56 protein-coding genes (1 of these 56 only partly in view) are annotated in these 56,884 nt (G+C 53.3%); 29 read left to right on the top strand and 27 right to left on the bottom strand.

Features of this window, described 5'->3' with window-relative positions; genetic code table 11:
• Positions 1 to 1,255, bottom strand: partial view of an ATP-dependent endonuclease gene (locus MUA00_RS05955; protein WP_271122091.1) — the 5' portion only. The gene continues 401 nt to the left of window position 1, outside the view; only the first 1,255 of its 1,656 coding nucleotides appear in the window; it begins with the start codon at positions 1,253 to 1,255; its stop codon lies off the left edge, out of view.
• Positions 1,256 to 1,651: 396 nt separating this feature from the next.
• Here MUA00_RS05955 and aqpZ point away from each other — a divergent pair, with 396 nt between their 5' ends.
• From aqpZ to MUA00_RS05915, 8 genes are all read left to right on the top strand, one after another.
• A complete protein-coding gene (aqpZ, locus tag MUA00_RS05950; protein ID WP_271122092.1) occupies positions 1,652 to 2,347 on the top strand; it encodes an aquaporin Z in 696 nt (231 codons plus the stop codon).
• A gap of 210 nt (positions 2,348 to 2,557) precedes the next feature.
• On the top strand, positions 2,558 to 3,457 hold the full coding sequence (locus MUA00_RS05945) for a lysine exporter LysO family protein (protein WP_271122093.1): 900 nt from the start codon (positions 2,558 to 2,560) through the stop codon (positions 3,455 to 3,457).
• Positions 3,458 to 3,600: 143 nt separating this feature from the next.
• Entirely contained in the window at positions 3,601 to 5,253 is a 1,653-nt protein-coding gene (gene hcp, locus MUA00_RS05940; RefSeq protein ID WP_271122094.1) for a hydroxylamine reductase, read from the top strand.
• Positions 5,254 to 5,262: 9 nt separating this feature from the next.
• The gene (gene hcr / locus MUA00_RS05935; RefSeq protein WP_271122095.1) at positions 5,263 to 6,231 is read left to right on the top strand and encodes an NADH oxidoreductase; all 969 of its coding nucleotides are present in this window, start codon (positions 5,263 to 5,265) and stop codon (positions 6,229 to 6,231) included.
• A 104-nt stretch (positions 6,232 to 6,335) separates the two neighbouring features.
• On the top strand, positions 6,336 to 8,060 hold the full coding sequence (gene poxB / locus MUA00_RS05930; RefSeq protein ID WP_271122096.1) for a ubiquinone-dependent pyruvate dehydrogenase: 1,725 nt from the start codon (positions 6,336 to 6,338) through the stop codon (positions 8,058 to 8,060).
• Between the two features lie 37 nt (positions 8,061 to 8,097).
• Positions 8,098 to 9,099, top strand: coding sequence for a low-specificity L-threonine aldolase (ltaE, locus tag MUA00_RS05925; RefSeq protein WP_271122097.1), 1,002 nt, complete (start codon positions 8,098 to 8,100; stop codon positions 9,097 to 9,099).
• 16 nt (positions 9,100 to 9,115) lie between these two features.
• Positions 9,116 to 10,567: an SDR family oxidoreductase gene (locus MUA00_RS05920; RefSeq protein ID WP_271122098.1), complete on the top strand. Its 1,452-nt coding sequence runs from the start codon at positions 9,116 to 9,118 to the stop codon at positions 10,565 to 10,567.
• 88 nt (positions 10,568 to 10,655) lie between these two features.
• A complete protein-coding gene (locus MUA00_RS05915) occupies positions 10,656 to 11,663 on the top strand; it encodes an NAD-dependent epimerase/dehydratase family protein (protein ID WP_271122099.1) in 1,008 nt (335 codons plus the stop codon).
• A gap of 5 nt (positions 11,664 to 11,668) precedes the next feature.
• On the opposite strand, the gene MUA00_RS05910 is transcribed toward MUA00_RS05915, so the two are convergent.
• Both MUA00_RS05910 and MUA00_RS05905 read right to left on the bottom strand, forming a co-directional pair.
• The gene (locus tag MUA00_RS05910; RefSeq protein WP_271122100.1) at positions 11,669 to 12,499 is read right to left on the bottom strand and encodes an N-acetylmuramoyl-L-alanine amidase; all 831 of its coding nucleotides are present in this window, start codon (positions 12,497 to 12,499) and stop codon (positions 11,669 to 11,671) included.
• On the bottom strand, positions 12,496 to 12,819 hold the full coding sequence (locus MUA00_RS05905; RefSeq protein ID WP_271122101.1) for a heavy metal-binding domain-containing protein: 324 nt from the start codon (positions 12,817 to 12,819) through the stop codon (positions 12,496 to 12,498). The genes MUA00_RS05910 and MUA00_RS05905 overlap by 4 nt, the downstream gene beginning before the upstream one ends.
• A 107-nt stretch (positions 12,820 to 12,926) precedes the next feature.
• On the opposite strand from MUA00_RS05905, the gene MUA00_RS05900 reads away from it, so the two are divergent.
• The 6 genes from MUA00_RS05900 to artJ all read left to right on the top strand — a co-directional run bounded on the left by MUA00_RS05900 (position 12,927) and on the right by artJ (position 17,446).
• On the top strand, positions 12,927 to 13,454 hold the full coding sequence (locus MUA00_RS05900) for a lipoprotein (protein WP_271122102.1): 528 nt from the start codon (positions 12,927 to 12,929) through the stop codon (positions 13,452 to 13,454).
• A 226-nt stretch (positions 13,455 to 13,680) separates the two neighbouring features.
• On the top strand, positions 13,681 to 14,409 hold the full coding sequence (artP, locus tag MUA00_RS05895) for an arginine ABC transporter ATP-binding protein ArtP (RefSeq protein WP_271122103.1): 729 nt from the start codon (positions 13,681 to 13,683) through the stop codon (positions 14,407 to 14,409).
• A gap of 20 nt (positions 14,410 to 14,429) precedes the next feature.
• The gene (gene artI / locus MUA00_RS05890; RefSeq protein ID WP_271122104.1) at positions 14,430 to 15,161 is read left to right on the top strand and encodes an arginine ABC transporter substrate-binding protein ArtI; all 732 of its coding nucleotides are present in this window, start codon (positions 14,430 to 14,432) and stop codon (positions 15,159 to 15,161) included.
• 10 nt (positions 15,162 to 15,171) lie between these two features.
• Positions 15,172 to 15,888, top strand: a complete 717-nt coding sequence (gene artQ, locus MUA00_RS05885) for an arginine ABC transporter permease ArtQ (RefSeq protein WP_271122105.1) — start codon at positions 15,172 to 15,174, stop codon at positions 15,886 to 15,888.
• Positions 15,888 to 16,556 carry an arginine ABC transporter permease ArtM gene (artM, locus tag MUA00_RS05880; RefSeq protein WP_271122106.1) on the top strand — a complete coding sequence of 223 codons (669 nt, stop codon included), beginning with the start codon at positions 15,888 to 15,890 and terminating at the stop codon, positions 16,554 to 16,556. Before artQ ends, artM begins: the two co-directional genes overlap by 1 nt.
• Before the next feature lie 158 nt (positions 16,557 to 16,714).
• Complete coding sequence (gene artJ, locus MUA00_RS05875) at positions 16,715 to 17,446, top strand: arginine ABC transporter substrate-binding protein ArtJ (RefSeq protein ID WP_271122107.1); 732 nt, start codon at positions 16,715 to 16,717, stop codon at positions 17,444 to 17,446.
• A gap of 88 nt (positions 17,447 to 17,534) precedes the next feature.
• On the opposite strand, the gene MUA00_RS05870 is transcribed toward artJ, so the two are convergent.
• From MUA00_RS05870 to MUA00_RS05815, 12 genes are all read right to left on the bottom strand, one after another.
• Positions 17,535 to 17,954, bottom strand: a complete 420-nt coding sequence (locus MUA00_RS05870; protein WP_333780866.1) for a DUF943 family protein — start codon at positions 17,952 to 17,954, stop codon at positions 17,535 to 17,537.
• 32 nt (positions 17,955 to 17,986) lie between these two features.
• Positions 17,987 to 18,823: a YPO3983 family protein gene (locus MUA00_RS05865; RefSeq protein WP_271122109.1), complete on the bottom strand. Its 837-nt coding sequence runs from the start codon at positions 18,821 to 18,823 to the stop codon at positions 17,987 to 17,989.
• 127 nt (positions 18,824 to 18,950) lie between these two features.
• Positions 18,951 to 20,078 (bottom strand): 23S rRNA (uracil(747)-C(5))-methyltransferase RlmC, encoded by a 1,128-nt coding sequence (rlmC, locus tag MUA00_RS05860; protein ID WP_271122110.1) that lies wholly within the window; start codon positions 20,076 to 20,078, stop codon positions 18,951 to 18,953.
• Between the two features lie 48 nt (positions 20,079 to 20,126).
• Entirely contained in the window at positions 20,127 to 20,615 is a 489-nt protein-coding gene (locus MUA00_RS05855) for a YbjO family protein (protein WP_271122111.1), read from the bottom strand.
• Between the two features lie 62 nt (positions 20,616 to 20,677).
• A complete protein-coding gene (gene potI, locus MUA00_RS05850) occupies positions 20,678 to 21,523 on the bottom strand; it encodes a putrescine ABC transporter permease PotI (RefSeq protein WP_271122112.1) in 846 nt (281 codons plus the stop codon).
• Positions 21,520 to 22,473 (bottom strand): putrescine ABC transporter permease PotH, encoded by a 954-nt coding sequence (gene potH, locus MUA00_RS05845; RefSeq protein ID WP_271122113.1) that lies wholly within the window; start codon positions 22,471 to 22,473, stop codon positions 21,520 to 21,522. Before potH ends, potI begins: the two co-directional genes overlap by 4 nt.
• Before the next feature lie 10 nt (positions 22,474 to 22,483).
• Positions 22,484 to 23,617, bottom strand: coding sequence for a putrescine ABC transporter ATP-binding subunit PotG (gene potG, locus MUA00_RS05840; RefSeq protein ID WP_271122114.1), 1,134 nt, complete (start codon positions 23,615 to 23,617; stop codon positions 22,484 to 22,486).
• A 154-nt stretch (positions 23,618 to 23,771) separates the two neighbouring features.
• Positions 23,772 to 24,884, bottom strand: a complete 1,113-nt coding sequence (gene potF, locus MUA00_RS05835; protein WP_271122115.1) for a spermidine/putrescine ABC transporter substrate-binding protein PotF — start codon at positions 24,882 to 24,884, stop codon at positions 23,772 to 23,774.
• A gap of 383 nt (positions 24,885 to 25,267) precedes the next feature.
• Positions 25,268 to 25,747, bottom strand: a complete 480-nt coding sequence (locus MUA00_RS05830; RefSeq protein WP_271122116.1) for a YbjN domain-containing protein — start codon at positions 25,745 to 25,747, stop codon at positions 25,268 to 25,270.
• A gap of 137 nt (positions 25,748 to 25,884) precedes the next feature.
• Positions 25,885 to 26,787 carry a 30S ribosomal protein S6--L-glutamate ligase gene (rimK, locus tag MUA00_RS05825; RefSeq protein ID WP_271122117.1) on the bottom strand — a complete coding sequence of 301 codons (903 nt, stop codon included), beginning with the start codon at positions 26,785 to 26,787 and terminating at the stop codon, positions 25,885 to 25,887.
• Positions 26,788 to 26,853: 66 nt separating this feature from the next.
• Complete coding sequence (nfsA, locus tag MUA00_RS05820) at positions 26,854 to 27,576, bottom strand: oxygen-insensitive NADPH nitroreductase (RefSeq protein ID WP_271122118.1); 723 nt, start codon at positions 27,574 to 27,576, stop codon at positions 26,854 to 26,856.
• On the bottom strand, positions 27,560 to 27,859 hold the full coding sequence (locus MUA00_RS05815) for a YbjC family protein (protein ID WP_271122119.1): 300 nt from the start codon (positions 27,857 to 27,859) through the stop codon (positions 27,560 to 27,562). Before MUA00_RS05815 ends, nfsA begins: the two co-directional genes overlap by 17 nt.
• A 180-nt stretch (positions 27,860 to 28,039) precedes the next feature.
• Here MUA00_RS05815 and MUA00_RS05810 point away from each other — a divergent pair, with 180 nt between their 5' ends.
• Positions 28,040 to 28,312: a GrxA family glutaredoxin gene (locus MUA00_RS05810; RefSeq protein ID WP_121267231.1), complete on the top strand. Its 273-nt coding sequence runs from the start codon at positions 28,040 to 28,042 to the stop codon at positions 28,310 to 28,312.
• Between the two features lie 31 nt (positions 28,313 to 28,343).
• Here the strand turns inward: MUA00_RS05810 and MUA00_RS05805 are convergent, their stop codons facing one another.
• Positions 28,344 to 28,733, bottom strand: a complete 390-nt coding sequence (locus tag MUA00_RS05805; protein ID WP_271122120.1) for an inner membrane protein YbjM — start codon at positions 28,731 to 28,733, stop codon at positions 28,344 to 28,346.
• 298 nt (positions 28,734 to 29,031) lie between these two features.
• Between MUA00_RS05805 and MUA00_RS05800 the strand changes: the two genes are divergently transcribed.
• Positions 29,032 to 30,711, top strand: coding sequence for an aspartate:alanine antiporter (locus MUA00_RS05800; protein WP_271122121.1), 1,680 nt, complete (start codon positions 29,032 to 29,034; stop codon positions 30,709 to 30,711).
• Between the two features lie 289 nt (positions 30,712 to 31,000).
• Here the strand turns inward: MUA00_RS05800 and MUA00_RS05795 are convergent, their stop codons facing one another.
• Positions 31,001 to 31,546: a TetR/AcrR family transcriptional regulator gene (locus MUA00_RS05795; protein ID WP_271122122.1), complete on the bottom strand. Its 546-nt coding sequence runs from the start codon at positions 31,544 to 31,546 to the stop codon at positions 31,001 to 31,003.
• Between the two features lie 124 nt (positions 31,547 to 31,670).
• Between MUA00_RS05795 and MUA00_RS05790 the strand changes: the two genes are divergently transcribed.
• Together MUA00_RS05790 and MUA00_RS05785 are read left to right on the top strand one after the other, a co-directional pair.
• Complete coding sequence (locus tag MUA00_RS05790) at positions 31,671 to 32,888, top strand: MFS transporter (RefSeq protein ID WP_271122123.1); 1,218 nt, start codon at positions 31,671 to 31,673, stop codon at positions 32,886 to 32,888.
• 28 nt (positions 32,889 to 32,916) lie between these two features.
• Complete coding sequence (locus MUA00_RS05785; RefSeq protein ID WP_271122124.1) at positions 32,917 to 33,732, top strand: Cof-type HAD-IIB family hydrolase; 816 nt, start codon at positions 32,917 to 32,919, stop codon at positions 33,730 to 33,732.
• A gap of 84 nt (positions 33,733 to 33,816) precedes the next feature.
• Here the strand turns inward: MUA00_RS05785 and MUA00_RS05780 are convergent, their stop codons facing one another.
• The 6 genes from MUA00_RS05780 to mntR all read right to left on the bottom strand — a co-directional run bounded on the left by MUA00_RS05780 (position 33,817) and on the right by mntR (position 40,932).
• Complete coding sequence (locus MUA00_RS05780) at positions 33,817 to 34,851, bottom strand: aldo/keto reductase (RefSeq protein ID WP_271122125.1); 1,035 nt, start codon at positions 34,849 to 34,851, stop codon at positions 33,817 to 33,819.
• Positions 34,852 to 34,971: 120 nt separating this feature from the next.
• Positions 34,972 to 36,501, bottom strand: a complete 1,530-nt coding sequence (locus tag MUA00_RS05775; protein WP_271122126.1) for an efflux transporter outer membrane subunit — start codon at positions 36,499 to 36,501, stop codon at positions 34,972 to 34,974.
• 1 nt (position 36,502) lies between these two features.
• Positions 36,503 to 38,083 carry a DHA2 family efflux MFS transporter permease subunit gene (locus tag MUA00_RS05770; protein WP_271122127.1) on the bottom strand — a complete coding sequence of 527 codons (1,581 nt, stop codon included), beginning with the start codon at positions 38,081 to 38,083 and terminating at the stop codon, positions 36,503 to 36,505.
• Complete coding sequence (locus MUA00_RS05765) at positions 38,080 to 39,234, bottom strand: HlyD family secretion protein (protein ID WP_271122128.1); 1,155 nt, start codon at positions 39,232 to 39,234, stop codon at positions 38,080 to 38,082. Before MUA00_RS05765 ends, MUA00_RS05770 begins: the two co-directional genes overlap by 4 nt.
• Positions 39,235 to 39,348: 114 nt before the next feature.
• The gene (locus MUA00_RS05760) at positions 39,349 to 40,461 is read right to left on the bottom strand and encodes an anion transporter (protein WP_271122129.1); all 1,113 of its coding nucleotides are present in this window, start codon (positions 40,459 to 40,461) and stop codon (positions 39,349 to 39,351) included.
• Positions 40,462 to 40,932 carry a manganese-binding transcriptional regulator MntR gene (gene mntR / locus MUA00_RS05755; protein ID WP_271122130.1) on the bottom strand — a complete coding sequence of 157 codons (471 nt, stop codon included), beginning with the start codon at positions 40,930 to 40,932 and terminating at the stop codon, positions 40,462 to 40,464.
• Between the two features lie 190 nt (positions 40,933 to 41,122).
• Here mntR and mntS point away from each other — a divergent pair, with 190 nt between their 5' ends.
• Complete coding sequence (gene mntS / locus MUA00_RS05750; protein ID WP_271122131.1) at positions 41,123 to 41,251, top strand: manganase accumulation protein MntS; 129 nt, start codon at positions 41,123 to 41,125, stop codon at positions 41,249 to 41,251.
• A gap of 319 nt (positions 41,252 to 41,570) precedes the next feature.
• A complete protein-coding gene (locus MUA00_RS05745) occupies positions 41,571 to 43,154 on the top strand; it encodes a sulfatase-like hydrolase/transferase (RefSeq protein WP_271122210.1) in 1,584 nt (527 codons plus the stop codon).
• A gap of 67 nt (positions 43,155 to 43,221) precedes the next feature.
• On the opposite strand, the gene ompX is transcribed toward MUA00_RS05745, so the two are convergent.
• Positions 43,222 to 43,728, bottom strand: coding sequence for an outer membrane protein OmpX (ompX, locus tag MUA00_RS05740; protein WP_271122132.1), 507 nt, complete (start codon positions 43,726 to 43,728; stop codon positions 43,222 to 43,224).
• Between the two features lie 369 nt (positions 43,729 to 44,097).
• Here ompX and rhtA point away from each other — a divergent pair, with 369 nt between their 5' ends.
• From rhtA to ybiO, 6 genes are all read left to right on the top strand, one after another.
• The gene (gene rhtA / locus MUA00_RS05735) at positions 44,098 to 44,985 is read left to right on the top strand and encodes a threonine/homoserine exporter RhtA (RefSeq protein ID WP_271122133.1); all 888 of its coding nucleotides are present in this window, start codon (positions 44,098 to 44,100) and stop codon (positions 44,983 to 44,985) included.
• A 309-nt stretch (positions 44,986 to 45,294) separates the two neighbouring features.
• Positions 45,295 to 45,798, top strand: a complete 504-nt coding sequence (dps, locus tag MUA00_RS05730; protein WP_121267370.1) for a DNA starvation/stationary phase protection protein Dps — start codon at positions 45,295 to 45,297, stop codon at positions 45,796 to 45,798.
• A 362-nt stretch (positions 45,799 to 46,160) separates the two neighbouring features.
• Complete coding sequence (glnH, locus tag MUA00_RS05725) at positions 46,161 to 46,907, top strand: glutamine ABC transporter substrate-binding protein GlnH (RefSeq protein WP_271122134.1); 747 nt, start codon at positions 46,161 to 46,163, stop codon at positions 46,905 to 46,907.
• A gap of 87 nt (positions 46,908 to 46,994) precedes the next feature.
• On the top strand, positions 46,995 to 47,654 hold the full coding sequence (glnP, locus tag MUA00_RS05720; protein WP_121267216.1) for a glutamine ABC transporter permease GlnP: 660 nt from the start codon (positions 46,995 to 46,997) through the stop codon (positions 47,652 to 47,654).
• Positions 47,651 to 48,373, top strand: coding sequence for a glutamine ABC transporter ATP-binding protein GlnQ (gene glnQ, locus MUA00_RS05715; protein WP_271122135.1), 723 nt, complete (start codon positions 47,651 to 47,653; stop codon positions 48,371 to 48,373). Before glnP ends, glnQ begins: the two co-directional genes overlap by 4 nt.
• Before the next feature lie 185 nt (positions 48,374 to 48,558).
• Complete coding sequence (ybiO, locus tag MUA00_RS05710) at positions 48,559 to 50,817, top strand: mechanosensitive channel protein (RefSeq protein WP_271122136.1); 2,259 nt, start codon at positions 48,559 to 48,561, stop codon at positions 50,815 to 50,817.
• Here ybiO and rlmF read toward each other — a convergent pair whose 3' ends face one another.
• Positions 50,818 to 51,759: a 23S rRNA (adenine(1618)-N(6))-methyltransferase RlmF gene (gene rlmF / locus MUA00_RS05705; protein WP_271122137.1), complete on the bottom strand. Its 942-nt coding sequence runs from the start codon at positions 51,757 to 51,759 to the stop codon at positions 50,818 to 50,820.
• A 90-nt stretch (positions 51,760 to 51,849) separates the two neighbouring features.
• Here rlmF and MUA00_RS05700 point away from each other — a divergent pair, with 90 nt between their 5' ends.
• From MUA00_RS05700 to ybiJ, 3 genes are all read left to right on the top strand, one after another.
• The gene (locus MUA00_RS05700) at positions 51,850 to 52,476 is read left to right on the top strand and encodes a flavin reductase family protein (RefSeq protein ID WP_271122138.1); all 627 of its coding nucleotides are present in this window, start codon (positions 51,850 to 51,852) and stop codon (positions 52,474 to 52,476) included.
• A 180-nt stretch (positions 52,477 to 52,656) separates the two neighbouring features.
• Entirely contained in the window at positions 52,657 to 52,917 is a 261-nt protein-coding gene (mcbA, locus tag MUA00_RS05695; RefSeq protein WP_271122211.1) for a DUF1471 family periplasmic protein McbA, read from the top strand.
• Positions 52,918 to 53,279: 362 nt separating this feature from the next.
• Positions 53,280 to 53,540, top strand: coding sequence for a DUF1471 family protein YbiJ (gene ybiJ / locus MUA00_RS05690; protein ID WP_271122139.1), 261 nt, complete (start codon positions 53,280 to 53,282; stop codon positions 53,538 to 53,540).
• Between the two features lie 159 nt (positions 53,541 to 53,699).
• Here the strand turns inward: ybiJ and ybiB are convergent, their stop codons facing one another.
• Entirely contained in the window at positions 53,700 to 54,668 is a 969-nt protein-coding gene (gene ybiB / locus MUA00_RS05685) for a DNA-binding protein YbiB (RefSeq protein WP_271122140.1), read from the bottom strand.
• A gap of 2 nt (positions 54,669 to 54,670) precedes the next feature.
• Complete coding sequence (dinG, locus tag MUA00_RS05680; protein ID WP_271122212.1) at positions 54,671 to 56,848, bottom strand: ATP-dependent DNA helicase DinG; 2,178 nt, start codon at positions 56,846 to 56,848, stop codon at positions 54,671 to 54,673.
• Positions 56,849 to 56,884: the final 36 nt, after the last annotated feature.

The raw sequence follows: 56,884 nt of genomic DNA, 5'->3' as shown, positions 1-56,884 counted from the left end.
TAAGTCCGGACTGGGCAAACTCAATGACCTTTACCCCTTCAGCATCGAAATGGTGGCCGCACTGGCGCGCCAGCTCGTTCATCACCCAGACTTCCGTTTCCCCTTCAACCAGCAACCAGCAGCGGGCAAAAAGAGACGAGGCACGATTAAAGCGAATATGGAAGGCAATGCGGCGGCTGTCTTCCGCGTTCATACCGCCGGGACCGAGCCGCCATGCGGCAACTCTGGAAGACTCGCGCACCAGTCGACAAACTTGTTCCACCGGCGTGAGCGACAGCAGTTCGCCGGAATTAGTGGTGGTGATTTTTTGCAGCGGCAGCAAATTCAGCAGGTGCCAGGCTACGGAAAGCATGATGGGGTGCAACCGGGTTTCCGGATCTTCCACCAACAGCAGCGGACGCGCATCTTTATCCAGCGCCACCGAGCCTTTCGCCTGCAGCAGCGTGGAAAACATCCCCAGCAGGATCATGCGGTGCGTACGGCTATTAGGCTTGTCGATCATTCGGTTGATGATATCGAGATAACGCCAGCTACGTTGTTCATCATGCGAACGGCGGCGCAGCAGGCGCTGATGAGCAACGGCTCCCTGCTCAGAAAAATAATGTTCCAGTAATTGCACCATGGCGGAAAGTCCCTGCCGTAGCTGGGAATCCGTGAGGTTTTGCGGCCGTGAAACCAGTTCACGCGCCAGGAAATCCAACTGGCGGGCGGTCATTTCCGTTGCCGGCATATCCGGCACGCTGCCGTTACGTAAACGGCGCATAAAACGCGCATCGCGCAGCCTTAGGACAGGATTGAGCCGGGTAATTTGCCGGGCAATCGCATCGATATCCTCAAGCGCGAGAGGTTTTGCCAACGGGTCAAGGAAGCTGCGTAGCGTCAGCACCGTCTTGTCATCCGCCAGCTCGCCTTCAAGGCGATACATAATGCGACGATAGCCGTCATTGCCTTCAATCCATACCGGTGCAAGCCCACGGTACCTTCGCCCCAGATAATGTCCCGGCGCGCTCTCACGGAAGGTCAGCACGATATGAAGATGATGCTCGCGCCCCAGTACATCTCCGGGAGGAAAATAGAAGTCATCATGGCTGAAGTGGTAAAGGGATTCATTAGGTGAGAGCAGCAGAGTCAGCGCATCCAGCAGACTCGATTTGCCCCAGGCGTTTTCGCCAATTAGCACGTTATCTTGTTCAAGCATCAACGACAGACGATTAATGCCGCGAAACCCAACTATCTCAACTCGTTCGAGAAACATACACCCTCCAGGGTTACCCACTGCATGTCCTTAAGGTGCCAGAGGCGGCAATAAATCGAGTATAGCGGTTAGGCGTCAGGCTTTGTACGATTTTACCCGCGGCAATTTCACCTGATTTACCTGGCTAATAAGCCCTTTTTAATCCAGGAAAATTCTCGCGTCATCCATAATTTTTTTATATTTTTTAGAAGTAAATTCCGAAAAGGATTCACCCCGCATTGCCTAAAATCAATTTAACCGTATATATTGCGCTGGCTCAGGGTAGACGAACTTATTAATGTTTTTCGGCATTTTTAATCCTTTTTCGTCAGATCTCAATGACGTTAATAAAACAGTGAAGTTATTACGCATTAATTGTTCGTTGCGATTCACTGTTCTTTTCACACAGAGGTGGTTATGTTTAGAAAACTGGCAGCCGAATGCTTCGGTACATTCTGGCTGGTATTCGGTGGTTGCGGTAGCGCCGTATTAGCAGCAGCTTTCCCCCAGTTAGGTATTGGATTTGCGGGTGTTGCTCTGGCGTTCGGTTTAACCGTTCTGACAATGGCCTATGCCGTAGGTCATATTTCCGGGGGCCATTTCAACCCGGCTGTGACGCTGGGATTATGGGCTGGCGGTCGTTTCCCGCTTAAAGATGTAATGGGCTATATTATTGCTCAGGTCATTGGCGGAATTATTGCCGCAGGCATCCTTTATTTAATCGCCAGCGGTAAAACTGGTTTTGACGCAGCAGCCAGCGGCTTTGCCTCTAATGGCTTCGGTGAATATTCACCTGGCGGTTATTCCATGCTGTCCGCGATTATTATTGAAATTGTATTAACCTGCGGTTTCTTAATTGTTATTCACGGCGCAACAGACAAAATGGCGCCAGCAGGTTTCGCGCCTGTTGCTATTGGCCTGGCATTAACGCTGATTCACCTGATCAGCATTCCCGTCACTAACACTTCGGTGAACCCTGCACGCAGTACCGCCGTGGCTATTTTCCAGGGCGGCTGGGCTTTACAACAGCTATGGCTGTTCTGGGTAATGCCTGTCATCGGCGGTATTCTGGGCGGCGTTATCTACCGCACCCTGCTGGAAAAACGCAGCTAATTAATCTCTCCATGTAGAAGGGATAAGCGAGTCGCGTCATCCCTCCTTAAAATAGCGGCGGGTGGCGCAACGCTTACCCGCCCTACAAAATCTCCCCGCTTGCGCACGCTTATACCTGCATAAAAATCCTCTTTTTACATCACTTTACTCACTTCACTTCTTTGGGTAGTGTGAGCTGTGCCGTTTTTTATCTCAAGGATTGTCCGCCTCATGTTTTCGGGATTGTTAATTATTTTAGTGCCGCTGATTGTTGGTTATCTTATCCCTCTGCAACAAACCAGCCTTTTAAAGCTCATTAATCGCCTGCTTAGCTGGATTGTTTATGTGATCCTGTTCTTCATGGGGATTAGCCTTGCGTTCCTCGACAATCTGGCGAGCAATCTGCTGGCAATATTCCATTATTCCGCCGTTAGCGTGGCTGTCATTTTGTTGTGCAACGCCGCCGCTCTTTTGTGGCTGGAGCGTTCGCTGCCCTGGCATCACGCCCACCGGCAAGAAAAATTGCCTTCCCGAATCGCTATGGCGCTGGAATCACTGAAGCTTTGCTTCGTCGTGGTTGCAGGTTTTCTGCTTGGGCTCACAGGCTGGGCTTTTTTGCAGCACGCCACAGAAGCAAGCGAATATACGCTGATTTTCCTGCTGCTTCTGGTTGGCATCCAGTTGCGTAACAGCGGCATGACGCTAAAACAGATCGTGCTTAACCGGCGCGGTATGATTATTGCGGTAGTGGTCGTGCTCAGCTCAATGGCGGCCGGTGTAATAAATGCCTTTATTCTCGACCTTCCCATTAAAACCGGTCTGGCGATGGCGTCCGGCTTTGGCTGGTATTCGCTTTCCGGCATTCTAATGACCGAATCCTACGGGCCGGTTATCGGCAGCGCCACCTTCTTTAACGATCTCATCCGCGAACTGCTGGCAATTATGCTGATACCGGGACTGGTGGCTAAAAGCCGCTCTACGGCTTTGGGACTTTGCGGCGCTACCTCAATGGACTTCACTCTGCCGGTGCTGCAGCGCAGCGGCGGGCTGGAAATTGTGCCTGCGGCTATCGTGCACGGCTTTATTCTCAGCCTGCTCACTCCGCTACTGATGGCACTCTTCGCTTCCTGATACCTCGTTGGCGGTAGATTCCTGCCGCCAAATTTGCGCTAAATCAATCTCGCTTTAAGTTCCCGTAAAAAGGCCTTTTCTCCCGTCGGGCCGAGGCATAACCTTAAAGATGTATTTTAAATATAACTTTAAAAGGTACGATTATGTTTTGTGTGCAATGTGAACAAACAATCCGCACCCCAGCGGGCAACGGCTGCTCTTACGCGCAGGGGATGTGTGGCAAAACTGCCGAAACTTCGGACCTGCAGGATCTGCTGATTGCCACTTTACAGGGCCTGTCTGCCTGGGCTGTCGCTGCTCGCGAAGCGGGTATTATCGACCATGAAGCCGACAGCTTTGCGCCGCGCGCCTTCTTCTCAACTCTCACCAACGTTAACTTCGATTCTCCACGCATTGTCGGTTACGCGCGTGAAGCCATAGCCCTGCGCGAAAGCCTGAAAGCTCGCGTGCTCGCCGCAAACGCCGATATCAAAGTCGACAATCCAATGGCCGACCTGCAACTGATTAGCAATGACTTAGGCGAATTGCAGCGCCAGGCGGCAGACTTTGCGCCTAACCGCGACAAAGCGGAAATCGGCGAAGATATCCTGGGTCTGCGCCTGCTTTGTCTGTACGGCCTGAAAGGCGCGGCGGCCTATATGGAACACGCTCACGTGCTCGGCCAGTACGACAACGATATCTACGCTCAGTACCATAAAATTATGGCGTGGCTCGGCACCTGGCCTGCGGATATGGGTGCGCTGCTCGACTGCTCTATGGAAATCGGCCAGATGAACTTCAAAGTGATGAGCATTCTCGATCACGGCGAAACCACTAAATACGGTCACCCTACCCCGGCACAGGTCAATGTACGTCCGGTTGCGGGTAAATGCATTCTGATTTCCGGCCATGATCTTAAAGATCTCTACAACCTGCTGGAGCAAACCGAAGGCACGGGCGTAAACGTCTTTACCCACGGCGAAATGCTGCCTGCTCACGGTTATCCTGAACTGCGTAAATTCAAGCATCTGGTCGGCAACTACGGCAGCGGCTGGCAGAATCAGCAGACCGAGTTCGCCCGCTTCCCGGGCCCGGTCGTGATGACGTCAAACTGCATCATCAACCCGGAAGTGGGCTCCTATGCAGACCGTATCTGGACGCGCAGCATCGTCGGCTGGCCGGGCGTTAGCCATCTTGAAGGCGATGACTTCGCGCCGGTGATTAAACAAGCGCAGCAGATGGCTGGCTTCCCGTACAGCGAAATCGAACACCTCATCACCGTCGGTTTTGGCCGCCAGACTCTGCTGGGCGCCGCCGATACGCTGATTGATCTGGTGAGCCGCGAAAAACTGCGTCATATCTTCCTGGTCGGCGGTTGCGACGGCGAACGCGGCGAGCGCAGCTATTTCACCGACTTTGCCACCAGCGTGCCGAAAGACTGCCTGATCCTGACGCTGGCCTGCGGTAAATACCGTTTCAACAAGCTGGACTTCGGCAACATTGAAGGCCTGCCGCGCCTTATCGATGCCGGCCAGTGCAACGATTCCTACTCCGCTATTATTCTGGCGGTGACGCTTGCTGAAAAACTTGGCTGTGGCGTGAACGACCTGCCGCTAAGCCTGGTGCTGTCCTGGTTTGAGCAAAAAGCGATTGTTGTGCTGCTAACCTTGCTGTCGCTGGGCGTAACCAATATCGTAACGGGCCCAACCGCGCCTGGCTTCCTCACGCCAAATCTGCTGGCCGTCCTCAACGAGAAATTTGGCCTGCGCGCCATCACCACCGTTGAAGACGACATCAAACAACTGATGAGCGCGTAAGGAGCAGCCATGACCATGCCAACGCCACTGTGCCCGTACCGCATGCAGGTACATCACATTCACCAGGAAACGCCGGACGTCTGGACGCTGTCGCTGATAAATCACGACTTCTATCCTTATAAAGCCGGTCAGTATGCGCTGGTGAGTATTCGCAACAGCGACGAAACGCTGCGCGCTTATACAATCTCTTCCACGCCGGGACTCAGCCCGTTCGTTACGCTGACTATTCGTCGTATCGAGGATGGCGTTGGTTCCGGCTGGCTGACGCAGGAAGTAAAACCAGGCGATTATCTCTGGCTTTCTGAAGGCCTGGGCGAATTTACCTGTGAAAATCTGTCCTCCGACCGCTATTTGCTGATGGCGGCGGGCTGCGGCGTCACGCCGATCATGTCGATGCGTCGCTGGCTGGCAAAACATCGCCCGCAGGCGGACGTGCAGGTGATTTTCAATGTCCGTTCACCGCAAGACGTTATTTTTGCCGACGAGTGGCGCAGCTATCCGGTCACGCTGGTGGCAGAAAACAACGCAATTCACGGGTTTATCCCCGGGCGACTGACGCGTGAAATTCTGGAAACGGTTGCGGATATTTCCTCGCGTACCGTCATGACCTGCGGCCCTGCGCCTTACATGGATCTGGTGGAAAAAGAGGTGAAAGCGCTCGGCGTAACCGAGTTCTATAGCGAAAAGTTTTTCACGCCTGTCGCCAGGCCTGTGGACAGCGGACTGAAATTCACCACGCTAAAACCGATGCGCGAATTCTACGCACCTGTTGGCAGCACGCTGCTGGCGGCGCTGGAAAGCAACAGCGTACCGGTTAACGCCGCCTGTAGAGCTGGCGTTTGTGGGAGCTGTAAAACCAAAATCGAATCCGGGGATTACACCGTAAGCAGCACCATGACGCTGACCGAGGCCGAAATCGCCAGCGGTTACGTTCTGGCCTGCTCGTGTCATCCGAAGAGCGATTTGGTTCTGGCTTGATATAAAACATGCCACCCGGCCTCCGGGTGGCACTTTCTGTCCGGCGTCTTCTCTTTCATTGACTAAGCTTGTTAACGGTAACTGAATCGTGACAAGGAGAACCGATGAAACAGACCGTAGCCGCTTATCTGGCAAAAACACTTGAAAGCGCAGGAGTGAAACGCATCTGGGGCGTGACCGGCGACTCCCTCAACGGCATCAGCGACAGCCTGAACCGTATGGGAACCATTGACTGGATGCCCACGCGTCACGAAGAGGTAGCCGCTTTTGCCGCAGGCGCCGAAGCGCATCTGACGGGCGAGCTGGCCGTCTGCGCGGGTTCATGCGGGCCAGGCAACCTTCATCTGATCAACGGACTGTTCGACTGCCATCGCAACCGTGTCCCCGTGCTGGCTATCGCCGCACATATTCCCTCAAGCGAAATCGGCAGCGGTTATTTCCAGGAGACGCATCCTGAGGAGCTGTTCCGCGAATGCAGCCATTACTGCGAGCTGGTGTCATCCCCGGAACAAATCCCGCAGGTGCTGGCGATTGCCATGCGCAAAGCGGTGCTGAACCGCGGTGTTTCGGTCGTGGTTCTTCCCGGCGACGTGGCGCTGAAACCCGCGCCTGAAACCGCAACGACGCACTGGTATCCCGCCCCGCGGCCTGTCATTGTCCCGCAACATGACGAACTGAAAAAACTTGCTCAACTGCTGCGCTACAACGATAACATCGCGCTAATGTGCGGCAGCGGCTGTGCTGGCGCTCATGAAGAATTAGTGCAGTTTGCCGCAACGCTAAAAGCGCCAATCGTTCACGCGCTGCGCGGCAAAGAACACGTCGAATACGACAATCCTTACGACGTTGGCATGACCGGGCTTATCGGCTTCTCATCGGGCTTTCATACCATGATGAACGCCGACACGCTTATCCTGCTCGGCACCCAGTTCCCGTATCGCGCTTTTTATCCAACGGATGCGAAAATCATTCAGATTGATATCAACCCCGGCAGCATCGGCGCGCACAGCAAAGTCGACATGGCGCTGGTGGGGGATATTAAAGCCACGCTGAGCGCCCTGCTTCCGCTACTGGAAGAAAAAACCGATCGCAGCTTCCTCGACAAAGCGCTGGATAACTATCGCGAAGCGCGTGAAGGTCTGGACGAACTGGCGCAGGCAAGCGACGAAGGCAAGCCCATCCATCCACAATACGTTGCGCAGCAAATCAGTCAATACGCCGCTGAGGATGCGATTTTCACCTGCGATGTGGGAACGCCGACCGTCTGGGCCGCACGCTATCTGAAAATGAACGGCAAACGCCGCCTGCTCGGTTCCTTCACGCACGGTTCAATGGCTAACGCCATGCCTCAGGCGCTGGGCGCGCAGGCCACCGCGCCGAATCGCCAGGTGGTGGCTATGTGCGGCGACGGAGGTTTTAGCATGCTAATGGGTGATTTTCTCTCCGTTGCGCAGATGAAGCTGCCCGTCAAAATCGTGGTATTCAACAACAGCGTGCTGGGTTTTGTGGCGATGGAGATGAAAGCGGGCGGCTATCTGACGGACGGCACCGACCTGCACAAGACTAACTTTGCGAATATCGCCAACGCCTGCGGCATTACCGGTATTCGCGTTGAGAACTCAGCAGACCTCGATAACGCTCTCCAGCGCGCCTTCAGCATTGACGGCCCGGTGCTGGTTGATGTGGTCGTCGCGAAAGAAGAACTGGCTATCCCGCCGCAAATCAAACTGGAGCAGGCAAAGGGGTTCAGCCTGTATATGCTGCGCGCGATTATTAGCGGGCGCGGTGATGAAGTTATCGAACTGGCGAAAACCAACTGGTTCCGGTAAAACAGAGGCTTACTGTGGATATTAATGAGGTTCCCCCGTGATAGATCTGCGCAGCGACACCGTAACCCGTCCGTCCAAAGCCATGCTTGAAAAAATGATGGCCGCGCCAACCGGCGATGACGTTTATGGCGATGACCCAACGGTTAACGAATTACAGGCTTATGCCGCAAAAATCAGCGGTAAAGAAGCCGCTCTGTTTTTACCAACCGGCACCCAGGCAAATCTTGTCGCTCTGCTTAGCCACTGCGAGCGCGGCGAAGAGTATATCGTCGGCCAGCTCGCGCATAATTATCTCTACGAAGCAGGCGGTGCCGCCGTGCTGGGCAGCATCCAGCCTCAGCCCATTGAGGCTAATCAGGACGGCTCTCTGCCGCTGGATAAAGTCGCGGCGAAAATCAAACCCGACGATATTCACTTCGCCCGTACTAAATTATTAAGCCTTGAAAATACCCACAACGGCAAAGTTCTGCCGCGCGAGTATTTACAGCAGGCGTGGGAGTTTACCCGCAAACATAACCTCGCGCTCCATGTCGATGGCGCGCGTATTTTTAACGCGGTAGTCGCTTACGACTGCCAGCTTGAAGAGATCGTGCGTTACTGCGATTCCTTCACCATTTGTCTTTCCAAAGGGCTCGGCACCCCGGTTGGCTCGCTGCTGGTCGGCAGCCATGACTACATCAAACGCGCGACGCGCTGGCGTAAAATGGTCGGCGGCGGGATGCGTCAGGCCGGAATTCTGGCAGCGGCAGGCCTGTACGCGCTGGAAAACAATGTGCAACGCTTACGCGAAGATCACGAAAACGCGCACTGGCTTGCCGGTGAGCTACGCGAAATCGGCGTGGATGTGACGCGTCAGGATACCAATATGGTCTTTGTGCGCGTTCCCGTGGAACAGGCGGAATCCCTGGGTAAATACATGCGCGAGCGCGGCGTATTAATGAGCGCCGGGCCCATTACCCGCCTGGTCACTCACCTCGACGTTAGCCGCGAACAGCTCGCCGAAGTGGTTAGCCACTGGCGCGCCTTCACGCAGCAGTAGCTGAGGCTCAGGGACGATGACACAGCCACAAAGGATTCTGGTGCTCGGCGCAAGCGGCTACATTGGTCAACACCTGGTGCCTGAGCTAATCAAAGCCGGACATCACGTTGTCGCCGCTGCCCGCCGCGTTGAGTGGCTGAAGAAGCAGCAATGGCCAGGCGTTGAATGCCGCCACATTGATTTACAATGGCCGCACCGCCTTCCGGCGCTGCTCGAAGGCGTGCACACGCTTTATTACCTGGTTCACAGCATGGGCGACGGGCCGGATTTTGTCGCCCATGAGCGCCAGGCCGCGCTTAATCTGCGCGACGCGCTTGCTGAACAGCCTGTTCAACAAATCATTTTCCTGAGTTCCTTACAGGCGCCAGACGGCGATCGAAGCTCCGATCATCTGCGCGCTCGCCAGCTTACGGCGGATATTCTGCGCGACTCCGGCGTGCCGGTAACCGAATTACGCGCCGGAATCATTATCGGGGCGGGTTCAGCAGCGTTCGAGGTGATGCGCGATATGATTTATAACCTGCCGGTTTTAACGCCGCCGCGCTGGGTACGTTCGCGCACCACGCCCATCGCGCTGGAAAATCTGCTTTATTATCTCGTCGCGTTACTTGAACATCCCGCGCAGGAAAGCCGAATATTCGAGGCCGCCGGGCCAGAAGTGCTCAGCTATCAACAGCAGTTTGAACGCTTTATGGCAATCAGCGGCCGCTATCGTCCGCTGATTCCTGTTCCGTTGCCAACCAGTTGGATCTCCGTCTGGTTTCTGAATGTGATCACCTCAGTACCCCCGACAATCGCCAAGGCGCTGATCCAGGGGCTGAAACACGATCTTCTGGCAAACGATCGCGAGCTGCATGCGCTTATTCCACAGCGGCTTCTCACTTTTGATGACGCCGTTCGGGCAACCCTTAGCGAAGAAAATAAGCTGGCAAACTCGCAGGACTGGGGATACGACGCCCAGGCGCATGCCCGCTGGCGCCCGGAATACGGTTATTTTCCCAAACAGGCCGGTTGTACGATGCAAACCAGCGCAAGCCTTGCAGAACTATGGAAAGTGGTGAATCAGCTCGGCGGCAAAGAAGGTTACTTTTTTGGCAATATTCTTTGGCGGACCCGCGCATTTATGGATCTGCTGATTGGGCATAAGCTCGCTAAAGGACGCCCTGCGCGCCCGATGCTTGAAGTGGGCGACACGGTGGATAGCTGGAAGGTCATTATTGTCGAGCCGCAAAAGGAGCTGGCGCTGCTGTTTGGCATGAAAGCGCCCGGCCTTGGGCGTCTGACTTTCACTTTGCACGACAAAGGCGATAAGCGAACGCTGGATGTCCGCGCCTGGTGGCATCCTCACGGCACCGCCGGGCTTTTTTACTGGCTGGTGATGATCCCGGCACATCTGTTCATTTTCCGGGGAATGGCGCGGCGGATATGCCGCCTGGCAGAGCAATCTGCGAACAAAGGCCATCATTAGTTCTTATTCTTAACGTCTACCCATTGCAAGCGCTGCCATTTCACGGAAAAATGCCCGCGTTAATCTCAATCAAAATGAGTTGGTCTACATGAAGGTACTGGTTACGGGCGCCACCAGCGGTTTAGGCCGAAACGCGGTCGAATACTTACGTGCGAAAGGTATCAGCGTTCGAGCCACAGGCCGCAACGAGGCCATGGGCAAACTGCTGGAAAAAATGGGCGCCGAGTTTGTTCATGCAGACCTGACCGAACTCGTCTCCTCGCAGGCGAAAGTGATGCTGGCCGGCGTCGACACGCTATGGCACTGTTCAAGCTTTACCTCTCCCTGGGGCACACAAGAAGCCTTCGATCTTGCCAACGTGCGCGCAACCCGCCGTCTGGGCGAATGGGCCGTTGCCTGGGGCGTGCGCAACTTTATTCATATCTCCTCGCCTTCGCTCTATTTTGATTATCATCACCATCGCAATATCAGCGAGGACTTCCGCCCCGTACGCTTCGCGAACGAATTTGCACGCAGCAAGGCGGCAAGCGAAGAAGTGATTCAGCTCCTGGCGCAGGCCAACCCGCATACGCGCTTTACGATTTTGCGTCCGCAAAGCCTTTTCGGGCCTCACGATAAAGTCTTTTTCCCGCGGCTGGTGCAGATGATGCGTCATTACGGCAGCATTTTACTGCCGCGCGGGGGCGATGCGCTGGTTGATATGACTTATCTGGAAAACGCCGTCCACGCCATGTGGCTTGCCTCTGAGCGCGACGCGCTGCCTTCCGGCCGTGCCTATAACATCACCAATATGGAAGCCCGCCCGCTGCGCACCATCGTACAGAAGCTGATTGACGACCTGGATATCAAATGCCGTATCCGCTCCGTGCCCTATCCAATGCTGGATATGATCGCCCGCGGCATGGAAAAATTCGGCAACAAAGCCGCCAGGGAACCGGCGCTCACGCACTACGGCGTATCAAAGCTGAATTTTGATTTAACGCTGGATACAACGCGTGCTGAAAACGAACTGGGCTACCAGCCTGTCGTCACGCTCGATGAAGGGATTCGCCGCACTGCGCTGTGGCTCAAAGACCACGGCACCCTGCATCGATAAGCCCATCAGCCCTGCCCGTACTTCTCCAGCAGGGCTTCAGCAATAGCCTGACTTTGCGCATCCGCCACGCCGTTGTACAGCGCCGGACGGAAGTGCATCTGGAAGGCGCTAATCACCCGCCGCTGTTCGGCTTCCGTCATGCCCGCATTAACCTGATAACCGTAGCGCGACAGCAAATCCAGCAGGCTTGCGCTGTCCACCGGCTCGTACGGATCGCGGCCATTAAGATAAAACGCCACTCGCGCAGCATCGGGCCATGCGCCAATGCCTTTTTCCGCCAGTTGCTGCCAGGGGAAAAGCGGACCGGGATCGACTTTACGCTGCGGGGCAATATCGCCGTGGGCGACCACGTTTTGCGGCGCAATGTGATAACGCCCGATAATCTCTTTGGCGAGCTTTTCCAGCACCTCGATTTGCGGAGCGTTAAACGGATAAAACTGCTTCACATCACCGTGACGGCTGTAGCCCTGATTCTCAAGCTCAATGCCGATAGAAGTGTCATTGATGCGGGTCGCGCCACGCCAGAAACTTATCCCCGCATGCCAGGCCAGTTCGCTTTCCGGCACCAGTTGCCAGATAACCGGTTTGCCTCCCGAGAGCGGCGGTTTATCGGGGATCAGGTAATGCGAACTGACGTTTTTGTCCGTCAGCGTTGAAAGCGAGCCGTGAAAATCATCGGCGGTATAGTGGATAACCAGCACTTTGACGCGCGGATAAGCCGCCTGCGCCTGGCGCCGGGTATCAATTTTATAGCTGCCCTTATCAACAACGCCCTGCTCGCCGGCACAGCCCGCCAGCAACGCAGCAATAAGTAATGCGGCAATGCGACCTTTCATCGACGGGTTTTCACCGCCGTACCCGTTACGCTCACCATCAGCATACTGCTTTCTTTGCCCACGGTTTCGTAATCGATATCAATGCCCACAACGGCATTCGCGCCCAGGCTTTCGGCCTGTTCCTGTAACTCTTTAAACGCTATTTCACGCGCTTTACGCAATTCCTTTTCATAAGCCCCTGAACGGCCGCCGACGATATCGCGAACGCCCGCAAAAAAATCGCGGAAAATATTAGCGCCGAGAATAGCCTCGCCGGTCACAACGCCACAGTATTCAGTGATGCTCTGGCCTTCAAGCGTCGGGGTAGTCGTAAATTGCATTGGCTTCTCCTCTCTTTGGATCAATATCTTAGCTCGCCGCCTGCCACGCATTTTGACAACGATACGCTATGCTAAGGTAGTCCTCCTGAGAAAATAAGGAAATAAAAATGCGCAGCTCAGTTTTGGCTCTTCTTCCGTGCGCCATGCTCCTCACAGCCTGTACAAGCACCGTTAATCCAGCGTTTAAAGATATTGGCACCCGCAGCGGCCCTTGTGTCAGCGGCGGTCCGGATAGCGTGGCGCAGCAATTTTACGACTACCATATAGCCCACAAATCCCAGGGCACCAGCGGTTTAACAGGACTGCGTCCATACCTGAGCGATGCTATGGCTCAGCAACTGCAACAAGCCAGCGCCTCGCCTAACGCGCAAAACGCCTTTATGCGCGGAGATATATTCTCCAGCAGCGCTGATGGAGCGGACAGCGCCGGGGTGGCATCCGCTTCAACCATTCCGAATACTGATGCACGAAATATTCCGCTGCGCGTGACGCTCACCAAAGGTAGCCAAAGCTGGCAGGATGAGGTGCTGATGATTCGCGAAGGGCAATGTTGGGCTGTTGACGACGTTCGCTACCTCGGAGCCAATAGCCACGCGCCTTCCGGCAGCCTGCGCCAGGCCATTGAAACTAACTAATTGCTGATTATTCGCACTCCCGGCGGGGTGAAACTCATAACCCATATAAATAGTCTGGAGTTTTCATATAACTCCGACATTTATTCCTGGTTCCATTCCGCCGCGCTATTTTGTGCTACTTTTAGTAATGAAACCCGGTTGTTTTTAAGTTTTAACGCACAAAGATTGCATAACTATTCTGTTAAAGGTAATCTTTGCGGCCTCAATTGCTATGTAACCGCAACGAATGAGTATTCAACTAAACGGCATTAATTGCTTTTACGGCGCACATCAGGCGCTGTTCGATATCACCCTTGAGTGCCCGCATGGCGAAACGCTGGTGCTGCTGGGTCCAAGTGGCGCGGGCAAAAGCTCGCTATTGCGCGTGCTCAACCTGCTTGAGATGCCTAAATCCGGGCAGCTCAACATTGCGGGCAATCACTTTGACTTTGCAAAAACACCCGGCGACAAAGCTATCCGCGAGCTGCGCCAGAACGTCGGCATGGTGTTCCAGCAATATAATCTCTGGCCGCATCTGACCGTGCTGCAAAACCTGATTGAAGCTCCTTGCCGCGTTTTAGGTTTAAGCAAGGACGAAGCCCGCGCGCGCGCAGATAAGCTGCTCGAACGCCTGCGTCTTAAGCCTTATATGGACAGGTATCCGCTGCACCTTTCCGGCGGTCAGCAGCAGCGCGTGGCCATTGCCCGCGCGCTGATGATGGAGCCGCAGATCCTGCTGTTTGATGAGCCAACCGCCGCGCTGGATCCAGAAATCACCGCGCAAATCGTCAGCATTATTCGCGAACTGGCAGAAACCAACATTACTCAGGTCATCGTGACCCACGAAGTGGAAGTCGCGCGTAAAACCGCCAGCCGCGTGGTGTACATGGAAAACGGTCATATCGTTGAGCAAGGTACGGCGAGTTGCTTTGCCAACCCGCAGACCGAAGCGTTTAAATTCTATTTATCACACTGATGTTGAACGGGAAAATGACAATGAAAAAAGTTCTGCTTGCCACATTGCTCGCCGGTCTGAGCCTGTCTGCCACGGCTGCGCAAACCATTCGTTTTGCCACGGAAGCGTCTTACCCTCCGTTTGAGTCCATGGATGCCAATAACAAAATCGTTGGCTTCGATGTCGATTTGGCAAACGCGCTGTGTAAAGAGATTGATGCGACCTGCACCTTCTCCAACCAGTCTTTCGACAGCCTGATCCCAAGCCTGAAGTTCCGCCGTATCGACGCGGTAATGGCCGGTATGGACATTACGCCTGAGCGTGAAAAACAGGTGCTGTTCAGCAAACCGTACTACGACAACTCAGCGCTGTTCATTGGACAGCAGGGCAAAGTTGCTGATATCGCGGCGCTGAAAGGCAAAAAAGTCGGCGTGCAGAACGGCACCACACATCAGAAATTCATCATGGATAAACATCCGGAAATTACTACCGTTCCTTACGACAGCTACCAGAACGCGAAGCTGGATCTGCAAAACGGTCGTATCGACGCGGTATTCGGTGACACGGCTGTGGTGACCGAGTGGCTGAAAGCCGAGCCGAAACTTGCGGCTATCGGCGATAAAGTTACCGATAAAGACTACTTCGGCACCGGTCTGGGCATCGCGGTTCGTCAGGGCAACACTGACCTGCAGGCGAAGTTCAACACCGCGCTTGAGAAAGTGAAGCAAGATGGGACTTACCAGACCATCTACGAAAAATGGTTCCAGAAGTAAGCCACTGCGAATGAACGAAATGTTTCCTTTAGCAAGCGCCGCCGGGATGACCGTCGGCCTTGCCGTTTGTGCGCTGGTAATCGGCCTTGCGCTTGCGATGCTCTTTGCCGTCTGGGAGTCCGCAAAATGGCGCCCCGTAGCCTGGGCTGGCTCAGCGCTGGTCACCATACTGCGCGGCCTGCCTGAAATTCTGGTCGTCCTCTTTATCTACTTCGGCTCCTCTCAGCTACTGCTGACCTTATCTGACGGCTTTACCCTTAATCTCGGGTTCGCGCAGATTCCGGTACAAATGCAGATTGAGAACTTTGACGTCAGCCCATTTCTTTGCGGCGTGATCGCCCTTTCCCTGCTTTATTCGGCTTACGCTTCGCAAACGCTGCGCGGCGCGCTGAAAGCCGTGCCCGTTGGGCAATGGGAATCAGGCCAGGCGCTGGGCTTGTCGAAAGTAGCTATTTTCTTCCGGCTGGTGATGCCGCAAATGTGGCGTCATGCGCTGCCGGGCCTGGGTAACCAGTGGCTGGTGCTGCTGAAAGATACCGCGCTGGTGTCGCTTATCAGCGTGAACGATTTGATGCTGCAAACCAAAAGCATCGCCACCCGCACCCAGGAGCCGTTTACCTGGTATGTGATTGCCGCCGCGATTTATCTGGTGATTACGCTGGTCAGTCAGTACATCCTCAAACATATCGACAGGCGTGCCACGCGCTTTGAACGGAGGCCTGGCTGATGCTTGAATATTTACCGGAGCTGTTAAAAGGCCTGCACACCAGCCTGACGCTGACCGCAGCGTCCATCGCCGTGGCGCTGATTCTGTCACTTATCTTTACCATTATCCTGACGTTAAAAACGCCGGTGCTGGTTTACATCGTTCGCGCTTATATCACGCTGTTTACCGGCACGCCGCTGCTGGTGCAAATCTTCCTGATTTACTACGGCCCGGGTCAGTTCCCGTCGATTCAGAACTATCCGGCGCTCTGGCATCTGCTCTCTGAGCCCTGGTTGTGCGCCCTGATTGCCCTTTCTCTTAACAGCGCCGCGTACACCACTCAGCTATTTTACGGCGCTATCCGCGCGATCCCGGAAGGCCAGTGGCAGTCCTGCGGCGCGCTGGGCATGAGCAAAAAAGACACGCTGGCCATTTTATTGCCGTATGCGTTTAAGCGCGCCCTGTCGTCTTATTCCAACGAAGTGGTGCTGGTGTTCAAGAGCACCTCTCTTGCCTACACCATCACGCTGATGGAAGTCATGGGCTACGGGCAACTACTGTACGGACGCACCTATGATGTAATGGTGTTTGGCGCTGCGGGCCTGGTTTATCTGGTGGTCAACGGCGGGTTAACGCTGCTGATGCGCCTTATCGAGCGCCGGGCGCTGGCGTTTGAACGTCGTAACTGATTTGCAGCTCAGCATTCAGGCGGGGAAATCCCCGCCTTTTTTCTATCTTAAAAAATATAATTATACGTTTTTATTGAATATAAATTCATTTACTGGCAAGGTTATTCGACGTCGGGAAACGACGATTACAGAATAAACATGACAGACGGGAGCCACACATGAAGAAGTTACTTTTGGCCGCTATGCTCGCAACAGCCGCATTCAGCGCCACTGCAGCAGACAAGATCAACTTTGGTTCTTCGGCAACTTATCCGCCTTTTGAATCGCTGGATGCCAGCAATAAGATCGTCGGTTTCGATATCGATCTCGCCAACGCTTTATGCACACATTTACAAGCGGACTGCACTTTTACCAACCACGCATTTGACAGTCTGATCCCCTCGTTGAAATTCCGTAAATACGATGCGGTGATTTCCGGAATGGATATCACGCCGGAACGTAGCAAACAGGTGGCCTTTACCAATCCGTACTACGCAAACTCCGCCGTCGTCATTGCAAAGAAAGGGGCATTCAAGTCTCTGGAAGATCTGAAAGGCAAGCGTATCGGTATGGAAAATGGCACCACGCATCAGAAATACCTGCAGGATTTGCATCCGGAAATCAAAACTGTTTCCTATGACAGCTATCAGAACGCGATTATCGACCTGAAAAACGGCCGTATTGACGGGGTATTTGGCGACACCGCAGTGGTGAACGAATGGCTGAAAACCAATCCGCAGCTTGGCACCGTAGGCGAACATGTGACCGACCCGCAGTACTTCGGCACCGGCCTTGGTATCGCGGTCCGCCCGGAGAATCAGGCGTTGCTGAAAAAACTCAATGATGCGCTGGCGGCCATTAAAGCTGACGGTACTTACCAGAAAATCAGCGATAAGTGGTTCCCACAGTAAGTTTTCCCTTACGCAGGCTCTGTCTTGTTAATCATTTCCCGGCAGTGACAAAGCGTTTTTAGCTGCCGCGAAAGAAAGCGTGATTCGGTTAGTTATCCGCTCTGCTGTATTTGCCGTTTTTATCTTTTTTGTACTCGCCATTATCATCAACAATGAAAGATAACCCCTCCCTCTCACTATAATTTATTCTGGCAAGTGAATTCTTCTCTATACAATTCGCTATTGTTTTCATCTCATCAAAACAAAGTCGGTCATATTTTCCTTCCTCAACATAGCCTTTACCAAAATCCCAAACAATTACCGTAAAGCTGCCATAAGAAGCCATCATTGGTATATCATACCTCTCCTTTAACATATCTTTATTTTTAAACCACCAATCAATTTTCCCTTTGTTAGTGACAGGAAAATTTCTTACCAAAATGCTGCTGTAATTATTTCTTTGATGAATAGCTACAATTTCCACAGTTTGTAGATCACGGTAAGTGATATATAAAAAAACGATGAGCATTAATCCCAAAGGAATGAGGAAAAAATTTTTTTTCACTTTTTACGCTCTCCTTTTAGTTCTATCACGGTTTCCATATCAGTCATAAAGGGTCGAAAACCAAATTGATTATATCGCTGAAGAACAAACCAGATACGAAAGAAGCGGAACTGCCTGAAATTAGGGTTAGCAATATCGACATCATCTAATCCAAAGTGATCCTGTACTTTGTAGCGCACTAAAGCCCGATAGCTATGCTCATTAATCTGTAAGGATTGTATCGTAATGTGGGTCGCCCAGGTATCATGGACAGTCATGCCCATTCCATTAAAGCTATCTTTAAATCTGTCAAATTTCGGCAGCCTTCCAAATATTATGGCATCCGTTAGTTCATTCTTTTTATTTTCCGGATACATCCTCTCTTTCCAGTTAATATTTATATCAAATGCTCTCTGTAGGAGTAACCTTGTGCTGTTTCTTGAGTTATCCTGCAATATATGCTGCCGTAATGCCTGATCTAAAGACGGGTCCCTGAATGACGCTCCCTTATTATGCTGCATATGCGTTATCATCTCTTTAATCAAATGACTGTAAACACCATAAAGAGCAAAGCTTTTTGCAAGGCTTCTGAACTCGTCAAACAGAATGTTAATACATTCCTGCTTTGATACTTTCTCAGCCCTGTCTGAAAGGCCAAAACCATAGGTTGTAGCAAACCCTGTTTCCGGAATTTTCATTAAGGTGTAAGGATCAACTTTTGCTGAAACATCCGTTAAGCGCAGCGCTTTTAACTGCGCCTCTGACAGATCGCCGTAGCGCATATCACTCGCGCTGTGATCGTTCATCCATCTTTTCGTCTCGAATACTCTGCACGGAAACCGTAATGTGGGCATAGTAAAACATTCCTTTGTTTATAACGCCGAAATGCTTTTTTAACATATTACTGAATGGCCGGTAATTTTTATCCGTGTTCAAATATCTGATTTTGCAATCGCCCGCGACAGGACGGGAACGGGCAGTTTATTCCCGCACCAGCAGCGTTAAGACTTCGTAATGCGCCGTGTGCGGGAACATATCAAATAACTGCACCCGCTCAACCCGATAACCCGACAGCGAAGAAATATCCCGCGCCATACTCTGCGCATTACAGCTTGAATAAATTATGTATTTTGGCGCTACGCCATTCAGGTAATAGCACAGCGCCTGGCCGATGCCTCGCCTTGGGGGGTTCACCAGCACCAGATCGGGAATATCCTGCTGGACGGTGGCAAACTGCGTGGAATCCAGCGCCTGGAAATGAATATCCGTCAGCCCTAGTTTTTCTGCCGATTGCCGTGCGCTGGCGATAGCTTCCGGCGCAATTTCAATGCCGGTCAGCTTCATATCAGCCGTCGCGCAGTGCAGCCCAAATCCGCCTACCCCACAGAATAAATCCCACATGTGCTTAACCGGCAGCCCTCTCACCCAGTCGCGCGCGGCAGCATAAAGCGATGCGGCAACTGCAGGGTTAGTCTGGAAGAAGCTTTGCGGACGAATATACAGCGGCACGCCGTTGAACTGCTCTTCCAGCGCGCGCTGTTCGGTCAGGGGTATCTCCTGCTCGCCTTCCATAATCGCCATATGAACGGGCTGAATATTGGCGGAGATAACTTTTAGCTGCGCTAACCGCTGTTGCAGCCAGGGCAAAGCCGTGCGGAGCTGTTCGAGCTTGCTTTCCGAGCGCAGCACAAAACGCAGCATCAACCCGCCGTCCAGTTGGCTTTCAGTCAACAGCAGATATTTCAACTCGCCGCGTTTGCGCGCAACGTTATAAGGCGTTAAGCCCGCACGTGCGATAAAAGGTTTCAACACGGCAAAAGCAGCCTGAAATGAGGCCGGATAAAGCGGGCAATCGGTTAAATCTTCAGGGTTGCCGTTACGGTGCAGCATACCCAGCAGCGGTTTTTCCACGCTGCCGCTGACGACCATTTTGGCTTTGTTACGGAATGCCTGCTCAGGGCCACTGACCGGCGCGCGCCACTCTTTCACCGCAATCCCGGCCAGCAGCTTGTGCAGGTCGTTCATTTTAGCGGTAAGTTGATCGGAAACGGGCTGTTCAATCCACTGACAGGAGCGGCAACGGCCAGCATCATAGAGCGCGCAATGCATAGTAAAACCCTGAAAATTGACGAGGGCGCAGATTGTATCACTGCGCGCTTACTGAAGTTTGAAAAAAAGCCTGCTACGCGAGGGGACAAAAAGCAGAAACAGCACCAGCAAATCCGGCAGCTTCTGCGTTATCAGGGAGCGCAATATCTCGCGTTTCGACTCGCCGGGGATGCTGAACAGCTCGGGATAACCCCAGCCCAGCGAGGATGCCCAAAGATAGCTCACCGCTATCACCTGCGTGCCAAGGTAAACCCAGCGTCCCCACGTCCTTCCTTTCAGAATGACAAACGCACAGCGCACCTCGACGCACAGCATCACCAGGCTGCCGAGAAAAATCAGCGTCAGAGCCCAGGTTTGTACGCTACGGTGGACAAAATCTATCATCCCCCTTACGCCCAGCAGATTGAGCAGCATCAGCAAATCCAGACCTCGGGTTGTCAGAATAGCGATGGCCGCCACTGCAACAAGCGTGGGGACGTTTAATTTAGCCTGATGAATACTTCGTTTCCTGAAAATTTGCACAACCTCGCGTTCCATACGGCACAGTGCCGCGTCGGGCGCGGCACTGGAGGCATTAATAATTGCAGATTTTAAGCATTTCAGCCACGTCTTGCACGCTGGATATCGCGCAGTCGCTGCTTTTCTGCTCGCGCCATAAACCGCCAGGCAATCAGCCCAATTATTCCCACTACGCCGAGAATGATAGACGCCAGGGCATTAATTTCCGGATTCACCCCCATGCGCACGCTTGAGAACACCAGCATCGGCAGGGTTGTGGCTCCGGGCCCGGAGACAAAACTCGCGATGACCAGATCATCAAGGGACAAAGTAAATGCCAGCAGCCAGCCGGAAATAATCGCCGGAGCAATCATCGGAACCGTTATCACAAAAAAGACTTTCAGCGGCGTGGCGCCAAGATCCATCGCCGCCTCTTCGATGGAATGATCAAGCTCCCTTAGACGCGAGCTGATAACTACCGACACATACGCGGTACAGAACGTGACGTGTGCAAGCCAGATGGTCAGCATGCCGCGGTCGCTGGGCCAGCCAATAGCATGTCCCAGCGCAACGAAGAGCAGCAGCAAAGAGAGCCCGGTGATAACGTCCGGCATAACCAGCGGCGCGGTGAGCATAAATGCAAAACCCGTCGAGCCGCGGAATGTCCCAAAACGCACCATCACCACCGCGGCGATTGTCCCCAGCACCACGGCCATGGTTGCCGCCGCCGCCGCAATCGTCAGGCTCAGGCCAACCGCGCTCATCATGGCGGAGTCATGGAAGAGCTCCACATACCAGCGCGTTGACCAACCCGCCCAGACCGTTACAAGCTTTGAGCTGTTGAAGGAATAAATCACCAGCATCAGCATCGGCGCGTACAGAAAGGTAAAACCGATAATCAGAATGGCAATCCGCCACGGAGAACGCACTACCGGTAAGTTGTTCATGCGTGGTCTCCTGCAGTTTTGTTCTGATATTTGTGGAACCACATAATGGGCACGATTAACAACAGCAGCATAATGATGGCGACGCTTGAGGCCACCGGCCAGTCACGGTTATTGAAGAATTCCTGCCACAGCACGCGGCCAATCATGATGCTGTCCGGCCCGCCGAGCAGTTCCGGAATAACAAACTCCCCTACCGCCGGGATAAATACCAGCATCGACCCGGCGATAATCCCGCCCTTGGTCAGCGGCACAATTACGCTGAAGAACGTTTTCAGCGGACGAGCGCCCAAATCCAGCGAGGCTTCCACCAGCGAATAATCAATTCGCGTCAGCGCGGTATAAACCGGCAGCACCATAAACGGCAGATAGGCGTACACAATCCCGATATACACCGCAAGATTGGTATGCAGGATAGTCAGCGGCTGGTCAATAACGCCCAGCCAAATCAGCACGTTATTAAGCACGCCGTTGTTTTTAAGAATGCCCATCCATGCATATACGCGGATCAGAAAAGAAGTCCACGACGGCAGGATCACCAGCAGCAGCAGAATATTTCGCGTCGACGGTTTGCTGTGCGCCACCGCCCACGCGAGCGGGTAGCCCATCGCCAGACAGCAAAGCGTGGAAACAGCGGCGATTTGCAACGACTGTAAATAGGCTTCTGCATAAAGCGGATCGTCGGTGAGCTGGAAATAATTAGCAAAGTTCAGCGCAACGGAAAGCTGATCGTCCGCCCACGTCATTAAATCAGTATACGGCGGGATCGCTCGCGCCATTTCCGCAAAGCTAATCTTAAAGACTATCAGGAACGGCAGCATAAACAGCAGGATCAGCCACAGATAAGGCAGAGCGATGACCAGCTTACGGCCATGCGTCATTTGCATGCGCGCAAGCCAAGGTTTGAACCCGCTTGTCGGCGACACGGCCCGGCTTTCGTTTAACAGACTCATGCGCCCCCCTTCAAACCGTCAGAACCACACAGCTTTCCGCATCCCAGCAAAGGCGAACTTCATCGCCCCAGGTGGGGGCGCCTTTACGGAAACGCTGATCGTTTTGCATCTGCGCGCTAATCATCTGCCCGCTTTTGAGACGCACATGATAAATAGAGAGATCGCCCAGATAAGCGATATGCACCACTTCGCCAACCGCAAAGTTAAAACCGTCGGCGGGCGGTTCGTCGCAGAGCATGACTTTTTCCGGACGCAGTGCGATATACACCGGCACGCCATCAACAACCGAGGCGTCAGGATCCACTTTCAGCGGATGGACAAGGCCGGGGCTGTCGACTATCAAGCCGTCTTCTTCACGCGTCTTCAGCAGCCCTTCGAATACGTTCACGGAGCCGATAAACTCAGCGCTGTAGCGGGTTGTCGGATGTTCGTAAATCTCTTCCGGCTCGCCAATTTGCACAAACTTGCCGCGGTTCATGATGGCGATACGGCCCGCCATGGTCATGGCTTCTTCCTGATCGTGCGTTACCATTACGCAGGTCACGCCAACACGTTCGAGAATATCCACCACTTCAAGCTGCATCCGATCGCGCAGTTTTTTATCCAGCGCGCCCATTGGCTCATCAAGCAGCAGCAGCTTTGGCCGTTTTGCCAGGCTTCGCGCCAGGGCAACACGCTGACGCTGGCCGCCGGAAAGCTGATGCGGCTTACGTTTAGCAAACTCCTGCATATGCACCAGCGCCAGCATCTCCTGCACGCGCTGGGTTATTTCCGCCTTTGGCAGCTTGTCCTGCTTAAGACCGAAGGCGATATTCTGCTCAACCGTCATATGCGGAAAAAGCGCATATGACTGGAACATCATATTGATTGGGCGCTGGTACGGCGGAACGTGCGATAAATCCACGCCATCAAGCATGATTTGCCCGGCGCTGGGCGGCTCAAAACCGGCCAGCATGCGTAGCAGCGTCGATTTCCCGCAGCCGGATGGCCCAAGCAGCGCAAAAATTTCGCCTTTATAAATAGTCAGGCTGACGTCATCCACGGCGTGCTGCCCGTCGAAGGATTTGGTCAGGTTGCGGATTTCCAGCAGCGGTGTCAGCGCCTTACGAATTTTCGCTTGCGGGCGGGGGATAGCATCGTTCAATTATGTTGCTCTCCGGCAAAAGCAGATAAAGGTACGGCCCGGTTGCCGTACTAATGACGCAACGCAGGCTCAAGCCTGCGTCCGTGTTGGGGCAGTTGCACCGTTGGGGTGCAACGCCCCGTTGCAAACCTGGTTAAGTGATTAACAGGTTTACTTATTTCCCAGTTTTAACTTTAGTCCACGCGCGGGTTATCACGCGGTCAACTTTTGGCGATAACACCTTTTGTGTGAAGAGCTTCGCACGGACATCCGCCGGTGGGTAAATGCCCGGATTGTCGCGTACTTCAGCATTGAGCAACGGCGTAGCTTCTTTATTGGCGTTAGCGTAATAAACGTGATTACTGATGTTCGCCACCACGTCAGGCTTCATCAGGTAATTAAGAAACTGATACGCTTCGTCTTTATTTTTGGCATCGTTCGGCATAGCGAACATATCGAAGTACACCATCGCCCCTTCTTTAGGAATGGTGTAAGCAATATTCACGCCATTTTTTGCTTCTTTAGCGCGGTTGGCGGCCTGCAGGATGTCGCCAGACCAGCCAATCGCCACGCAGATATCGCCGTTTGCCAGGTCGTTGATGTACTGGGATGAGTGGAAATAGCGAACGGAAGGACGCAGTTTCATCAGCAGATCGTTGGCGGCTCCGGTGTAATCCTTCGGATCGGAGCTGTTAGGATCTTTGCCCAGGTAATGCAGCACGCTGGCGTAAATTTCGCTTGGCGCATCAAGGAATGAAACGCCGCAGCTTTTAAGCTTTTCGAGGTTTTCCGGCTTGAAAATCAGATCCCAGCTATCCACCGGCGCATCTTTGCCCAGCACGGCTTTAACCTTCTCAACGTTATAGCCGATACCGGTAGTGACCATCATGTACGGAATACCGTATTTATTATCATGGTCGTTTTGCGCCACCAGCTTGAGCATTTCCGGATCGAGATTTTTGTAGTTTGGCAGTTTGCTTTTATCAAGCGGCTGGAAAATACCGGCCTGGGCCTGGCGTTCCAGGAACTGAGATGAAGGAACCACGAGATCGTAACCGGTGCTGCCGGCCATCAGTTTCCCTTCAAGCACTTCGTTAGAATCGAAAACGTCGTAGACAACTTTAATGCCGGTTTCTTTGGTGAAGTTTGCCAGCGTGTCCGGCGCGATATAATCAGACCAGTTATAGACGTGCAGCGTCTTTTGTTCTGCCGAAAGCGTTGAGGCAGACACCGCCATCAGCGCACCTGCAACCAAAGCCGACAACCATTTTTTACGTTGGGCGAACATATCTCATTCCTTCTGAATAAAGGGTAAAACCTCGCGGTCGCGAGCTTAATTTACTCAATACAGCTTATACGCGTAAAATTCTCACATTCGAGACATGCAAGAATCATGCATCTCTATTCAGTCTGCAGTGAAAAAAGGCCAGACATTTTCTGCAGACGTTGCACGCTTTTGGCAGCCCCGCAAGAATAACTGTAGCCAGGGTTCGCGAACAGAGCCCAGAGAAAAAAACGCCTTTTATCAATTTTTTAAGGATATTTGGTCTACGAGATCGGCCGCAGAAGGGATTTCTGCAGAGGATAATTCTGCTTTAAAAGCATTAAGGCAGAATAAAAATGCGCAGAACGCAGCAAGCCTGGCAGCCACTGCGCCTGATTAAGCCACGGTTAGTGGAGAAAGTGAGTTTGAATAGTTGTGCCGACCGGCTCTTCTTCTTCAGCGATATAAAGCAACTGGTTTGCGCAGGCTTCAAGAATAACCATAGAGATCTGCTCTTCGCTCTGCTTAACAAAGGCGGCAAACTGATCGCGTGTAATGCCAACCGACGCCTGCAACGACTGACAGACCACAAGCTTGGGCAGATTATCATCCTGCACGTCGAGAAACGCTTTTACGGTCAGCGAGCTTGCGTTAATCGAAGAAAGATCGGAGGCCAGCGGCAGCAAAGCGGAAGGTTTTACTTCAGCAAGCGCTGAAAACAGCACGATATTGTCAACCAGATCGATTTTGGCATCGTAAACCCCATCGAAATTCTGCATATGCGGCAAATGCAGCGCCTGGCAGGTATCGCACTCGAAAATAGTCACGCCAATTTCATCCAGCCAGCGGCGTAAGGTGTCCAGCGTAGGGACAACGAGTGAATCCATAAATGCAGATGCCTCTTAAAGATGGTGAAAGTCGCGCCATAGCTTACGCAAAAATGGCGCCTCATACTATGTTTATGCGTTCGTTTGGGCGTTGTTTATCTGCCCGGCCGCGCGGTGTTCAGGCAGTCGGTTGGGGCTTATCCGCCGGTTTTCAGACAAAAGCCAGGCAGCGCCTGAAGCTCAATCCATTTGATCATCAGCATTGCTATGTCAACGCCGCTTGTCTTTTCAATACCTTCCAGACCAGGGGATGCATTGACTTCCATTACCAACGGACCGCGGCTGGCGCGTAAGATATCCACTCCTGCGACATCAAGCCCTAAAGTTGTCGCCGCCTGCAAAGCAATTTCACGTTCACGCTCGGTAATAGTGATCTGATTTGCCTGCCCGCCGCGATGCAGATTCGAGCGGAAGTCGCCAGGCTTTGCCTGCCGTTCAATCGCTGCCACCACTTTATTGCCGACCACCAGACAACGGATATCCGCGCCCTTCGCTTCTTTAATGTATTCCTGCACCAGAATATGCGCATTCAGCCCGCGAAAGGCATCAATGACGCTTTCCGCAGCCTGCCGCGTTTCCGCCAGCACTACGCCGATGCCCTGCGTGCCCTCGACCAGCTTCACCACCAGCGGCGCACCGCCTACCATGTCGATAAGATCGCTGGTGTCATCCGGCGAATGGGCAAAGCCGGTTACGGGCAGGTCAATCCCCTGGCGAGCCAGCAATTGCAGCGAACGAAGTTTATCGCGCGCGCGCGTAATGGCGACGGATTCATTGAGCGGATAGCTTCCCAGCATTTCGAACTGACGCAGCACCGCCGTGCCGTAAAAAGTAATGGCTGAGCCGATACGCGGAATTACGGCATCGTAATGGGGAAGCTGGCGCCCCTTGTAATGCACCGAGGGGGCCGCCGGATTGATGTTCATATAGCAAGATAGCGGATCGATGATTTCTACGGTGTGGCCACGGCGCACCGCCGCCTCACGCAGGCGTTTACATGAATAAAGCGTTCCATCCCGGGACAAAATGGCGATTTTCACCCTGCGGCACCTCAGCGTTTCCAGTCCGATAATAACAGCGCGTTTATCATATCACCGCCGTAGCATTTAGCGCGTGGCCCAGCCCTGCTTGTGCAAATAATCCAGGATAAACGGACGGCTTTCTTTGATTACGGTGCGACGAATATGGTCGCTCCAGGTATCGCGGCGCGCGTTGCTGTCACGGGAGAGATAGTACTGCGCCATCTCCTCGTCGTAGCGCGCCAGCAGATCTTTATCGACCGGCTGATAGTGGTTTTCATGCACCAGCATGGCGGCGGGCATACGCGGCTTCACGCCGCTCTCCTGATCCGGCCATCCCAGGCACAGGCCAAACAACGGCAGAACATGTTTTGGCAAGCCAAGTAATTCAGTTACCGCCTCGATGCTATTACGAATGCCGCCGATATAGACGCCGCCGAGCCCCAGGGATTCGGCAGCGGTAAAGGCGTTTTGCCCCATGATTGCGGTATCTACCGCGCCTAATAACAACTGTTCTGCAAGCCCTAACTGCGCGTCAGGGCAAATCTGCAACAGGCGATTGAAATCGGCGCAAAACACCCAAAACTCTGCGGCCTGCGCCACATGCGCCTGCCCGCCGGTTAGCGTCACAAGCTGTTCGCGCATCGCTTTATCGGTAATACGAACTATCGAACTACACTGCAAAAAACTGGAGCTGGAGGCCGACTGGGCGCTGGCTATAATCGCCGCGCGTTGTTCGTCTGTGATGGGCTCATTGGTGAATTTGCGAATAGAACGGTGTGCGCGTAGCAGATCAATGGTCGGCGTCATCTCGTTTTTCCTTTGTCTTATCGGTTGGCGATTTATCTTCTGGCAACGGGCCTTTGGTCAACAGCGGGGCAATGTTTTGCGCCATGGCCCATACCATAAACGCTGCTGCCGGGATCATTAGCGCAATGCCCAAAAATATCATGACAATGGCGGCGCTCGCACTACCGATTGGTGCGGGCAACGTGACGTAGCCATGCAGGGAGAGATAAGAAAGAAGTAAAAAGCCGATGCCTGCTACTTCAAGTAATAAGACCGGCCTGGGTAACGCACCGAGTGAACGCATCCGCTTGTCTCCAGAGGAAATTAGCGCTCCAGTATACCCTGTTATTGAGTTTTAAAAACGTTAGCCATAGGTGCCGGGTATCAAACTAACAGGCAGGACCTTCTTTTCAAAACGGTGAGTTATCGGCATTATGCTCCCCATTCGCCGTTTCGAATCGGCCACAAAAACTAAGGAGATACCATGTTTGCAGTAATTTTTGGGCGCCCGGGCTGCCCGTATTGCGTTCGTGCTAAAGAGTTGGCTGAGAAACTGACCGCTGAGCGTGACGATTTTAACTTCCGCTATGTTGATATTCACGCGGAAGGCATCACCAAAGCCGATCTGGAAAAAACAGTGGGTAAACCGGTTGAAACCGTACCGCAGATCTTCCTCGATCAAAAACACATTGGTGGTTGCACCGATTTCGAAGCTTACGCGAAAGAGCATCTGGCCTTGTTCCAGAGCGCGGAATAGTAAGAGTAAGCTCAAGATATGAAAAACCGGCTCAGCGAGCCGGTTTTTTTGTGCTTACAGATCGCTTGCGCAGCATATTAATCAGCAGGAAACCCAGCGAACCCAGGGACGTCCAGAATACCGCGCTGAACAGCCAGGCCACTTCCTGCCAGAACGAACGGACCGGCGTCAATGTGGTATGCACCAGCACCAGGCAAAGCGGCAGCGCCAGCATCGCGCCTGTCAGCGGCCCAACCACTTTTCCGTCTTTTGCAAAAAAGCTGGCAATCGCGCCGGGCAGAACAAAAAACAAACACCCCAGCTCCATATGGCCGGTGGCGATAAAGCGACCCGTCACGCTTAAATGCAGCGACAAAAAAACCAGAATAAAGAGCACAAAGCAGCAGATTATCCCTAACCAGCGTTCTCCACGCCTGTACATACCTTCTCCTTCTAGTCACCTGTATCGAACCAATAAAACCGTTACTCTCCGCTGCGCAAAGAGACCCAAGTCTGATAAAGTTGCGGCTATCCATGCCAAAAATGCGCGCCTTAATTAGCACAATATTCTTACTAGCCGTTAAACATCATAAAGATTAAACTAGCGGCCGTTGTTAAGGTGTTGTCTGTGATATTTTAATGCTTTCAGAAGGCGTTGATTAACGCACTGTTCGGTAAAAACCTTAACCTAAAAAACTTTTCCTTTCAATAGCTTACTGGTAAACAAGAAGTTAGCCTTCGTGAATATAAACGTCGCAGATTTGTTAAACGGGAATTACATCCTGTTATTATTTGTGGTGCTAACCTTAGGGTTGTGCCTGGGTAAATTACGCCTTGGCTCAGTCCAACTGGGTAATTCCATTGGTGTTTTAGTGGTCTCTTTATTACTGGGACAACAGCATTTCGCCATTAACACCGACGCCTTAAATCTTGGATTTATGCTGTTCATTTTTTGCGTGGGCGTGGAAGCCGGACCAAACTTTTTCTCTATTTTCTTCCGCGACGGAAAAAACTACCTGATGCTGGCCCTGGTCATGGTGGGCAGCGCCATGCTGATTGCCCTGGGGTTAGGAAAGCTGTTCGGCTGGGATATTGGCCTCACCGCCGGGATGCTGGCAGGCTCCATGACATCCACCCCGGTGCTGGTCGGCGCCGGAGATACGCTGCGCCATTCCGGTATGTCGGGCGATGCGCTTGCCTCATCGCTTGATCATCTGAGCCTTGGCTATGCCCTCACCTACCTCATCGGCCTGGTTAGCCTGATCGTCGGCGCGCGCTATTTGCCAAAACTACAGCATCAGGATTTACAGACCAGCGCTCAGCAAATCGCCCGTGAACGCGGCCTGGACACCGATGCGACCCGCAAAGTTTATCTGCCCGTTATCCGCGCCTATCGCGTTGGTTCCGAGCTGGTCGCCTGGGCTGACGGTAAAAATCTGCGCGAGCTGGGGATTTATCGCCAGACCGGCTGCTATATAGAACGCATTCGCCGCAACGGTATTCTGGCTAATCCGGATGGCGATGCGGTGCTGCAAAAAGGCGATGAAATCGCCCTTGTCGGTTACCCGGATGCTCACTCTCGCCTCGACCCAAGCTTCCGAAACGGCAAAGAAGTGTTCGATCGCGATCTGCTGGACATGCGCATCGTTACCGAAGAGATCGTGGTAAAAAACCACAATGCCGTTGGCCGCCGCCTGGGACAGTTAAAACTGACCGATCACGGCTGCTTCCTGAACCGCGTCATCCGCAGCCAGATTGAAATGCCAATCGATGACAATATCGTGCTGAATAAGGGTGATGTGCTACAGGTTAGCGGCGATGCGCGGCGCGTGAAAACCGTTGCGGAACGTATCGGCTTTATTTCGATTCACAGCCAGATAACCGACCTGCTAGCCTTCTGCGCCTTCTTTATCATTGGCCTGATGATTGGGATGATCACCTTCCAGTTCAGCTCGTTCAGTTTCGGTATTGGTAACGCGGCAGGGCTGCTGTTCGCAGGCATCATGCTGGGCTTCCTGCGGGCCAACCATCCCACCTTCGGCTACATCCCGCAAGGGGCGCTGAACATGGTGAAAGAGTTTGGCTTGATGGTATTTATGGCAGGCGTGGGCCTGAGCGCTGGCAGCGGCATCGGCCACGTCGGCGCGGTCGGCGGGCAAATGCTGATTGCCGGTTTAATTGTCAGCCTCGTGCCGGTAGTGATTTGCTTCCTGTTTGGCGCCTACGTCCTGCGCATGAACCGCGCCCTGCTCTTCGGGGCGATGATGGGCGCCCGTACCTGCGCGCCAGCGATGGAAATCATCAGCGATGTGGCGCGCAGCAACATTCCAGCCCTGGGCTATGCAGGCACCTATGCCATCGCTAACGTATTGTTAACTTTAGCAGGCACGCTCATTGTCATCGTATGGCCAGGTTTGTGATCCGTATCATAGACAAAGAAAAATAGATTTTTTTTATGACGGGCAGAACTTTTTGCCCGGGCGCTAGTCTTAATTAGTGCCACTGCTTTTCTTTGATGTCCCCAATTTGTGGAGCCCATCAACCCCGCCTCTTTGGTTCAAGGTTGATGGGTTTTTTATTGCCTGAAATTCATCAACAGCGCAGAAATTACCCCCGTAAACCCACCGGCAGAGCAAATATATAACACCCATGCGGGGTCATATTTATCTGCGGTAATACCTGTAGTGGCCGGTAAAATAAGCGTCGTAATTAGCGCACGATTTTCGCAATCATTCGCGTGAGATCCTCGCGGCTCATCGGCTCGCGATCGGTGACGTAGTGCAGCGTCATGCCTTCAATAAAGGCGTCCAGCGTGCGGGCGGTTATCGGATCGAAAAAGGTTTCCAGCGCCTGCTGGCTGCGGCTCATCCAGTCCTGCATGATTATTTTAAGCTTCGGCGTACGATTGGCGTAAGCATAAAGCTGATACATCACCTGCAGGTTATAGGAAGTCGCGATCGTCTCGCCGCAAATCATATCGACAATGGCCTCACAGGCTTCATCCGCGTTTTTTGCCTGCTCAAGTCGGGTGCGATAGCTGTCTGACATTTCCAGCGCGAACCGGGTAAATGCTTCGCTAAGGAGCGATTCGATGCCATCAAAATAGTAGGTCATCGATCCTAGCGAAACGCCCGCCGCTTCAGCGATTTTACGGTGCGTGATATGACTGACGCCGTGCTCTACCAGCATATCCAGCGTGGCTTGCAGGATGCGGGCGCGCCTGTCCGGATCGTTGCGCTGGGGGGCTTTTCTCATGCGAAATCCTGTTAAATGCCTGCATTATTGGCGATGAAAAGAGTTTAACCGCGAACGTGTACAAATGTACACATTCTTGCTAGTGTGAATACCATTCGTCTTACAACACCCGCGAGTTCTCTTCATGCCTGCCGTCACGACTCACAGAAAAGCCTTACTGCTTCGTACCTGGGCGCTGTTTGCCTTCTTTTTCTTGCCCGGCCTCGTTATGGCTTCCTGGGCGACACGCACCCCGGCTATCCGCGACACGCTTAACGTTTCCACCGCGGGCATAGGCATTGTGCTATTTGGCCTGTCCATCGGTTCGATGAGCGGCATTCTCTGCTCAGGCTGGCTGGTCAAACGCTTCGGCACGCATAACATCATCCGCAGCGGCATGACGCTGATGGTAGCCGGCATGCTGGGCATGGGCGTCGCGCTGTTTTTCTCTTCTCCGCTTCTGTTCGCTTTAGGTCTTGCGGTGCTGGGCATGGGGCTGGGTTCTTCCGAAGTGGCGATGAACGTAGAGGGCGCAGTGGTTGAAGGATTGATGCAAAAAACCGTGCTGCCGATGATGCATGGATTTTACAGCCTTGGCACGTTGGTAGGCGCGGGCATCGGCATGAGTTTAACTGCGATAAATTTCAACGCTTACGGTCACTTACTGGTGATTGGCCTGCTGGTTATCGTGCCGATTGCTATTGCGATTCGCGCCATACCTCATGGCGTAGGCAAGGACAATCCTGCGAGCGATGCCGAAAATGCCGCTGAGCCGCATCCACCCTTTTATAAAGATATTCAGCTCTTGCTGATTGGCACTATCGTGCTGGCGATGGCCTTTGCCGAAGGTTCCGCCAATGACTGGCTGCCGTTATTGATGGTGGATGGACATGGCTTTAGCCCAACATCCGGCTCGCTGATTTACGTTGGCTTCACATTGGGCATGACGGTCGGGCGCTTCACCGGCGGTTGGTTTATCGATCGCTACAGCCGCGTAACCGTGGTGCGAGCCTGCGCGCTGATGGGCATTCTCGGCATCGGAATGATCATCTTTGTGGATAGCCCGTTCCTTGCCGGCGTGTCGGTCATTTTGTGGGGGCTTGGTACTTCGCTTGGCTTCCCGCTGACGATTTCTGCCGCGGGCGATACCGGGCCGGATCCGGCCACCCGCGTAAGCGTGGTTGCCGCTTCTGGCTATGTCGCTTTCCTGGTGGGGCCGCCGCTGCTTGGTTTCCTGGGCGAACATTACGGGCTACGCCTTGCTATGCTGGTCGTCCTGGCGCTGATGATGGTCGCCGCGCTGATTGCCCGTGCCGTAGCAAAACCTTCGCAGTGCTCTCAGTTGGCAAGTGATACAGAATAATGACTGACGTAATTCAACGGAGGATTCGATGAGTGTAAAACTAATTGCCGTAGACATGGATGGCACTTTTCTCGACGACAGTAAAAATTACAACCGCGAGCGTTTTGCAAAACAGTACGCACAGATGAAAGAGCAAGGCATTCGTTTTGTCGTCGCCAGCGGGAACCAGTATTACCAGCTCAGCTCTTTCTTTCCGGACATCAAACATGAAATTTCTTTTGTGGCGGATAACGGCGGCTGGGTGGTAAGCGAAGGCGAAGACGTCTTTAACGGCGCGCTGACAAAACAGCAGTACAACAAGGTTATTGACCACTTGGTTACGCTGCCTCACGTCGATATCATCACCTGCGGCAAGCGCAACGGCTATACGTTGAAAAGCTACAGCGATGCTTTTAAGCAAATGGCCGGCATGTATTATCACCGTCTCAAACTGGTGGATGACTTTTCTCATCCGGACGATGTGATTTTCAAATTCGCGCTTAATCTGCCGGACGATTTACTGGCAGATACCATGGATTCCCTGACGGCGATTCTGGAAGGTATCGTCGTGCCCGTCTCCAGCGGCCACGGTTCCATTGACCTGATCATTCCCGGCGTTCATAAAGCCAACGGACTGCGGATTTTGCAGGATAAATGGAATATCCAGGATCGCGAAGTAGTAACCTTCGGCGACGGCGGCAACGATATTGAGATGCTTTGCCAGGCCGGTTTTGGCTTTGCCATGGAGAACGCGCCGGACAAAATAAAGCAGATTGCACGTTTCCAGGCAGGCCATAATAACAAAGAGGGCGTGCTTGACGTGATTGATAAAGTGCTCAGGCGCGAAGTGCCTTTTATCGCGTAAAGCACTTCGCGCGAAAGCGGTGGCTGGCGCTTACGCTTATCCATCCTACGAAACTGTAGGCCGGGTAAGCGCAGCGCCGCCCGACTATTTCAACTGGTTACGACGATATTCACCCTGTCGCTCCAGCATCCAGCCCGGATATTCTCGCGGCAATTCACTCACCGCATTCAGTTTCTGTAGCTCATCGTCTGTGAAGCGAATCTCAGTTGCTGCGATATTGTCGTTTAGCTGATCGACACGCTTAGCGCCAATAATCACGCTGCTGACAACCTGCTGATGCAACAGCCAGGCGAGCGCTATCTGCGCCACGGAAACGCCTTTACTGTCCGCAATTTCACGCATCACGTCCACGCAGTCGAACGCGCGATCTTTATTGACCGGCGGGAAGTCGAACTCGATGCGGCGGCTGCCCTCTTCGGCTTTGCCATCGCGGCCGTATTTACCGCTCAGCAGGCCGCCTGCCAGCGGACTCCAGACCATCAGACCAACGCCTTCGCTTTGCAGCATCGGCACCAGATCGCGCTCAAGATCGCGTCCGGCGATGGTGTAATAAGCCTGCAGCGATGCGAATCGCGCAAGGCCCAGGCGTTCAGAAATACCCAGCGCTTTCATGATTTGCCACGCGGCCCAGTTCGAAACGCCTATGTAGCGCACATGGCCGTGCTGCACCAGAGTATCCAGCGCGCGAAGCGTTTCCTCGACTGGCGTAGCGGGATCAAAACCGTGGAGCTGGTACAGATCGATATGATCGAGCTGCATGCGTTGCAGGCTTTCTTTCACGCTGTTGATGATGTGATAGCGTGACGATCCTCGCGAATTGACCCCTCCGGTGCCGGTTTCGCCAAAAACCTTTGTCGCTACGACAACGTTTTCACGCGGGACTTTGAGATTTTTAAGCGCCTGGCCGGTGATAATTTCCGAGCGCCCTTCAGAGTAAACGTTCGCGGTATCAATAAAGTTGATGCCTGCATCCAGCGCGCCGCCGACCAGCTTTTCCGCATCGGACTGGGCAAGGTTGCCTATTTTGCCCCACATACCGCCCTCGCCACCAAAGGTCATGGTGCCAAGGCAAAGTTCCGAAACAAACAGCCCGGTGTTACCAAGTTTTTTATAACGCATAGTGGTGACCTCATGTTCAGGGTTTCAGAGAGTTTTCTTAAACGGCCTGACAGTTATACGCCCACTTTTCCCTCGTGAAATGGGGGATTTCTACCCATTTCTTGCCCGATTCTGCAAAAACTAGCCGCGCGTCGCGTCGCCAAAAACAGAATAATCAGGCAGGTTCACCTGCTGATAAGGCTCCCAGCCGCCGCCAAGCGCTTTATACAGGGCGACCAGATCGATGCTGCTTTGGACCCGTGCCTGCGCGCGTTGCTGCTCGGCCTGAGCAAGCTGCCGCTGGGCATCCAGCACGTCGATAAAGGTGGCGATGCCCTTGCGATAGCTGTCGCTGGCTAAATCAAACGCTGTCTGTAAGGACTGCGTGGTTTGCGCCAGCCCCGCTTCACGCTGCTGATCGGTGCGATAGCTCACCAGCGCGTTTTCCACATCCTGCAACGCGGTCAGTACGGTCTGGCGATATTGCAGCACCGCGCTGCCCTGCTGGGCGCGCGCCACTTTCACGCTTGAAACCAGCCTTCCGCCCTGAAAAATCGGAATCGAAACCTGCGGGCCGAAACTATAAAAATGGCTTGCCCAGTCAAGCAAATAACCCGATTCGTCATTGCGTAAACCTAACTGCCCGGTGAGCGAGAGCGACGGGAAAAGCTGTGCCACGGAGACGCCGATTTGCGCCGTTGCCGCATGAAGATTGGCTTCCGCTTCGCGCACGTCCGGACGGCGGCGAGCCAGGTTTGCAGGGATACCCACGGAAACAATATCCGGCAGCTTCGGCAATGCCTGTTTATTTGCCAGTTCGCGATCGAGCGCCCCCGGCGGTTTACCCAACAGTACCGCCAGCCCGTTCATCGCCTGACGTTCCTGCGCCTGATACTGCGGCAGCTGCGCCTGCAGATTGCCAAGCTGAGCTCGCGCGTTTTCCACATCCATTTGCGGGGCGAGCCCGCTTTTCTGACGGCTTTCCGTTAGCTCAAGCGTCTGCTGCGCCGTGTCGATTTGCGTTTGCAGCGTTTGCATGATGCTTTGCGCGCCGCGCAACTGTAGCCATGCACGGGCGACCTCCGCCTCCAGCGATACCAGCGCATCGTTGCGTTGTTCGATTGCCGCATCCTGCTGGGCTTTCGCCGCTTCAACCTGGCGACGAACTTTTCCCCATAGATCCAGCTCCCAACTGGCGTCAAAACTGCCCTGGTAAAGGGTTATCGGTTTAGTGAGCGGATCGAGCGCGCCGCCGAGCTGCGGATCAACGTCGTTCAGTTGGTCATAAACGCCGTGCGACTTTAACTCCCCTTCCAGCCCCAACTGCTGTCGCGTAACGCTCGCGCTGCCGTTGACGCCTGGGTAAAACGCGCCGCCCGCCTGGGTAATCTGCTCACGCGCCCCGGCAATGCGCAGCACGGTTTGCTGCAATGTCAGATTGCCTGCAATTGCCCTTTCGATCAGGCTATCAAGCTGCGCGAAGTTAAAACTTTTCCACCAGCGTGGATCGGTGGCGGTGGTTTGCGCGTGAGAAGCCACGCCGGGCTCATTCTGGTTCGCCGTGTCGTTAAAACCTGCGGGGGTTTGCGGTCTGGCAGGCTGATAGTCCGGCCCTACCGCACAGCCCGCCACCAGCAGCGCCAGCGTGGACATCCACATTCTCCTGTTCATATCAATGCGCTCCTGCAGCACCTTCGCTCTTCACCGGCGAAAGCAATAAACAAAATGGAATCAGCAACAAGGCCACGACGCTCAGAATGGTGAATACGTCGATGTAAGCGAGGATGCGCGACTGTTCGATCATCGTTTTATAAAGCTGCCCGGTGGCGATGCCGGTCGGGTCGCCAACCTGCGTAGTGAAATCACGAATAGCCTGCGCGCCGCTTTTAATCGCCTGCTGAAACTGTTCGTCAAACGGATTCATATGGGTGCTGAGATGGGCGCTGTGCGCCTGAGCCCGTTCGGTAATCGCCGCCGTCGAAAGCGAAATGCCAATCGAGCCCGCCACGTTTCGGAACATGGTAAACAGCGCCGCCGAGTCGGCGTTAAGCCTTCGCGGAATGGTGATAAACGCAATAGTGGTGAGCGGCACGAATAAGAAGCCCAGCCCGATTGACTGTGCGCTGCGAAATAACACCAGCGTTTCAAAATCGACGTTCGGCGTTAAGTTACGCGACCAGAAAAACGACGCGGCGAGACAGCTAAAGCCAAAGGCGATAATCCAGCGCGTCTGCACAATCGGCATCAGTTTAATAACCAGCGGAATGGTGAGGACGATGAGTATTGCGCCGGGCGAAAGCACCAGCCCGGACCAGGTGGCGGTATAGCCTAAATCCTGTTGGGCAAGTTGCGGAATAACCACGGAGCTGCCGTACAAAATCATCGCCATTCCCGCCATCAGCAGGCTTGAGACGGCAAAGTTTTTGTCCTTCATGCAGCGCAAATCCACCACCGGTTTTTTGGCGTAAATCAGCCAGAAAATCGCGCCGATGATGCCGATTAGCGTCAGCACGGCGAAGGTGCGGATAAAGTTCGAGTAAAACCAGTCGTCGTCTTCACCGCGATCCAGCATGACCTGCAGGCAACCGAGGCCAAGCGCGATAAGGCCGATGCCGGTCCAGTCGACGGTAAGTTTTTCTTCGGATTTACGCTCCCACGGTGGATCTTCAAGCAGTTGATAAATCGCCAGCACCGTGACAATACCGACCGGGATATTGATAAAAAATACCCAGCGCCAGGAATAGTTGTCGGTTATCCAGCCGCCGAGCGTTGGCCCCAGCACGGGGGCGACGATAATCGCAATGGACGACAGCCCGAACGCTTTACCGCGATCCTCCGGCTTGAAGTAATCCAGCAAAACCGACTGCTGCGTGGGCTGTAACCCGCCGCCGAAGAAGCCCTGCATAACGCGGAAAAGAATGATTTCCCACAGTTCCGTGGCGATGCCGCATAAAAACGAACAGACGGTGAACATCACGATACAGATTAAAAAGAATTGTTTGCGGCCAAACAGGCGGCTTAAGAATGCGGAAATAGGCAGCACGATGCCGTTTGCCACCAGATACGACGTGAGCACCCAGGTGGATTCGTCATAGCTTGAGGAGAGCGAACCGGCGACGTGCGGCAGCGCCACGTTAACGATAGTGGTGTCGAGGATTTCCATGAACACGGCAAGCGTGACGACTATCGCCACGGCCCACGGGTTACTGGCTGGTTTCCAGTTATCGTGATGCCCGGTTGCCTGCTCGCTCATTCTACTGTTACCTTCGGCTCAACGGATAACCCCAGCGGCAGCGGGTGGTTTGCATCCAGCCCTTTATCAATCACAATTTTCACCGGCACGCGCTGCACGATTTTCACAAAGTTGCCGGTGGCGTTTTCCGCCGGGAAGGCCGAGAAGCGCGAGCCGCTGCCCTGCTGAATGCTGTCGATGTGCCCTTCCAGATCCATGTCCGGATAAGCATCCACGCTGAGCTTCACTTTATTGCCCGGGCGCATTCTTTCGAGCTGGGATTCTTTGAAGTTGGCGGTGACCCAGATATCCGGGGAAACCACCGAGAACAGCGCCGTTCCAGCCTGCACCAGCGATCCAAGCTGCACGTTACGCAGCGTGACAAAACCGTCAAAGGGCGCGCGCACTTCGGTATAAGAGAGGTTGAGTTCAGCCGTTTCAAGCTGGGCTTTGGCCTGATCGACCTGACGGGCGCGGGCTTCGACGTTAGTTTCCTGCTGGCGGATTTGCAGTTTGACCTGGTTTGCGACTTCAAGCTGCGCCCGGGCGTTGGCAACGCCTGCTTCTGCTGAACGCAGTTGCGCGCCGGCGGTATCAATATTTTGCTGGGTAGTGGCGCGAGGATCCACGCCGCGCTGGCGTTTGTAATCTGCACGAGCATTGGCTAAGTCCGCCTCTGCTTTAGCAACCTGAGCCAACGCCTGGTCGCGCTGGGCGGGATACTGCACTTTCGCCAGATCGAGCTGGGCCTGCGCCTGATGCAGTTGCGATTGTGCAAGGCCGACCTGCGCCCGAGCCTGATCGCGCTGCGCGGCGGCATCCCGTGGATCGATAACCACCAGCAGGTCGCCTTTTTTTACCCGCTGGTTATCACCAATGCGCAATTCTGTAATGTAACCCGCCACTTTCGGTGCGATGGTAACGGCGTTCCCTTCGGTGAAGGCATCGTCGGTGGTCTCTTCGTTGCGGGTTAAAAACCACCACACTGCCGCCACAATCACCATGACCACCACGACGATGCCCAAAATAATCAGCGGCTTTTTGCCGGGGCGTTTTTTTTCGTCGTTTTGATTGTCATTGTTTTGATTGTTATTTTTTTGATTATTGTCTTTTTGAGCGCTGCCGTTTTGCTGCTCTTCGCCGTTATCCGGCTTGTCGTTTTGATCTGCCATATATTTGCCAGTGGTCCTGCTACGCGTTATCTGCGCCACAAAAAATTTACCGTTTAGTAAATTTAGGAGTTGGCTATACATTTCGCCTGTAAAAACTGACAATTGGTATTTATCTTAGGTTAATAGCAGTAACAGTCCGTATCCCATCAGGGCAGCCCAGAGCAGCATCGGTAAAGAATAGAAGTGGAATCGCACCCAGATTCGCCTGTCGTTTGCCATGCGCAGCGCGATGAGATTGGCAAGGGAGCCCGGCAGCAGCCCGAAACCGCCGATATTAACTGCGAACGCGAGCAAAACCGAGGCTGGAACATAATTCAGCAGCAAAATAGTGGCGGGCACATTGCTGATAATTTGCGACAGAGCGATGCCCAGCGCAAATAATCCTCCCTGCGAAAGCTGGCTTACGCCATGCAACGCGTGTTCAAGGATCGGAAGCCTGGTGATTAAGTGCACATCAATAAACATCACCATAAACACCAGCAACAGGCTCCAGTCGATACGTATCAGTACCCGTCTTGCAAGAAAGATAAAGCCCAGGGCGACAAGGGCAAGCCCCCAGGCTTCCTGCTTTAGCTCAAGCGAAACGATAAACACCGCGTACAGCGCAACGCTTGCGTAAACCAGGCGCGGTTGCCAGTCGTGTATTTTTTCGTGCCCGTGATAATCCAGGGCTTTTTTCGGGAAGCAGAACCAGCACAATGCCAACAGGCTTGCCACCATCGCTCCCGCAAGCGGTGCCATTTGCCAGGTGAAGGCCGCAAAGGAAAGGCCCGAACGCCCCCACAACAGGATATTTTGCGGATTGCCGATCGGCGTGAGCAGCGAACCGGCGTTCACCGCCAGCGCCTCAAAGATAATCAGCCGGGTCACCGGCATCGAGCAGAGTTTTTTAAGCGTGATGGTCAGCGGCACGATGATAAACAGCGCCACGTCATTGGTCAGAAAAGTTGAGAGCAGCGCTGCCGCGCTGACCATAAACATCGCAAGCTGGCGTTCGCTGCCAAATCGCTTCACCATTCGGCGGCCCAGCACGTCAAAATAGCCGCTTAGCTCCACGCCTTTGGTCAGCATCATTAACCCGGCAAGCGTGATGATGGTATGCCAGTCGATAGCGCCGGCCCACTGGCGTGGGCGAAATGGAACGGACAGACAACACGCCGCGCCGATAAGCAGCAATAAATGAAGAAAGCGATCGCGTAAAAACGGGCGAGCCAGCGCTTTCAACATTTACTGGCTAAGTCCGCTCTGCTCCGTGAAGCGACGGAAAGCTTCGAGCGTTTCTTCACTAACGTGATGTTCTACGCCTTCGGCATCAATACGAGCCGTTTCCGGGCTAATGCCTAAGGCAAGGAAGAAGTTTTCCACAATCTGATGGCGTTCGCGGCTGAGCTGCGCCTGCTTCTCTCCTTCGGGGGTGAGAAAAACGCCTCGCCAGGGGATTTGCTCAATCAGGCCAAGCGTCGCCAGACGTTTAAGCATTTTGGCAACCGTCGGCTGAGACACCCCCAGCCGCGCGGCCATATCCACCTGGCGCACTTCCCCGACTTCGCGAATAAGGTCGGAGATCAGTTCGACATAATCATCAATTAATTCACGGCGATGCGCTTCCCGCACCTGACGAAAACCTTCGACATGCTCTTCAACGTTAAGTAATTGCGTCACTTTTTCGCTGTTCTTTTGACCTGCCTGACGGCTCATGAAGCTTCCTCATACAGTGGCGCGACATCGTCCTTCGACGACGGAATCCCCCATTGTAAACCACGCTCACGCATCCACAAAAAATTAACGAAATAGCATTAGCTATACAATATAGCCTGTGCTATATCTGTATGTAATGCGGTCAGCTCTTAAAGGATTAAGGGTGGCAGAGATAACGAGGAGGATTTCTATGAACGAGTTTAAGAGGTGTATGCGCGTGTTTACTCACTCCCCCTTCCAGGTGCGGCTAATGCTGCTGAATATGCTGTGTGATTGGGTTTCCGGAAAACCTGAACAGGGCGAAGAACCGAAGCCGTAGGCGCTCGCCCTGCCTTTACGTAACTCAGGCATTTCTTCCCTTCCTTGTCATCTTTTTGTAACAACTGTTTTCCGTCATTTTCGCCTGTACGCGCTCTTCGCGGGCTTTAACCTCACAAACTGTCCGATTTGCAATCCACCTCGCAAAACATGCTTTGCTTACCAGTTGATCTTCTCTGAGATGCGCTCTATCTTCTTGCAGCCCTGCACATGAAGCGGCTCGCAGATGCGGTTCCTTCTCCCTTCTTTTCCGCCTGTCAGGCAGGTTTTTGACCCTTGTCGCCAGGGTTCTCTCATGGCGTTTTGTTGATTCGGTAAACATGAATTTAACGGCTAAAGATACCCTCACGGCTCGCGGTATCGCGCTTAACCCGTGGACTGGTTTTTACTTCCTGCAATCACTGCTTATTAATTTCGCTTTAGGTTATGAATTCAGCCTGCTTTATGCGGTCGCGTTTAGCTGCGTGCTGCTGTTGCTCTGGCGTCGCGCCCCGCGCTTTCAGAAAGGAATAATTGCGCTTTGCAGCCTGGTCGCAGCGATGTATTTCCCTTTCGGGCAGGCTTACGGCGCGCCCAATTTTAATACTCTGCTGGCGCTGCATTCGACCAACTTTGAAGAATCCACGGAAATCATGACCATTTTCCCGTGGTACAGCTATCTGGTGTCAGCGTTTATCCTGGCGCTGGGCGTTGTAGCCGTGCGCCGCAAAGCCGCGCCAAATCCGGGCTGGAGCAACTTTGATAGTTCATGCCTTGCAATAAGCCTGGTGTGCTTTTTTGTCACGCCGGTGCAGAACCTTGCCCACGGCGGCGTCTTCAAATTTAAAGATACCGGCTATCCGGTATTTCGCTTCGTTAAAGACGTGATGGTGAATAACCAGGAAGTGCTTGATGAGCAGACTCGCATGCAGGAGTTTGCAAAAATGAAAGACACCTGGAATGTGCTGGCGGTAAAACCGAAATACCACACATACGTGGTTGTGATTGGTGAAAGCGCGCGCCGCGATGCGCTTGGCGCCTTTGGCGGCCACTGGAACAACACGCCGTTTGCCAGTTCGGTTAACGGCAACTTATTCCTTGATTACATTTCGGCAAGCGGCTCCACGCAAAAATCGCTGGGCATGACGCTCAACCGCGTTATCGACGGGAAGCCGCAATACCAGGATAACTTTGTTACGCTCGCCAATCGCGCGGGTTTCCAGACGTGGTGGTTTTCAAACCAGGGCCAGATTGGCGAGTACGACACCGCGATAGCCAGCATTGCAAAACGCGCTGATGAAGTGCAGTTTCTAAAGAGCGGCGATTTTGAAGCGGATAAAAACACCCGTGATGAAGCGCTGCTGAAGATGACGGCGCAGGTATTGGCCACGCGGCATACTACGCCTCAGCTTATTGTGCTGCATTTGATGGGCTCGCACCCGCAGGCATGCGACCGTACGCAAGGCAAATACGCGGAGTTTGTGCAATCGAAAGAAACGTCCTGTTATATCTACAGCATGACGCAAACCGACGATTTGCTTAAACAGCTCTACCAGCAGTTGCAAAACAGCGGCGAAACTTTCTCAATGGTGTACTTTTCAGATCACGGCCTCGCCTTTAAAGAGCGCGGCACCAAAGTGCAGTATCTGGCGCACGACGATGAGTTTCAGCAAAACTTCCAGGTGCCCTTTATGGTGCTCTCCAGCGATGATAAGCAACATCGTCTGATTAAAGCGCGCCGTTCGGCCAACGATTTTCTTGGTTTCTTCTCTGACTGGACCGGTATCAAAACCAAAGAGCTAGCCTTGAAATACAAATTTATTTCTGAGCAAAAAGCAGGCCCGGCCTGGATTACCAACTTTAAGCTTAAGAAGGTGGACTATACTCATCTGCAAAGCGATATCTTTGAAACCAGAACGCGCTAAGGTGAATTCAGGACATAAAAAATCCGCCCTGGAAGGCGGATTTTTATTTTCACCTTTATAGGGTGAATTAGAAGCGGTAACCCACGCCTGCGATCCAGGTGCCAACATCAACGTTACGGATGCGGCTCTGCTCGTAGGAAACGTCCAGTGCAACGTTTTCGATTGGGTTGAACTGCATACCTGCGCCGTAGGAGAAACCGTAATCGCTGGTGTCAGCTTTTGCCGGGTAGTCAGTGGTCTGGAATTTACCGTAGCCCACACCCACTACACCGTAGATGCTTGCCCAGTCGTTCAGACGGTAAGCAGGACCTGCAGTGATGCCGTAGTATTGACCTTTGTTGTAAACGCCATCTTCAGTGCGGTCTTTTTCGGTGTAGGTGAAGGAACCGATGTAGCCCAGCGGGGTGTCGTTTTCGTAACGGTATTTCAGGTTGAAACCGTTAGTTTTGTTAGCAACGCCCTGCATATCGCTCTGAGCATAGCCGCCGGTTACGGTGCTGGTTGCTGCAGTAGCGGTACCTACGGAAACGGCCAGAACACAAGCCAGTGCTGAAAGACATGCAATTTTTTTCATAATCCACCTCAAATGTGCTTCAAGTAAGTCCTAAGATTTAAATATAACAAAACCGCGTAAGAAACTCTTCGTGAATCGTGTTGTCTAATGAATCTTTTCATGTAACACAACGTTTCCAGCACGGATTATGTCACTAAAATATCAATTACTTATCATCAATTCCGCGCAATTATTGTCGGCTTTAATAAAATCGTCATTCGGATAATTCTTGATTTTTCCTGAATGAAATTTACTCAAAGCGACATAAACGGCTCCGCATACTAGCCCGTTTTTTCTTAATGAAAACTCAACCAGCCATAAGTTATTCCTTTACACTGATGATCTTTTTCTTAACTTGACCCATCTCGACATAAACTGACAGGACGCAGAATGCCGTTAACTTCTCGAAAAATGCCTGGCTGGTTGCCCATCGTTGTTCTGCTTATTGCCATGACGTCAATTCAGGGCGGCGCATCGCTTGCCAAATCACTCTTCCCTCTGGTTGGCGCGCCCGGCGTAACCGCAATACGGTTGGCTTTAGGCACGCTGATTCTGGTGGCGGTATTCAAACCCTGGCGTTTACGCTTTAAAGCGGAACAGCGCGTGCCGCTTTTGATGTATGGCTTATCCCTCGGGGCGATGAACTATCTCTTCTATTTATCTATACAGACTATTCCCCTTGGGATAGCCGTGGCGCTCGAGTTCACCGGCCCGCTGAGCGTAGCGCTATTCTCATCGCGCCGGGCCATCGATTTTGTGTGGGTGGTTCTGGCTGTGCTGGGCCTGTGGTTTCTCCTGCCGCTCGGGCAAGATATAAGTCATGTCGACTTAGCCGGCGCCGCTTTCGCCCTGGGCGCAGGCGCCTGCTGGGCGTTGTATATCCTGTCTGGTCAGAAGGCGGGCGCCGATCACGGCCCGGCAACGGTAGCTATTGGTTCGTTGATTGCGGCGATAATTTTCGTGCCGATTGGCGCATGGGAAGCAGGAAGCGCGCTCTGGCACTGGTCCCTTCTCCCGTTAGGGCTTGGCGTGGCGATTCTGTCCACCGCCCTGCCGTATTCGCTTGAGATGATTGTGCTCACCCGGCTGCCGACGCGTACGTTCGGGACGTTGATGAGTATGGAGCCCGGGCTCGCAGCGCTCTCCGGCATGCTATTCCTCGGCGAGCACCTGACGCTGGTTCAGTGGCTGGCGTTGCTGTCGATTATTGCCGCTTCCGTTGGTTCGACCCTAACCCTTAAACGCGAAACGCAGATAAAAAGTGTCGATATAAATTAATCTGGATCAATTTATTTCCCGCGGCTATTTTCGCCCGGGAAATAAAAAACCAGCGATCAACCACTTATATTCCTTTTAATTTACAGGCCTAAATAAGAACTATTTACTTCAATGTTTCATTGCGGTTTAATTTTTATGAAATAACCTGGTTGTGACTTTTAAAGTGCTGATAAAAAACATCATTATGGTTACTAACTTGTCTTCACTATTTGTCTGATAGGTATTATCTGATCCAGCAAGTTTAAAAACCAGTGCTATACTTAGTCCCGGTAACAAATCAGGAAACACACATCAAGAGGATGAAAGATTATGAGTACCGCTAAACTGGTAAAAACCAAATCTACAAATCTGCTGTATACCCGTAATGATGTAGCGGATAGCGAGAAAAAAGCCACCATCGAGCTGCTGAATCGTCAGGTAATCCAGTTCATTGATCTGTCTCTGATTACCAAACAGGCTCACTGGAACATGCGCGGTGCCAACTTTATTGCCGTCCACGAAATGCTCGACGGTTTCCGCACAGCACTGACCGACCATCTTGATACCATGGCGGAACGCGCCGTTCAGCTTGGAGGCGTTGCGCTGGGCACCACGCAGGTTATCAACAGCAAAACGCCACTGAAAAGCTACCCGCTGGACATTCATACCGTTCAGGATCACCTGAAGGAGCTGGCGGATCGCTATGGAATCGTTGCTAACGACGTACGTAAAGCCATTGGCGAAGCCAAAGACGAAGATACGGCGGATATTTTCACCGCTGCATCCCGCGACCTGGATAAATTCCTGTGGTTTATCGAATCTAATATCGAATAATCGATGATGATTTTTATGTTCCCTTCCCTGTCCGGGGAAGGGGCATGCACTATTTTAGAGCAGTAAATTGATTAACCTCGCCGCAAAAGTTGCATTCCTGTAATAACCAATTCACACATTCGTTAATGAATGATTGTTTTGCCGCCTTAAATCGCGGTAAAACTACCCTCCGACCTGCCAGCTAAAAACACGCACCATAATGGAGCACCATAAGAGTGCATGATGACTGACTTGCAACCCATATTGTGCAATGTTACAAATCCACGTCCTTGCAAAACAATATGTTGTAGATCTGGCACGATTCTTTCATGTTGCGCTGGCTGCTGCAGGGGATAGCCCCATGGATTAACAAAGGAAATGCTATGAAGTCGATTTTGAAAGTTTCACTGGCTGCACTCACCCTGGCTTTTGCGGTAACTTCCCACGCCGCTGAGAAGAAACTGGTTGTCGCGACCGACACCGCATTCGTTCCTTTTGAGTTTAAACAAGGCGACAAATACGTCGGTTTTGACGTGGATTTATGGGCCGCCATCGCTAAAGAATTAAAGCTGGACTACACCCTGAAGCCAATGGACTTCAGCGGCATCATTCCAGCGCTGCAAACCAAAAATATCGATCTGGCGCTGGCCGGCATCACCATTACGCCAGAGCGCCAAAAAGCGATCGATTTCTCTGACGGCTATTACAAAAGCGGCCTGTTAGTGATGGTAAAAGCGAACAACGACGAGATTAAAAGCGTGAAGGATCTCGACGGTAAAGTCGTTGCTGTTAAAGGCGGCACAGGGTCTGTTGATTACGTGAAAGCGAATATCAAAACCAAAGATCTGCGTCAATTCCCGAACATCGACAACGCTTACATGGAACTCGGCACCAACCGTGCTGATGCCGTGCTGCACGACACGCCAAACATCCTGTACTTCATCAAAACCGCCGGTAACGGTCAGTTCAAAGCGGTAGGTGAATCACTGGAAGCTCAGCAATACGGCATCGCCTTCCCAAAAGGCAGCGACGACCTGCGTACGAAAGTAAACGGCGCGCTGAAGACCCTGAAAGAGAACGGCACCTATAACGAAATCTATAAAAAATGGTTCGGCACTGAACCAAAATAATAAGAGTCAGCATTTTTCAGTAAGACCTGAGGGGCGGCTTTCGCTCCTCACATTTTGAACCACGGTTTACAGTAACAGGAACACATCATGCAGTTTGACTGGAGCGCCATCTGGCCTGCAATTCCGCTCTTAATTGAAGGCGCTAAAATGACCCTGTGGATTTCGGTCCTTGGTCTTTGCGGCGGCCTGGTGATTGGCCTGGCAGCGGGTTTTGCCCGTACCTACGGCGGCTGGATAGCCAACCATATCGCCCTGGTATTTATCGAAGTGATTCGCGGCACGCCAATCGTGGTGCAGGTAATGTTTATTTACTTCGCGCTGCCAATGGCTTTTACCGATCTGCGCATCGACCCGTTCAGCGCCGCTGTCGTCACTATTATGATCAACTCCGGCGCCTACATTGCGGAAATCACTCGCGGCGCGGTGTTGTCAATCCATAAAGGCTTCCGCGAAGCCGGTCTGGCGCTGGGCCTGTCCAAACGTGAAACCATTCGCCACGTAATCATGCCGCTGGCTCTTCGTCGTATGCTGCCGCCGCTGGGTAACCAGTGGATCATCAGTATCAAAGACACCTCGCTGTTCATTGTTATCGGCGTGGCTGAGCTGACCCGTCAGGGCCAGGAAATTATCGCCGGCAACTTCCGCGCGCTGGAGATCTGGAGCGCCGTTGCGGTCTTCTATCTGATTATTACGTTGGTGCTGAGCTTTGTGCTGCGTCGCCTTGAAAGAAGGATGAAAATCCTGTGATTGAATTTAAAAACGTTTCCAAGCACTTCGGCCAGACCCAGGTGCTGCATAATATCGACCTGAACATTAAACAGGGTGAAGTGGTGGTGATCATCGGGCCGTCAGGCTCCGGTAAATCGACGTTGCTGCGTTGCATCAACAAGCTCGAAGACATTACCAGCGGCGATTTGATAGTCGATGGTCTGAAGGTCAACGACCCGAAGGTCGACGAGCGCCTGATTCGTCAGGAAGCCGGCATGGTGTTCCAGCAGTTTTATCTCTTTCCGCATCTCACCGCGCTGGAAAACGTGGCCTTTGGCCCGATTCGCGTGCGTGGCCTGAAGAAGGACGCGGCGGATAAACTGGCGAAAGAGCTGCTGGCAAAAGTAGGCCTTGCGGAACGAGCGCACCACTATCCTTCCGAACTTTCCGGCGGCCAGCAGCAGCGCGTGGCGATTGCCCGTGCGCTGGCGGTTAAACCGAAAATGATGCTGTTTGATGAACCAACCTCCGCGCTAGACCCGGAGCTGCGCCACGAAGTGCTGAAGGTTATGCAGGATCTGGCCGAAGAAGGCATGACGATGGTTATCGTGACGCACGAAGTGGGCTTTGCCGCGAAAGTCGCCTCGCGCCTGATTTTCATCGACAAAGGCCGCGTGGCCGAAGACGGCAATCCGCAGGAGCTTATTGATAACCCGCCAAGCCAGCGTTTACAGGAGTTCCTGCAGCACGTTTCTTGATGCTGGTGAAAGCGTAGCGCCAGCGCCGCAATTCGCGGTTGGCGCTGCGCTTATCTTCCCTACAAAATCTCGTTCGGGCGATACCCGACATTGCGCCGCTCCAGATTAATCCCCATTTTTAACCCCTTGATCCCAACGCACTATACTTACTCCTTTGTCGAACTTTCTCAGCCTGGAGGAGCACCGTGCCGTGGATTCTGTTGTTACTGTGCAGCCTGCTTAGTTTTCAAACCCAGGCGGTAACGGTGCCTGCCGCCGCTGTCGCCGCATCCTCCACGCAAACTGGCGATGCTTCGCCTGCCGAACCCGATCTCGAAGAGAAGAAAAAAGCCTATTCGGCGCTTGCGGATGTGCTGGATAACGACAAATCGAGAACCGAATTAATCGATCAGCTACGTAAAGTCGCCGCCACCCCGCCTCCTGAACCTGTGCCGGCTATCAAACCGCCGGAAGAACTCAGCGAAGAAAAAACGGTGCTGGAAAACGTGACGGATGTAAGCCGCCATTACGGCGGCGTTCTGGCTGAACGCTTCGCCCAACTGCACCGCAATATCACGGGTTCGCCTTACAAAGCTTTTAATCAGCAAACCTTTTTCAAAGCGCTTACGCACTTCACGATGCTCGCCGCCTCCGTGTTCGCCTTCTTTTGGCTGATTCGCCTGTGCATGACGACGCTCTGGCAGCGTATGGGGAAATGGGGCCGCAAAAAAAACCGCGACCGCTCAAGTTGGTTTCATTTGCCATTGATGATCATCACCGCGTTTATCATCGACTTACTGCTGCTGGCCCTGACGCTGTTTGTCGGGCAAATCTTCAGCGACATGATGAACGCGGGCAGCCGCACCATTGCGCGCCAGCAGGGTTTGTTTCTTAACGCCTTCGCGCTTATCGAATTCTTTAAGGCCGTTCTGCGGCTGATTTTCTGCCCGCGCTTCCCGGACCTGCGCCCCTTCCCGGTCAGCGACCAGAGCGCAAAATACTGGAGCATTCGTTTATCAGGGCTAAGCAGCCTGATTGGTTACGGCATCCTGGTCGCCGTGCCGATAATCTCCAACCAGGTGAATATACAGACGGGCGCGCTGACCAACGTCGCAATTATGCTGATTATTACGCTTTGGGCGCTGTATCTGATTTTTCACAACAAACGTAATATTCAGCAAAGCCTGATTCGCCTGGCCGACCGTTCAATGGCCTTTTTCAGCCTGTTTATCCGCGCCTTTGCGCTTATCTGGCACTGGCTTGCCAGCGCTTATTTTGTGGTGCTGTTTTTCTTTTCTTTATTCGACCCGGGCAACAGCCTGAAGTGGATGATGGGCGCATCTGTGCATAGCCTTGCGATTATTGGCATCGCCGCGTTTATCTCCGGCATGCTTTCGCGCTGGATTGCAAAAACGATTACGCTTTCACCGCAGGTGCAGCGTAGCTATCCGGAACTCCAAAAACGCCTGAACAGTTGGATTTCCGCCTCCCTGAAAATGGCGCGCATCCTCACCGTTTGCGTTGCCGTAATGCTGCTGTTAAACGCCTGGAGCCTGTTCGATATGTGGGCCTGGCTGACCAACGGCGCGGGCGAGAAAACCGTCGATATTCTTATCCGCATCGTGCTGATTTTGTTCTTCTCAGCCGTAGGCTGGACGCTGCTGGCAAGCCTGATTGAAAACCGCCTGGCGTCGGATATTCACGGCCGTCCGATGCCCAGCGCACGCACACGCACGCTGCTGACGCTCTTCCGTAACGCTCTCGCCGTGGTGATAAGCACCATCACGATAATGATTCTGCTCTCAGAGATTGGCGTGAACATCGCACCGCTGCTGGCAGGCGCAGGCGCTTTGGGACTGGCCGTAAGCTTCGGTTCCCAGACTCTGGTGAAGGATATTATTACCGGCGTGTTCATCCAGTTTGAAAACGGCATGAACACCGGCGACCTGGTGACCATCGGGCCGATAACCGGCACCGTGGAGCGCATGTCGATTCGTTCCGTTGGCGTGCGACAGGACACCGGGGCCTACCACATCATTCCGTGGTCATCTATTACGACCTTCGCCAACTTTGTGCGTGGCATTGGTTCGTTTGTGGCGAACTACGATGTGGACAGGCAGGAGGACGTGGAGAAAGCCAACCGCATTCTCAAAGAAGCCGTGGCAGAACTGATGGAACGACAGGATATCCGCATGCTGGTGATTGGCGAGCCTTCATTTGCAGGAATCGTCGGTCTGACAAACCAGGCGTTTACGGTACGCGTGTCCTTTACCACCCAGCCGCTAAAGCAGTGGACGGTACGTTTTGCGCTTGACGGGATGGTGAAAAAACACTTCGACGCGGCGGGGATACGTCCGCCGGTACAAACGGTGCAGGTGATGCAGCCAGGCCCGGACGCCGCCCAGGCGCTTCAGGCCTCAGAGGCGGCAACCGGAGCGCTGCCGCCGGCGAACCCTACGGTCTGATCATTTAAAACGCGTAGCGGCCCAGCGAGCGCGCTGTGCATCATTCATAAAGGACCAGGCGATGAAGCGGCTCTGCTTCTGGCCCTGGGCCATCTCCTTCTTCACAACTTTTTCTACGCCCGCTTCCTGCAGAACACGATAAATTGCCGGCAGGTTTTCACCACGGGAAACCAGAGAAGTAAACCACATTACCTGGCGACCAAAGGCTTTGCTCTCGTGAATCATCTGGCTGACGAAAGCCACTTCGCCGCCTTCGCACCATAGCTCATGCTCATGCCCGCCAAAGTTCAGCGCGCCCTTTTCATCCTGCCCAAGATTGCGGCGCTTGCGTTCGCTGCCGCTGCGGGCGGCGGCTTCCGAATCGTGGAACGGCGGGTTACACAACGTGGCGTCGAAAGTTTCATTTTTATGGATGATGCCCGGGAAAATAGCATCCCGCGTTTTCTGGCGGCGCAGACGAATCATGCGGCTTAAGCCTGGGTTGGCATCAACGATCATCGTGGCGCTGCGCAGCGCATCAGCATCAATTTCGGAGCCGGTAAAACGCCAGCCGTATTCATGCTGCCCGATTAGCGGGTAAATGCAGTTGGCGCCCACGCCCACATCAAGCACAGAAATCTGCATCGGCACCTTGCCCGCATTGCCTTCCGCCAGCAAATCCGCCAGATGATGAATGTAATCCGCGCGACCCGGCACCGGCGGGCAAAGAAATCCGTCCGGAATATCCCATGCCTTCACGCCGTAAAAGTGCGCCAGCAGCGCCTGGTTCAGCGCTTTAACCGCCAGCGGATCGGCGAAATCTACCGTGCTGTCACCATGCGGACCGGTTTTAACAAATGCCGTAAGCGCCGGACAACTTTGCTGCAGGGCGGCAAAATCATAACGGTTACGGTGGCGGTTACGCGGGTGCAGGCCCGGTTTGTTGGTGGCAGGGGTTTTCATCGCGGCTTCTCCTTGTGTGGGCGCGTAAGATACTCTGTGAAACCTGCGGGGTAAATACGCCGCGCCAATTTCACCATTGAAAGGGGATGTATGTCTGCGAAAAGGTATTACTACGAACCTGCGGCCGGTCATGGTTTACCGCACGATCCGCTGAATGCCATTATTGGCCCTCGTCCGATCGGCTGGATCGCCTCTTATAATCAGCAGGGGCAGCGCAACCTTGCGCCCTACAGCTTCTTTAACTGCTTTAACTATCGTCCGCCGATCATCGGTTTTGCCAGCAGCGGCTGGAAAGATAGCGTGCAGAATATCCTCGAAACAAAAGAGTTCGTCTGGAATCTCACCACCCGCGAACTTGCCGCGCAAATGAATGAAACCTCCGCCTCGCTGCCCCGTGGTGAAGACGAGTTTGCCCGCGCGGGTTTAACTGCCGTGCCGGGCCGTAAAGTAAAAGCAAGCCTGGTGGCTGAAAGCCCGGTTAACTTCGAATGCCGCCTGTCGCAGTGTATTCAGTTAACTTCCGCCGACGGCGTGGCGATTGATAGCTGGCTGGTGCTGGGTGAAGTGGTCGCGGTACATATCGATGAAGCTCTGCTAAAAGACGGCGTTTACCAGACCGCGCTGGCAAAACCCGTGCTGCGGGCCGGCGGCCCCTCGGCTTATTACACCATCGAAGAATCTCACCGTTTCGACATGATTCGTCCGGACGCCCGATAAATTAAGCAAAATCAGCCACCTTTACGTGGCTGATTTGTAAGGATTTTGTCAAGTTATGTCGTTCAAAAAATAAGCATAACTCAATCAATTTTTTGCGCTCTTTTATTATCACTTTCCACCTACACTTTCAGTGTTGATGAAATTTCAATCAACCCCCCAAAAGCTTATGAGGATGTGATGATGAAAAAATTGCTATATTTTTCTGCGGTTGTCACCCTTGCTGCACTTCCTTTTGCTACCCTGGCAGCTCAGGAAATGATGGATAACCAAACCGGCCAGCTCCGTCCGGCGGGAACCGTTTCTGCAAGTAACGCGCGCACTCTCGACGAACTGCAGAATAAGCTGGCTGAAAAAGCAAAAGAACAAGGTGCAACAGGTTTTGTGATTAACTCCGCCGGCGGCGACAACCACATGTACGGTACCGCCACCATTTACAAATAACCCGGAACAGTAACGCAAGATGCTTAACTTCATCCCCTAACGGTTTCCTTCATCGGAAACCGTTTTTCGTTCCACTTTCTTTCTGAAGACAATTTCCCCCCGCAAGCGGTTGCTTATCAGGCACAACCAGCGCTACAAAAAAGTAGCAAAAAATGCCTTAAACGAGGCATTAATGTGATCATCGTCACACAAAACCCCAACTACTGGTTAATTTATACCAAATTCAACAGGTTATAACGTGTTCAATTTTTTTGAACAACGTGGTCAATTCTCTTCGATTTATTATTCTACTTATACGTGTGACCATAATCACATCGACGGAACAACGTCACCTTAACAGAATAACCTGCGAGAGATTAACTATGAAAACCATCAAATATGCTGTTGCCGCCATCGCTCTTTCAACTCTTTCCTTTGGCGCGTTTGCTGCGCAATCTGTCAGCTCCGCTGAAGCTCAGAACCTGAATAAAATGGGCGTGGTCTCTGTGCAAGGCGCGACAACGCTGGATGGACTGGAAGCAGAACTGGCTCAGAAAGCGGATCAGGCTGGGGCAAAAGCGTACTCAATCACCTCTGCTAACACTAACGGCAAAATGAGCGGCACCGCTGTTATCTACAAATAAGTTGTAGAGCAAAGATGTAAAGTTTTAACCCTGTGAAATGTTGTAATGCTTTAATTTAACCCTCATCTGGAGCGCTGCTCCGACCCTTGTTTGACCCTTGATGTTACCCTTGATGCCTGCGGCCCTTACCGCAGGCTTTTTTTTGCCTGACATTCAGCATCAAAACGTCTGGTCGACTCGTGCAAGCCCTGCTTCCAGCGTTTGCGCTTCACCCGTTGCTACCAGGCAGCAGGCCATCTGCGTTTTTAGCGATTGTGGAACCGGCTCCACGCCCGCTACGCAGCGTTCAATCCAGCGCGCGGTAATCTCCGGATCCTTCGCCGCAGGCAGCGCGATATCTTCTGCATTTATCTCCGTCTGCCGCTCGCTTACCACCCGCGTGCCGTGGCTGTCAATCAGGCTTATTTGCGGGCAGCGCTGCGGATTGGCGTACACTTCGCCTTCCGTACCGTGCATCAGCAGGCCGCGCCCGCCGATATCTGCAAAGAATTTCGCTACCTTCGGGACATATTCCGGATGCGACACGCTGGCAAGACGCAGCGCGGCATTTTCTTCAAATGGGGTAGCCAGTTTCGCAAGCGTATGCGCGCTGTTACGAACGCCCATGCGCCAGCGCATCGCGAGCTGATTTTCCATCGGCGGGCACAGCGTGCTAATAGGTATATACACCGGATGATGCGCTTCCAGCTTCGCCTGGGCCTGGCCTGCATGCAGCGTTGGCTCAATTCCCAGCAGCGTGAAGATGGTTTCGGTTAACACGCGCGTCGGATCGTGGCTTACGCCATGCACTACTACCGGATAACCCAGACGATTAAGGAGCATCGCCAGCAGCGGAGTCAGGTTCGCCTGCTTACGCGCGCCGTTATAAGAAGGGATGACAATTGGCATCGGTTTATTGACCGGCGGCGTAAGGGAAATAAGGTGCTGCTTCATCGCTTCGTAGAAGCCCAGCATTTCCGCCTCGCCTTCGCCTTTAATACGCAGCGCGATAAGCACTCCGCCAAGTTCAAGCTCCGGTACCGCGCCGTTAAGCATATGGGCGTACAACCCGCGCGCGGTGTCAAAATCCAGATCTCTGGCGTGGTTCTTGCCGCGCCCTATCTCTTTTATAATCTTGCGATAATCCATTTTCAGCTCCCCTGGTAGTTTTTGCTCACTCGTTTTCGCCGCGCTGTTTCTTTCTTTTTAGGCGTTGTTGCAATCAGTTTAGCCGCAGGTGCGGGCGGCTGGGTAATAGGAAACACCGGCAAAGCACCCAGCAGACGCTGGCCATAATTTTTAGTCAGCAGGCGGCGGTCATAAATCACCACTTCACCATAACAGCCGTGGCTACGAATCAAACGTCCGACCTGCTGGATAAGATTAAATGAGGCGGCAGGTAAACTCTGTACTTCAAAAGGATAGCGCCTGAGGCTTTTCAACCATTCGCCTTCCGTGACCACCACCGGGCTGTCTACCGGCGGAAAAGCGATTTTATGAATATGCACCTGGCTTAGCAGGTCGCCTTTTAAATCTAGCCCTTCGGCAAAGGATTGCAGCCCGACCAGCGCGCTGGTTTCGCCCTGCTCCACGCGCTTACGATGCAACTCCACCAGCCTGTAGCGCGGCTGATCGCCCTGCACCAGCAGGGTCAAACGCAGATCGGTAACGTGAGTAAGAAACAGTTGCATCGCGCGGTTGCTGGCAAACAGCACCAGCATGCCTTTGTGCTCACCTTTTGCGAGTTCGGCTCGGAAAAACGCGGCCATTTCAGCGATATGCTGCGGTTCGTTTTCCATTGTGGGTTCAACCGTGAGCTGGGGGATAACCAGCTTGCCCTGCTCGACATGGTTAAACGGCGAATCCAGTGCAATAAACCGATCGCCCGCTTTTTCACGCAGCCCGCTCATCTCTTGCAGGCGGTCGAATTTATTAAGCGAGCGCAGCGTGGCCGAGGTAACAATCACGTGCGGCACGTTGCGCCAGACTAATTTTTCGAGCTGATCGCTTACCCGGATGCCCACGCAATGGAAGAAGATATGCGGCACCCCTTCCCGATTTTCCCGCGTTACCCACTTGGATACCGGTGCGCCCGACGCCTGATCCATGGCGGAAAGACGCCAGAGTTTACTTTGGGTTTCGAAATAGCCCAGCGCGCGGTTCATTTGCAACAGAGCCCGATGCACGCGCACCACGTCATGGCTACCGGTTTTTTCACTGAGATCGCCCTGCAGCGCTTCGGCGAGGCTGCGTAAAGCTTCCATCAGTTTTGCCAGCCGCTGACAGATAACCATGATTTCTTCGGGCAGCACGCCCATTTCAAAACGGTGCTCGCTCTCAAACTCGCCCGGCATCCACAATTTTACGATGCCGCAAAACGAGCTGAGCAGTTCGTGTATTTCATCGCAATGATTTGTGAGACGCTCCGGCGAGGTGAGCGGCGGCGGGCTTTTCGGACGGAACTGCGCCATGCAGGTTTCCACCAGCTTGCAGAATAAATCGAGCTGCAGGCGGCTGTAGCCGGGGGTAATTTCTGCGCTCATTTCCAGCGCGTCGCGGGCGACATCCGGAAGATGGTGCCCTTCATCAAGCACCAGCAGCAGGTTTTTCGCCTCCGGCAGGACGGCGTCGCTTTCCATTGCCGCCATCACCAGCGCGTGGTTGGCGACCACCACTTCCGCTTCGTCGATTTCACGGCGCGCCACGAAGAACGGGCATTCGCGATACCAGTGACAGTTGCGGCCAAGGCAACTGGCCTTATCCGTGCTCATTCTCCGCCAGAGATTGTCGTCAATGGCCTGAGCATTATGGTCGCGTATGCCGTCCCATTTATAGGCATCAAGCTCGGTTTTCAGCTTTGCGCAGCGCTGCTGTTCGTCTTTGCTGGCGGGGGCCAGTTCATCATCAAGGAAGGCGAGCAAATCCCCCTGCGCCTGGTTATCGGTGGCTAACGCCGCCAGATTACGCGGACAAACGTAGCGCCCGCGTCCGAAGGCGGCGGTGAATTTTAGATCCGGGATGATTTTGCGCAGCAGCGGCAGGTCTTTACTGAATATCTGATCCTGCAAGGCTACGTTTGCGGTGCTGACCACCAGCGTTTTTTGTTCCCCACGCGCAATAGCGATGCCGGGAATAAGATATGAGAGCGTTTTACCCACGCCCGTCGGAGCCTCAATCGCCAGATGACGGCCCTCTTCACCCGCGAGCGTTTTCGCCACCTCGGCAATCATCTGCCGCTGTGGAGGACGCGGAATAAAGTCCGGGATCTGCTGCTGTAGCGCCTTATACCAGGCGGCGATTTGCGCTTTTTGCGCCGAGGACAAAGCCATGAACACCACTTCTACTGTATAAACAGCCACTATTGT

It is taken from the genome of Dryocola boscaweniae, from assembly GCF_025215095.1.
GTDB lineage: Bacteria > Pseudomonadota > Gammaproteobacteria > Enterobacterales > Enterobacteriaceae > Dryocola > Dryocola boscaweniae.
Note: the sequence above shows the minus strand (reverse complement) of the source record. Positions and strands in the feature narration are given on the sequence as shown.

Excerpts from the sequence above, each read along its gene's own strand:
- rhtA (WP_271122133.1), top strand. The coding sequence starts at position 44,098 with ATGCCGTTAACTTCTCGAAAAATGCCTGGCTGGTTGCCCATCGTTGTT.
- MUA00_RS05700 (WP_271122138.1), top strand. The coding sequence starts at position 51,850 with ATGTCTGCGAAAAGGTATTACTACGAACCTGCGGCCGGTCATGGTTTA.
- MUA00_RS05910 (WP_271122100.1), bottom strand. The coding sequence starts at position 12,499 with ATGAAAGGTCGCATTGCCGCATTACTTATTGCTGCGTTGCTGGCGGGC.
- glnH (WP_271122134.1), top strand. The coding sequence starts at position 46,161 with ATGAAGTCGATTTTGAAAGTTTCACTGGCTGCACTCACCCTGGCTTTT.
- MUA00_RS05785 (WP_271122124.1), top strand. The coding sequence starts at position 32,917 with ATGAGTGTAAAACTAATTGCCGTAGACATGGATGGCACTTTTCTCGAC.
- MUA00_RS05920 (WP_271122098.1), top strand. The coding sequence starts at position 9,116 with ATGACACAGCCACAAAGGATTCTGGTGCTCGGCGCAAGCGGCTACATT.
- MUA00_RS05745 (WP_271122210.1), top strand. The coding sequence starts at position 41,571 with ATGAATTTAACGGCTAAAGATACCCTCACGGCTCGCGGTATCGCGCTT.
- ybiB (WP_271122140.1), bottom strand. The coding sequence starts at position 54,668 with ATGGATTATCGCAAGATTATAAAAGAGATAGGGCGCGGCAAGAACCAC.
- potI (WP_271122112.1), bottom strand. The coding sequence starts at position 21,523 with ATGAACAACTTACCGGTAGTGCGTTCTCCGTGGCGGATTGCCATTCTG.
- MUA00_RS05760 (WP_271122129.1), bottom strand. The coding sequence starts at position 40,461 with ATGTTGAAAGCGCTGGCTCGCCCGTTTTTACGCGATCGCTTTCTTCAT.
- poxB (WP_271122096.1), top strand. The coding sequence starts at position 6,336 with ATGAAACAGACCGTAGCCGCTTATCTGGCAAAAACACTTGAAAGCGCA.
- mntR (WP_271122130.1), bottom strand. The coding sequence starts at position 40,932 with ATGAGCCGTCAGGCAGGTCAAAAGAACAGCGAAAAAGTGACGCAATTA.
- hcp (WP_271122094.1), top strand. The coding sequence starts at position 3,601 with ATGTTTTGTGTGCAATGTGAACAAACAATCCGCACCCCAGCGGGCAAC.
- artJ (WP_271122107.1), top strand. The coding sequence starts at position 16,715 with ATGAAGAAGTTACTTTTGGCCGCTATGCTCGCAACAGCCGCATTCAGC.
- MUA00_RS05905 (WP_271122101.1), bottom strand. The coding sequence starts at position 12,819 with ATGCAATTTACGACTACCCCGACGCTTGAAGGCCAGAGCATCACTGAA.
- MUA00_RS05870 (WP_333780866.1), bottom strand. The coding sequence starts at position 17,954 with ATGCTCATCGTTTTTTTATATATCACTTACCGTGATCTACAAACTGTG.
- aqpZ (WP_271122092.1), top strand. The coding sequence starts at position 1,652 with ATGTTTAGAAAACTGGCAGCCGAATGCTTCGGTACATTCTGGCTGGTA.
- MUA00_RS05765 (WP_271122128.1), bottom strand. The coding sequence starts at position 39,234 with ATGGCAGATCAAAACGACAAGCCGGATAACGGCGAAGAGCAGCAAAAC.
- MUA00_RS05865 (WP_271122109.1), bottom strand. The coding sequence starts at position 18,823 with ATGCCCACATTACGGTTTCCGTGCAGAGTATTCGAGACGAAAAGATGG.
- glnP (WP_121267216.1), top strand. The coding sequence starts at position 46,995 with ATGCAGTTTGACTGGAGCGCCATCTGGCCTGCAATTCCGCTCTTAATT.
- MUA00_RS05790 (WP_271122123.1), top strand. The coding sequence starts at position 31,671 with ATGCCTGCCGTCACGACTCACAGAAAAGCCTTACTGCTTCGTACCTGG.
- MUA00_RS05830 (WP_271122116.1), bottom strand. The coding sequence starts at position 25,747 with ATGGATTCACTCGTTGTCCCTACGCTGGACACCTTACGCCGCTGGCTG.
- MUA00_RS05770 (WP_271122127.1), bottom strand. The coding sequence starts at position 38,083 with ATGAGCGAGCAGGCAACCGGGCATCACGATAACTGGAAACCAGCCAGT.
- rlmF (WP_271122137.1), bottom strand. The coding sequence starts at position 51,759 with ATGAAAACCCCTGCCACCAACAAACCGGGCCTGCACCCGCGTAACCGC.
- MUA00_RS05900 (WP_271122102.1), top strand. The coding sequence starts at position 12,927 with ATGCGCAGCTCAGTTTTGGCTCTTCTTCCGTGCGCCATGCTCCTCACA.
- dps (WP_121267370.1), top strand. The coding sequence starts at position 45,295 with ATGAGTACCGCTAAACTGGTAAAAACCAAATCTACAAATCTGCTGTAT.
- MUA00_RS05945 (WP_271122093.1), top strand. The coding sequence starts at position 2,558 with ATGTTTTCGGGATTGTTAATTATTTTAGTGCCGCTGATTGTTGGTTAT.
- MUA00_RS05815 (WP_271122119.1), bottom strand. The coding sequence starts at position 27,859 with ATGCGTTCACTCGGTGCGTTACCCAGGCCGGTCTTATTACTTGAAGTA.
- ybiJ (WP_271122139.1), top strand. The coding sequence starts at position 53,280 with ATGAAAACCATCAAATATGCTGTTGCCGCCATCGCTCTTTCAACTCTT.
- potF (WP_271122115.1), bottom strand. The coding sequence starts at position 24,884 with ATGTTCGCCCAACGTAAAAAATGGTTGTCGGCTTTGGTTGCAGGTGCG.
- ompX (WP_271122132.1), bottom strand. The coding sequence starts at position 43,728 with ATGAAAAAAATTGCATGTCTTTCAGCACTGGCTTGTGTTCTGGCCGTT.
- artM (WP_271122106.1), top strand. The coding sequence starts at position 15,888 with ATGCTTGAATATTTACCGGAGCTGTTAAAAGGCCTGCACACCAGCCTG.
- MUA00_RS05810 (WP_121267231.1), top strand. The coding sequence starts at position 28,040 with ATGTTTGCAGTAATTTTTGGGCGCCCGGGCTGCCCGTATTGCGTTCGT.
- dinG (WP_271122212.1), bottom strand. The coding sequence starts at position 56,848 with ATGGCTTTGTCCTCGGCGCAAAAAGCGCAAATCGCCGCCTGGTATAAG.
- MUA00_RS05915 (WP_271122099.1), top strand. The coding sequence starts at position 10,656 with ATGAAGGTACTGGTTACGGGCGCCACCAGCGGTTTAGGCCGAAACGCG.
- artQ (WP_271122105.1), top strand. The coding sequence starts at position 15,172 with ATGAACGAAATGTTTCCTTTAGCAAGCGCCGCCGGGATGACCGTCGGC.
- mcbA (WP_271122211.1), top strand. The coding sequence starts at position 52,657 with ATGAAAAAATTGCTATATTTTTCTGCGGTTGTCACCCTTGCTGCACTT.
- MUA00_RS05805 (WP_271122120.1), bottom strand. The coding sequence starts at position 28,733 with ATGTACAGGCGTGGAGAACGCTGGTTAGGGATAATCTGCTGCTTTGTG.
- nfsA (WP_271122118.1), bottom strand. The coding sequence starts at position 27,576 with ATGACGCCGACCATTGATCTGCTACGCGCACACCGTTCTATTCGCAAA.
- mntS (WP_271122131.1), top strand. The coding sequence starts at position 41,123 with ATGAACGAGTTTAAGAGGTGTATGCGCGTGTTTACTCACTCCCCCTTC.
- artP (WP_271122103.1), top strand. The coding sequence starts at position 13,681 with ATGAGTATTCAACTAAACGGCATTAATTGCTTTTACGGCGCACATCAG.
- MUA00_RS05775 (WP_271122126.1), bottom strand. The coding sequence starts at position 36,501 with ATGAACAGGAGAATGTGGATGTCCACGCTGGCGCTGCTGGTGGCGGGC.
- MUA00_RS05795 (WP_271122122.1), bottom strand. The coding sequence starts at position 31,546 with ATGAGAAAAGCCCCCCAGCGCAACGATCCGGACAGGCGCGCCCGCATC.
- potH (WP_271122113.1), bottom strand. The coding sequence starts at position 22,473 with ATGAGTCTGTTAAACGAAAGCCGGGCCGTGTCGCCGACAAGCGGGTTC.
- MUA00_RS05780 (WP_271122125.1), bottom strand. The coding sequence starts at position 34,851 with ATGCGTTATAAAAAACTTGGTAACACCGGGCTGTTTGTTTCGGAACTT.
- hcr (WP_271122095.1), top strand. The coding sequence starts at position 5,263 with ATGACCATGCCAACGCCACTGTGCCCGTACCGCATGCAGGTACATCAC.
- MUA00_RS05855 (WP_271122111.1), bottom strand. The coding sequence starts at position 20,615 with ATGGAACGCGAGGTTGTGCAAATTTTCAGGAAACGAAGTATTCATCAG.
- artI (WP_271122104.1), top strand. The coding sequence starts at position 14,430 with ATGAAAAAAGTTCTGCTTGCCACATTGCTCGCCGGTCTGAGCCTGTCT.
- rlmC (WP_271122110.1), bottom strand. The coding sequence starts at position 20,078 with ATGCATTGCGCGCTCTATGATGCTGGCCGTTGCCGCTCCTGTCAGTGG.